Below are 57671 nucleotides of genomic sequence, written 5' to 3'. Positions count from 1 at the left end.
TGTTATTAGTACGTTGCCACAAATGATTCCAGGTAAACAAAAAGATAAAAACGTTGAAGTTATGTATAATGTACCTATAAAATTTAATATTATAAATTAATGATTTAAATATTTCATTATTAAAAGCCGTTATCATCGTTGTTAACGGCTTTTTTCATATGCTCATTATTAAAAAAATAGTATCTTTCAACGCAAATTAAAATTTACATATGGTTACTATGAAGAAACTCTTCGTAATTACTTTTTTACTTTTTACGGTTCAATTTCATGCGCAAAATGATTTTCTATACGAAAAACCACCAGTATTTTCTGAATGTGAATCAGTAGATATAGAACTATTGCAAAAGTGCTTTGATAATCAAATATTTTCGCATGTATTTAATAATTTTAAAGTGCCTGAAATAGTTAAAAATGAAAATTATATTGGTGATGTTGTAGTGCTTTTTGAAGTTGATAAAGAAGGAAATTTTAGGATTATATATGTAGATGCAACTTATCAAGAGTTAAAAGATGAAGCCAAACGTGTTTTTGCTGAATTACCAAAAATAAATCCAGGCACATATAATGGTAAGCCAACTTACAAACAATATTCTATTTCCATAAAAATACCACTTGTAAATCAGTCAGTTGCAATCAAAGACTTATCTAAGGATGAAGATCCTTCTGAAGATAAAGAATTAACACAACTAGAAAATGCAGCTAAAAAGGAATATGATAGCGTGAATTTAAAACTCTTACCATTTTCAAATAAAGAATACAAAAGTCAGTTAAACATACCTTTTACACATAGTAACTATGCTAGATTTGAGAGAAGTATTAATTTAGTTGGTACTAATAGCCATACAGCTTCAAAACCATATATGTATGAAGATGTTTCTGGTTATTACGATTTTCAAGCTGCTATAGACACCTTGTCTAAAGAAAGAAAAACTTTTGCAGGTAGGAAACTTTGGAATGAAAGGTTGGTTAGGGTTGAAGGTAAAGATTATTGGTTTACTATAGATCCTATCTTCGATTTTGAAGTTGGTAAAGATACAGAAGCAGATTTTTCAAGCACATATAATAACACTCGAGGGATAAATATTCAAGGAGGATTTGGAGAGAAATTTAATTTTTACACATCCTTTTTTGAAAGTCAAGGTCGCTTTGCACAATATTACAATCAATATGCTGTATCTATTAAAGCAGCAGATGAAGCTGCCATAATTCCAGGTCGTGGAATTGCTAAAGATTTTAAAGATGGAGGTTTCGATTATCCAGTAGCTGAAGCTTATTTGTCTTATACGCCTTTTAAGTTTTTAAATGTTCAGTTTGGTCATAGCAAAAATTTTATAGGAGATGGTTATCGCTCTTTATTTATAAGTGATGTGGCAACGCCTCATCCATTTTTAAAATTAAACACAACCTTTTGGAAAATAAAATATACAAGTACATGGATGTGGTTAAGAGATGTTAGACCAGAGGTTGAAGTAGATGGAGCATACATGCCAAAGTATATGGCAACACATTTTTTAAGTTGGAATGTGTCTAAAAGATTAAATATTGGATTTTTTGAATCGGTTATTTGGAATGACGCAAATAATAGAGGCTTTGATATTAATTACTTAAACCCAATCATATTTTTTAGAGCCATAGAATTTGAAACAGGACAAGATGCAGGAAATGCACTTATGGGATTATCTGGAAAATATAAGTTAAATGATAATATGAATGTTTATGGGCAATTTATTATTGATGAGTTTTCAACAAGCGATGTAACTGGTGGTGAAAAAAGCTGGAAAAACAAGTTTGGGTATCAACTTGGATTTAAATATTACAATGCTTTTAAAGTGAATAATTTAATGCTTCAAACAGAATATAATAGAGTAAGACCTTATACTTATTCACATAATACCGTTGTTTTAAATTATGGACATAGCAATCAATCCATGGCACATCTTTGGGGCTCAAATTTTAGTGAGTTTGTTCTTATAGGACGTTATCATTATAAACGTTGGTTTGGAAATGCACAAATGATTATAGGAACTAGAGGATTAGATTTTAACGATGGAACAGATAATTATAGTTATGGAGGAAATATTTATAGAGATTATAACGAAAGACCTTATGATACAGGTGTAGAAGTTGGGCAAGGAAATAAAACATCTTCATTTTTTGCAAATTTACAAGTTGGATATGTAATCAATCCTGCTACTAACTTAAAATTATTTACTGATTTTTCTTTTAGAGATTTTAATCCAGATGTTCAAACAACAAATGCTATAAAAAGCAATACAGTCTGGTTTAATATTGGAATAAGAACAGACCTATTTAATTGGTATTTTGATTTGTAGAATTAACTTTTCAAAGTATCTTTGCAATCGCGAATTATCACGTATAAGCACAAATTACTTTGAGTAGAGCCATTACTTCAGAAACTAAACATTCTATCATCTCAGATTTTAAAGAAATCACTAAAATCCGTTTGTCGGTAAGTGTAGTATTTTCTTCTATTGCAGGATATTTGCTAGGTGTAGAATCGGTAGATTATAACACACTTATTCTTTTAGCTTTAGGTGGTTATTTTATGGTTGGAGCTTCTAATGCTTTTAATCAAGTTATTGAAAAAGATTTAGATGCCTTAATGAATCGAACAAAATACAGACCAGTTCCTGCTGGACGTATGTCTGTAAATACTGCTCTTATTATTGCAACCATATTTACTATTCTAGGAATAGTAATTTTATATACAATTAATCCTCAAACAGCCATGTTTGGCGCAATTTCAATATTTCTATATACTTGTGCATACACACCCTTAAAAACAAAAACACCTTTAGCGGTTTTTGTAGGAGCTATACCTGGAGCCATTCCGTTTATGCTAGGTTGGGTTGCGGCTACAGACGATTTTGGTATTGAACCTGGTACATTATTTGCAATTCAATTTTTTTGGCAGTTTCCACATTTTTGGGCTATAGGCTGGTTTTTATTTGAAGATTATAAAAAAGGAGGTTTCTTTATGTTACCAACTGGAAAACAAGATAAAGGTACAGCTGTTCAAACAATAATGTATACAGTTTGGACAGTATTAGTCTCAATTATTCCAGTTTTTGGTGTTACAGGACGTTTATACTTAACACCTATTTCAGGAGTAATAGTATTTATATTAGGTTTAGGAATGTTGTATTATGCAATACAGTTATATAAAAAAATGACAGTTTTAGCTGCAAAACAACTCATGTTAGCTAGTGTATCTTATATTACATTATTGCAAATAGTTTACGTATTAGATAAGTTTATTAGATAAATCATGGATTTAACTCAAGGTACTTTAGAAGAGAAAAATAGCAGAGCAAAAAAAATGATGCTTTGGTTTGGAATTATATCATTAATTATGTCTTTTGCAGGATGGACAAGTGCTTTTGTGGTAAGCAGCAGCAGACCAGATTGGTTAAAAGAATTTCAATTACCTGATGCATTTATTTCTAGTACAGTCGTTATTATTTTAAGTAGTATCACATTTATTTTAGCAAAAAGAGCTTTAAAAAATAATAAAAGACAAGCTACAACACTTTTTTTGATTGCCACATTTGTATTAGGAATAGCATTTATAGTAAATCAATTTAATGGCTTTCAGCAAATAATTAATCTTGGTTATAATTTCACTGGTCCTACAAGTAATGTTACCATGTCTTATATCTATTTAATAGCTGTTGTGCATATTTTACACGTTGTTGTTGGCTTAATCTGTTTGTTTGTGGTAATTTATAATCATTTTAAACAGAAGTATAATTCATCAAATATGCTGGGCTTTGAACTAGCAGCTACCTATTGGCATTTTGTAGATATACTATGGATATATCTCTTTTTGTTTTTATATTTTGTGAGATAAAAAATATTGTCTTTTTAAGAACATGCTTCATATCTTTAGACATCCTTATTTAGAGTGTTTAAATTTTAGGAAGGGATGTTTCGTTAGAAAAATAAATTGATTATTTTTGTGCAACTTTTAAATACTAAACCAAACATATGGATACTACAGTGGTAAATACTGGAACAGAAGGAAAAACTTGGGGAGGAGGAAATGAGCCTTTAAAAGCAAGTTATGGAAAAATGATGATGTGGTTCTTCATTGTTTCTGATGCTTTAACATTTTCTGGGTTTTTAGCAGCCTACGGATTTTCAAGATTTAAGTTTATTGGATCATGGCCAATAGCAGATGAGGTATTTACTCACGTTCCATTTTTTCATGGGAATTACCCAATGATATATGTGGCCTTTATGACATTTGTTCTTATCATGTCGTCTGTAACTATGGTGCTTGCTGTAGATGCTGGACATCATATGAACAAGGCAAAAGTTACTTTTTATATGTTCCTTACAATTATTGGAGGTTTAATTTTCGTAGGATCTCAAGCTTGGGAATGGTCTACATTTATTAAAGGAGATTATGGTGCTGTGCAAACAAAAGGAGGTAACATACTTCAGTTTGTTGATACAGATGGTAAAAGAGTAGCCCTTAGAGATTTTGTGGTTGCTGAAGAAAAAGATAGAACTGCACACGAAAGTAAAAATGGTCTATGGTTTGTTAGTGAAGGAACTTTGCCAACTTATACAGTAGACGAAGTTGTTGCTGGATTAGTTGCAAATGAAAATATTCTTGTTAGAACTCAAGAAATAAATGAGCATGGAGAGAAAACAGTATTAGATAGAGGTGCATCTTTACAGCAACTAAAAGTAAATGGAAAAGTAGTAGTGGAAGGGGCTAATCTTCATGTAAATGAATATGGTTCTCCATTATTTGCTGATTTCTTTTTCTTTATTACTGGTTTTCACGGATTCCACGTATTTTCTGGTGTGGTAATTAATATCATTATTTTCTTTAATGTTATTTTAGGAACATACGAAAGAAGAAAAAGCTACGAAATGGTTGAAAAAGTTGGTCTTTACTGGCACTTTGTAGATTTAGTTTGGGTATTTGTATTTACATTCTTCTACCTAGTTTAATAACAGAAACACAATTTAAAATGGCACACGCACATAAATTAGAAATATTAAGAGGGTTAGTTAAATTTAAATCTAACACTCAAAAAATTTGGGGAGTTTTAATCTTATTAACTATTGTTACTACAGTTGAGGTAGTTTTAGGTATATACAAACCAGAAGTCTTAATGGGTCATATTATTGGAATGAAAATATTAAATTGGATTTTCATTATATTAACTATTGTAAAGGCTTACTATATTACTTGGGATTTTATGCACATGAGAGATGAAACTGCTGCATTAAGAAGAATGGTTGTTTGGACTGCAATCTTCTTAATTTGTTATCTAATATTTATCTTGCTTCAAGAAGGTGGATATATAGAAAGTGTTTATTCAAATGGATATATTAAAAGAGATTTTTAATAACTTTTATAAAGTTAAATAGATATTAAAAGACGGTTTTTTAAACCGTCTTTTTTATTTTTGCAAAACCATCATCAGATTAAAATACAATTGAATAACAATTAAATATAAGTAGATAAAAGACATTCAAAAAATGAATACAAAGCTCATTAAACGCTATACAGTTCTTGGAATATTATTCTTTCTTCCAGTATTATTTTTGTTAATGCTTTTTCCTGCTAAACACCATTATAATGCTTTAGATATTGTTAATAATAATGTTTTAGATTTAAATACATTTACTTCAGAAGACAATCAAAGTATAGTACTAAAAGATCATATTTCAGTAATTGGATTTTTAGGTAATGAACCTATGAAAAATGCTATAGCAGCTTCAAACCTAAAAGAATTAGTGTACGATAAATTCAAAGGCTTTAAAAAATTTCAAATTGTCATATTACTACCTTATGGCACAGAAGATCAAGTAGAAATATTAAGGAGAGAAATTAAATCATATGAAGATTTAAAATATTGGCATTTTGTTTTTGGTGAAGAAAATGATATTCAAAACGTATTTAATAGTTTGAAATATAGAACAGAACTAGATTCTGAATTATCTACTTCAGATGTATTTATAATTGATAAAGATCTAAATCAACGTGGTCGATTAGATGATAGAACTGATAGCGAAAAAGAAAAGAAAAAATCTATTTATCCATTATATGCTTATAATTGTATTGAGGTTGCAGAAATAAAAAATAAAATGAGTGCAGACGATTTGCGAGTTTTATTTCAGGAATATAGAGAAAAAAGAAAAGGAAATTTTAATTCGTCATCTAGACGAGCTAACGATTTAAAAGAGAATCATGAACAATAAATCAAATTATTCTTACGTAGGTGTTGCGTTTATTATTTTAGTATTTGGAATTATTTTTATTCCAAAAATTATAAATAGAATATCAAACAATTCAATTGTTGAAGACGATAGATTGAACGTTAAAAATGAAAAACATACCACTAAATCAGAAAGTGATTTAGCATTTATTGAGATTAATGGTGAGGCTAAAAAAGTGCCTTCATTTTCTTTTACCAATCAGAATGGAACCCTAATAACAAATACAGACTATAAAGGTAAAGTTTATATAGTGGAATTTTTCTTTACTACCTGTCCAACAATTTGTCCAAAAATGAATAATAATTTAGTTCAAATACAAAATACTTTTCAAGAAAATGAAGATTTTGGAATTGCATCTTTTTCAATAAATCCAGAGCATGATACCATTCAGGTGTTAAAAAACTATGCCGAACAGTATGGAATTACTAATCCAAATTGGCATTTAATGACAGGAGAACAAGCAGATATTTATAAATTAGCAAACCAAGGTTTTAATTTATATACAGCTCAAGAAGATAGTGTTGAAGGAGGTTTTGAGCATTCAGGCAACTTTGCTTTAATAGACAAAAATGGGTTTATTCGTTCTAGAATAGTAAATGGAAATCCATTAATTTATTATAATGGTATTATTTCTGAAGCAGAAGGTTTGGATGATGATGGTCAAGAACAACAAATAACAATGCTTAAAGAGGATATAATAAAATTATTAAATGAGAAACTCTAATCAAAACGAAAAAAAATATAATAAATGGATTGTTGTTCTTTCAATAACAATCCCTTTAATTGTTGCTGCATTGTTTGGAGTTAATCTACGTGATTTAGGCTTTAATGTAAAACCATTAACCATGTTGCCTCCAATTTATGCAACTATAAATGGGTTAACAGCTGTTATTCTTCTTTTTGCATTTATAGCTATCAAAAATAAAAATATTGTTCTTCATGAAAATTTAATGACCACAGCCATTGGTTGTTCAGCAGTGTTTTTAATTTTATATGTAGCGTATCACATGACAAGCGATTCAACAAGATTTGGTGGAGAAGGAGTTGTAAAATATATCTATTATTTTATTTTAATTACGCACATAATACTATCAATTATTATTATTCCATTTGTATTAATAACATTTGTTAGAGCTATTACTGAGAATTTTGAAAAGCATAAAAAAATAGCTAGAATTACGTTTCCATTATGGTTATACGTTGCTGTTTCTGGAGTATTGGTATATATTTTAATATCACCATATTATTAAATAAATTTCAAAGTGAATAAAGTTATAATTACACTAATTCTTGGCTTATTAATTAGTCTTCCAGCAGAAGCACAATGTGCTATGTGTCGTGCTGTTTTAGAAAACGAAGAAGGACAAGAAACAGCAAAAGGAATAAATGATGGCATTATCTATTTAATGGCTATTCCTTATATTCTTGTAGCAGGTATTGGTTTTTTAATTTATAAAAAGTTTAACAAGGCAAAAAAAACCTAGCCTAAAATTATATTTACTTTTGTTGTAACATTTTGAGCTTTATTTAGTCTAACTTTTATAAAGCTATTAAAAGCAACAAAATTACATATGTTAAACATTAAAAAACTTCACAAATCCTATCCAATAGGAGATTCGAGTTTACATGTATTAAAAGGAATTGACCTTTCTGTTGAAGAAGGAGAAATGGTTGCCATTATGGGTTCTTCCGGTTCGGGTAAATCAACATTACTTAACATTATTGGTATGTTAGATGAAGCTGATGAAGGCGAATATATACTTGATGGTGTTCCTATTAAAAATCTTACAGAAAAAAAAGCTGCCATATATAGAAATAAATTTTTAGGATTTATTTTTCAATCATTCAACTTAATAAATTATAAAAACGCATTAGATAATGTGGCTTTACCTTTGTATTATCAAGGTATGAAAAGGCAAGAAAGACAAGAGCTTGCTTTATTTCATTTAGAAAAAGTTGGATTAAAACCTTGGGCAGATCATTTGCCAAACGAATTGTCTGGAGGACAAAAACAACGTGTTGCTATAGCTAGAGCCTTAGCTGCAGACCCTAAATTGCTTTTAGCCGATGAGCCAACAGGAGCACTAGACACAAAAACTTCTTATGAAATTATGGATTTTATTCAACATTTAAATGATGAAGGTAAAACCATATTAATAGTAACACACGAAGATGATATTGCACACATGTGTAAGCGTATAGTTCGCTTAAAAGATGGAGTAATAATGGAAGACGTAAAAGTAGAACAAGTAAGAGCCTCACAATATGTTTGATAGAGATCTTTGGAGAGAAATATTTCAAAGTATTAATATGAACAGAACCAGAAGTGTTTTATCTGGTTTTACTGTGGCATTTGCTATTTTGTTATTTACTATTCTATTTGGAATTGCAAATGGTTTAAATAACACCTTTGCAGAAGCCTTTGCAGACGATGCTAATAATTCCATTTTTATTCAATCAGGAACCACTACAAAAGCAAATAAGGGGTTTCAGGCTGGAAGACAAATTCAGTTTAAAAACAAGGATTTAGATTATATAAAAGAAGAGTATGGAGATAAAGTACAATACATAACTTCTAGAATTTATTTAAATGTTAATGCCTCTTTTAGAAACGAAAAAGATTCTTACTCTGTAAGAGCTGTCCATCCAGATCATCAATATTTGGAGAATACTAAAATTAAAGAGGGTAGATATATCAACCAATTAGATGTCGATAATAAGTCGAAAATAATTGTTATTGGAAGACTTGTAGAACAAGATTTGTTTTTAAAAACTACAGCCTTAGGTAAATATTTAAGTTTAAATGGGTTGCAATATAAAATTGTAGGAATTTTTGAAGACGATGGTGGAGATGATGAAGAGAGATTAATTTATATGCCTTTTAGTACAGCGCAACGAGTGTATGGCAATAATGATTATATAGACCAAATAAATTTAACTTACAATCCAGAGATGGATTACGATAAAGCAATTTCTTTTAGTAATGCATTAACTAGAGACTTAAAAGACAGATTTGATGTTGCTCTAAATGATCAAAGAGCTATTCGAGTAAGAAATTTAGCAAACGAATCTAAATCTGTAAACCAGATGACTTTTGGTCTTGGAGTTATTATAATTGTTATTGGTTTTGGAACTTTAATAGCAGGAATAGTAGGTGTAAGTAACATCATGATTTTTATTGTAAAAGAACGTACTAAAGAAATAGGTATTCGTAAAGCATTAGGTGCTTCACCAAATTCTATTATCTCTATTATTTTAATGGAATCTATTTTAATAACTGCAATTGCTGGTTATATAGGTTTATTAATAGGGATGGGAGTTTTAGAATTTGTTGGACCTAGCTTAGAAACCTATTTTATAAAAGACCCAAGTGTGAGCACAACATTAGTTGTTGGAGCAACTATTACACTTATTATAGCTGGTGGAATTGCAGGGTATTTACCTGCTAAAAAAGCATCGCAAATCAAACCAATAGTAGCCTTAAGAGACGATTAATATGTTTAAATTTTTATTCGAAAGAGACACTTGGCAAGAAGTATGGGATAGTCTTAGTAAAAACAAACTAAGATCGATGCTTACAATGGTTGGTGTTTGGTGGGGAATTTTACTTCTTATAGGTCTTTTAGGTTCCGCTAAAGGTATAGAAAATTCATTTAACAGACTTTTTGGAAGCTTTGCTACAAATAGCGTTTTTGTTTGGGGACAAAGCACCAGCAAACCATTCAAAGGATTTCAAGAAGGAAAGAGAGTTAGGTTAACTCTATCTGATGCTAAAATAGTTGAAGAGAATGTTGAAGGTATTGAGTTTGTTGTTCCAAGAAACCAAAATCAAGCTTTCGTTGTAAAAGATAAACTATCTGGTACGTATGGTATTAATGGCGATTTTCCTTTATTAGATAAAGTTCAAAAGAAAAAATTAATTAGAGGTCGATTTCTTAATCAAACAGATATTGATGAGAATAGAAAAGTAGCAGTTATTTCTGAAGATATTTACAAACAATTGTTTGAAAAAGATACCGAAATGATTGGTGAGTTTATGCAAATAAACGGAATGAACTTTACTGTTATAGGGATGTTTGAAGTTGGTAATGTAAATATGGGACCAAGTAGCGACATACATATTCCTTTTTCAACTTTTCAACAAATTTATAATCAAGGAGATGACATAGGTTTTATGATGCTTACAGGAAAACCAGATTATGATATTGAACAAATAGAAGCAGATGCCAAACTTATTCTACGAAATTTAAATAACATTCACCCAGAAGATAAAAGAGCTTTTGGAAGTTTTAACCTTGGTAAAGAATTTGCAAAAGTTACAGGGTTTTTAATAGGTATGCAGTTTTTAACTTGGTTTGTTGGTATTGCAACACTAATTGCTGGTGTCTTTGCAATTGGAAACATTCTGCTTATTACGGTAAAAGAAAGAACAAAAGAAATAGGTGTTCGTCGTGCTTTAGGTGCAACACCTTTCGAAATTAAAAGACAAATAGTAGTAGAAGCAGTTTTTATTACATTACTAGCAGGATTTTTTGGAATATTAACAGGAGGGTGGATATTAATTGGAATAGACTCAGCATTTGGGCAAGGAGACGAAGCAGTAATTGTTAATGCTTCTGTTTCAATAGCAGTTGTATTTATAGCATTAATAATATTGGTAGTATTAGGTACCTTGATAGGTTTAATTCCAGCATTTAAAGCAACTAGTATCAAGCCAATTGATGCATTAAGAGAAGAATAATCAATCAAAATAAAATGAATGACTTATTGACAAGAGTCATAAAACAAACCAAAACAATAATAAAAGAAAAATGAATAAAACAGTAAAAATCATCATTGGAATAGTATTGCTAATACTTTTTATATGGGTAATTAAGTATTTTAAAGACTCTAATTCTAAAGCAGTTGAAGATTATAAAGTTGAAGAGCCTTTTTACACTTCAATAAATACAAAAGTAGTTGCTACTGGTAAATTAAATCCAGAAGAAGAAATTGAGTTAAAACCTCAAATTGCTGGAATTATAGATAAAATTTTAGTTGAAGAAGGAGATATCGTTAAGAAAGGAGATCTTATAGCTAAGATTCGCGTGGTACCTAATGAGCAAAACTTGGCAAGTGCTAATAGTAGAATACGTACTGCAAGATTAGATTTAGATAATGCTCAAATTCTATACAATAGAAATAAAGGACTTTTCGAAAAAGGAGTTATTTCTAAACAAGATTTTGAAAATAGTGAGTTATCTTATAATCAAGCAAAAGAATCTTTAATTCAAGCTCAAAACGATTTTCAAATTATTAAACAAGGATCTCTTTCTGGTGGAGGTTCAGCAAACACAAATATTGTTGCGCAAATTCCTGGTACAGTTTTAGAAATACCAGTTCGTGAAGGAGACCAAGTAATCGAATCAAATAGCTTTAATGCAGGAACAACAGTTGCTACAATTGCAGATATGAGCAAAATGATTTTTGAAGGAAAAGTTGATGAAGCTGAAGTGGGTAAAATTGAAGAAGGTAAAGAAATTAGAGTTGTATTAGGAGCATTAAACGAACAAGAATTTCCTGCCATATTAACATTTGTTGCTCCAAAAGGTTTAGAAGAAAGTGGTGCTGTACAATTTACTATTAAAGCAGATGTTACTGTAACTCCTTCAACTAAAATTAGAGCTGGATATAGTGCTAACGCTGAAATTGATATGGAAAGTAAAGACAGTGTTTTAGTAATCAAAGAAGCGCTACTTCAATTTAATAGAATTACAGAGAAACCTTTTGTAGAAATACTTAAAGAAGATAATTCTTACGAAGAAAAATATGTTGAGTTAGGAATTTCAGATGGAATTAATGTTGAAATTTTAGAAGGTGTCGCTGAAGGAGATAAAATAAAAGTTTGGAACAAAGCATCTAAAGATAATAATGATGAAGATGAATAAAAACATATTTGCAACAACAATATTAATTCTTGTTATAAGTGTTACTTCAATTGCTCAAGAGAAATTATGGACACTTGAGGAATGTGTAAATTATGCCTTAGAGAATAATATAACAGTTAGAAAAGGGGCTAATGTACTATTATCAAATGAGCAAGATATTATTGAAACGAAAGGTAATTTTTTACCATCTGTAAGTGCTAGAGCAAGTCAAAGTTTAAACTTAGGGAATCAAGAAGTCTTTCAAGGGCAGTTTGTGGATAGAACAAGTCACAACACTAATCTTGGACTAAATTTAAATCAGACTATTTTTAATGGTTTTAGAAATACAAATTTGTACAAACAAGCTCAACTTAATTTAGAGATAAATCAGATGGAGCTAGATCGAATTAGAGATGATATTTCTTTAAATGTGGTAAATGCTTATTTAAATGTGTTGTTTAATAAAGAGAATTTAGAAATAGCATTAGCACAAGTAGATTTTTCTAAAACACAAGTAGAGCAAGTTAATAAATTGGTTGATGCTGGAGTTCAACCAAGAGCTAATGTTTATGATGCTGTTGCTACAGCTAGTCTAGATGAACAAAACTTAACTATTGCTCAAAATAATTACGATTTAGCTTTACTTAGTTTATCACAATTTTTACAACTTCCTTATGAAGGGTTTCAAGTAGCTATTGAAGATATCGAAAGTCCTTCGGCAGCATTAATGTATAATGATGTTAATCCAATTTTGGAATATGCTTATGCGAATAGACCAGAAGTTAAAGTAGCTGAGAAGAACATAGAAAATTCAAAGTTAAGTACAGATTTAGCAAAAAGTGGTTTTTTACCAAGTGTGACCTTTGGATATGGCTTTGGAACTAATGTATTCTTTTCTAATTTAACAGATGATGAGGCTTCATTCTTTGATCAGTTGAATGATCAAAAATCTCATAATTTTCAAGTAAATGTTGCTATACCAATATTTTCAGGTTATGATAATAAAACAAATGTGGCAAAAACTAAAATTCAACAAGAAAACAGGGTTTTAGATTTAGAGCAAGCAAGATTAGATTTGGAGAGTAACATTCAACGTGCTTTTACAGATGCTAAGGCAGCATATAAAACATACGAAGCTTCTAAAAAAGCTGTAGAAGCTCAAGAATTATCTTTTTTAAATGCACAAGAAAGATATAATATGGGAGCTTTAAACGCGTTCGATTTAGAACAAACAAGAATCCAATTAGTAAATGCTCAATCTAATCTTACTAATTCAAAATACGATTTTGTATTTAAAACAAAAGTGTTAGATTTTTACCTTGGCAAATCTTTAGTAGATTAAATAAGTGGAAACAATATTAAGCATAGAAACAACTACAACAAATTGCTCAGTCTCTCTTTCTTATCAAGGAGAGACTTTTGCACTTTTAGAAGATAATAGTAAAGAATATTCTCATGCAGAGCGTTTACATGTTTTTATTGAAAGAATTCTAGCAGAAAATAATTTAAAAGCGACTCAATTAGGAGCTATTTCAGTTAGTAAAGGACCAGGTTCTTATACTGGATTGAGAATTGGAGTTTCAGCTGCAAAAGGCCTTTGTTTTGCTTTAGGGAAGCCCTTAATTTCAGTGTCTACCTTAGAGGCTTTAGCACATCAGGTAAAAATTGATGAAGGTGTAATTATTCCCATGCTTGATGCTAGACGGTTGGAAGTGTATTCAGCAGTTTTTGATGAAAAATATAATGAAATTCGTGCTGTAGAAGCTCAAATTCTAGAAGCAGATTCTTTTAATAATTATTTAGAAAAAGGACCAGTTTATTTTATTGGAAATGGAGTTGATAAATCTAAAACAATTATTCAACATAAAAATGCTAATTTTATAGAAAACAAATTACCTTCAGCAAATGAAATGAGCTTAATAGCTTACCATAAGTACAAAAAAAACGACATCGAAGATGTCGCTTATTTTGAACCTTTTTATTTAAAAGATTTTATAGCCTTAAAGCCAAAATCTAAATAATTTATCCTTTTTTCTGAATTTCAACTTGATGTGGATAAGGAATTTCTATTCCAGCAGCATCAAGAGCTTCTTTTATGTTTTCAGTTGACTCAAAGAAAACAGCCCAATAATCTTCAGTTTTACACCAAGGTCTAACCGCAAAATTTATAGAGCTATCTGCTAATTCAGAAACGTTAACTGTAGGTGCAGGATCTGCTATTACTTTAGGGTTTGATGTTAACACATTCATTAATACTTCTTTTGTTTTCTTAATATCAGAATCATAACCTACACCAATAGTTAAATCGACTCTTCTAGTTCCTTCCGTAGAATAATTAACTATATTTCCATTTGAAAGTGCTCCATTAGGAATGATAATTTCTTTATTAGAAAGTCCAACTAATTTGGTGGTAAAAATTTCAATTTCTTTTACGACACCAATCTCCCCTTGTGCTTCAACTAAATCTCCAATTTTAATAGGTTTGAATATCATAATTAAAACACCTCCAGCAAAATTACCTAAAGACCCTTGAAGAGCTAATCCAACTGCTAAACCAGCTGCAGCAAGAATAGCAGCAAATGAAGTTGTTTCTACACCAAGTTGAGATAAAATGGCAAGAATTAATAATATTTTAAATGTCCAGTTTAATAAATTAAGTAAGAATTTTTGAAGACTTTCATCAAATCCTCTTCTAGTCATTACAGTACTTGTACCTTTTAATAATTTTTTAATAACCCAAGAACCAATAATCCATATAATTATAGCACCTAATATTTTTATGCCATATTCTGTAGCTAAATCGATGGCTAGAGTAGTCCATTTTTCGATATTCATATTTTTGATTTTAAATTAGTTAGTAAAGTTAAAAAAAATGATTGTAACAAGAGGTTTAATTAGAGATTGAAAATATGAATTATTTAAAATAAATGAGAATCAAAGTAATAATTGCTGGTAAAGATTGGATATAGAATAGTCTTATTTTTTCGGTTGAATAAGCGCCATAAATTCCAGCAATGGAAATACAAATCAAGAAGAAAACAGATATTTCTTGATCGTTGATAATCAGTGAAAAAAGAAGTCCTGCTGCTAAGAATCCATTATATAATCCTTGATTTGCTGCTAGTACTTTAGTTTCTTCAGCAAAAGATTTAGATTTTAATCCAAAAGTTTTTATTCCTTTAGGTTTGGTCCATAAAAACATTTCCAAAATTAAAAAGTAACCATGTTCTATGGCTATAAATACAATTAGAATGTTAGTTACTAGTTCCACAAAATTTAGTTTTTTAATAATTCAATCGCCTTTTCTATTTCTTTTACTGGTAATTTACAGGCTTTATTGACACAGACATAAATATAGGTTTCATTTTCTACATACCTATTTTTTAATAATGGCATGTTAGACTCTTGAGTACTTCCGATAATTAATTTATTTGGGATATATGATTTATTTAAGTCTTTAATTTTTTGTGTTGCTTCACGTCCAGAAATAGCAACTTCATAAAAAGGATTTGTGTAATTTAGCATTAAATCCAACCAATTGGAATAGTTTGAACCATAATTTTCAATTTCAGGTTTTACATTATTCAACATATTAGTTGCTGTTTTGTAATAATACTTATTATCAAAATAATGAGATAACTTAAATAAGTTTTTTGCCATTATAGAATTACTTGCCGGAATTACATTATCTCTATATTCTATATTTCTGGTTACTAACAAAGGGTCTTCGTTTGAAGTGAAGTAAAACATGCTATTAGAAGTTTCATAGAAATAATCGAAAGTGTAATTGGTTAAATCTCTTGCTGTATTAAGCCATTTTTCATCTAATGTGTTTTCATATAATCCAATAAACGCATCTATGGTTGTTGCATAATCTTCTAAATAACCATTAATGTTACTTGTGTTATTTTTAAAATTATGATTTAATCCTCCATCTTCACGCAATTGATTGTGTATAATGAAATTGGCATTTTTTTCAGCAGAAATTAAAAAGTTTTCTTCCTCAAACACACGATATGCATCTACAAAACCTTTTAACATTAAAGCATTCCAAGAGGTTAAAGTTTTGTCGTCTAGTCTTGGTCTTGATCTTCTGTCTCTAGTTTGTAAAAGAATTTGTTTCCAGTTTTGTTTCTTTTCATTTAATGCTTCGATTGATAAATTATGTTTTTTAAGAAAGCTTTCATCGTCATCCTTTCTTATTAAAACATAATTTTTGTTTTCCCATAAACCATAATTGTTGATGTTGTAATAATCTGAAAACAAGTCGAAATCTAAAGTTAATAATTTTTGTAATTCTTCTTTTTGCCAAACATAAAAAGCACCTTCTTCTAAGTGACCTTCTGGCGTATTACTATCTGCATCTAAAGAAGAGTAGAAGGCTCCATTTGTTGAGGTTAATTCTCTGTTAATAAACTCTAATGTTTCAAAAACAACATCTTTGTACAGTTTGTTTTTAGTAATAAGGTAGGCATCAGAATATAAACTAACAAGCTGTCCATTATCATATAACATTTTTTCAAAATGTGGTACATGCCAATTCACGTCAGTTGCATAGCGTGAAAAACCACCTCCAACTTGATCGTAGATGCCACCATATGCCATTTGAGTTAAGGTAAGATTTACAAATTCTTGAAGTTTAATATTGTTAGATTGATAAGCATAACGTAATAAAAAATGGTAATTATTAGGCATCATAAATTTAGGTGCACGTTTTAGTCCACCTTCTCTATGGTCGAAATATGTTTCCCAATTTTTTAGTGTTTCCTCTATATATTCAACATCAAATTCAGCTTCATTAGTATTAAGTGCAACAATGTCCATAGATTTAATACCTTGTTCTAATTTGTCTGCATAATCATAAAGTTTTTCAGGATTTCTAATATATAAATCTGAGATTTGCTCTAAGGCACTTATCCATTGTTCTTTTCTAAAATAAGTTCCTCCCCAAACTGGTCTGCCATCTGGAAGTGTTACAACATTTAAAGGCCATCCACCACTTCCTGTCATAAGTTGGACAGCATTCATGTAGACTTGGTCTACATCTGGACGCTCTTCTCTATCCACTTTAATGTTTATGAATTTAGAATTCATAACCTTAGCAACAATAGTGTCTTCAAAGCTTTCGTGTTCCATAACATGACACCAATGGCAAGCTGCATAACCTACACTTACTAATATTAATTTGTTTTCTTCTTTCGCCTTTTTTAGAGTAGTTTCGTTCCATGGATTCCAATCTACAGGGTTATGTGCATGTTGAAGTAGATAAGGACTGGTTTCGTGAATTAAGTTGTTTGTATATGTATGATTCATAGATTTTTTATTTTGTCCTTGACAACTTACTAGAATACCAAAAATAAGTAAGAGTTGATACTTCATTTATCAAAGTTAATGAATTAAAAACATAAAAAAGGCGTCCAAATATAGGACGCCTTTCAATTATTATATATTAATAAATTTAACCGTTTATAGCAACAACACTGCTAATTTTATCTTGTAACATTTCTTTTAAAACATTTTCAATACCACTCTTAAGTGTATAGGTTGAAGAAGGACAACCACTACAAGCACCTTGTAAAACAACTTCTACCACTTTGCTTTCTGGATTGTAAGAAGTGAATTGAATATTTCCACCATCACTTGCAACAGCTGGTTTAATATACTCTTCAAGAATATTGATAATTTGTTTAGAAATATCATCTAAATCGTCGAAAGATTTATCTAATTGTTCTGTAGTTTTATTTAAAACTTTTTGAGCATCAGGAAGTAATATTTCTTTTCCTTGTTCTATATAACTTCTTATAAATTCTCGAAGTTCCATAGTAATATTGTTCCATTCAGCAACCTCATATTTTGTAATAGACACAAAATTTTCATCTATAAAAACTCCTTTTACAAATGGGAAATGGAATAATTCTGTCGCTAAAGGAGATAGTTTGGCTTCGTCTATAGAAGTAAATTCAAAAGAAGAAGTAGCTAATTTTTTATTAGCGACAAATTTCATAGCAGACGGATTAGGAGTGCTTTCAGCATAAACTGTAACAGGCACTTTTTTTGGCACTGAAGTTTCTTCTACTACAACGCCTCCATCATTTAAATAGGATTCTATTTGTTCAGCTACTTCATTTTGAACATCTTTCCATTCTACAATGTTATATCTTTCAACTGCAATAAAATTGCCAGATATATAAACTTTTTTTACAAATGGTAGATAGAATAATTGTTGTGCTAATGGCGAATTTTTAGCCTCATCAATGTTGTTGAATTCGAAGCTTTGATGTTGTGTAATAAACTGATTAATTTCGAATTTTAAAATGCTATTATTGGAAGTTTCTTTAATAGAAACTTGAAAAGTATTCATATTGATAAAATTTTTGACAAAAATACTAAAAGATAACTTTAGTAATCCATATATTTGGCTTTTTCGTTTTTTAAAAAGCGAGAATATTTTTTTATCTCTTTATTAAAGTTAGTCTTTAACTTTTGTTTAGAGACTGAGAAACAGTAATTTTTATATATTTGGTTTCTATTTATAATTTTATTGCAAAAATTAAGTTTTATATTTAGCCTATATTTCGAAAAAATTAAATAGAGTCCCTGAAAACTAAAATTATGATATTAAAACGGTTCTATATATTAGCTTGTGTGTTTTTACTTGCACTAACAGCTAATTCTCAAGAAGGAATGCCAATATATTCAGATTATTTAACCGATAATTATTATTTAATTCATCCATCTATGGCTGGTGCAGCTAATTGTGCTAAAATTAGAATAACTGGACGTCAACAATGGTTTGGAGATGAAGATGCACCTAGTTTATTAACTGCAAGTATAAATGGTAGAATTGGGGAATCTAATTCTGGTATTGGAGCAATCTTATATTCAGATAAAAATGGATACCATTCTAATAATGGATTTTACCTAACCTACGCACACCATATTATGTTTTCAAGAAGTGAGGTAGATTTAAATATGCTTTCTTTTGGGTTGAGTATTGGAGCAATACAGTATAAACTTGATGAAACGGCTTTTGTAAACGAACCTTTTGATCCTATAGTTGCTGGTATTGAACAAAGTGCTACTAATTTTAATATAGATTTTGGGTTTTCATATTTCTTATATAATTTTTACGCTCATGCTACAGTAAAAAATATGCTTAAAAATGAAGGTGTAAATTCGAATGAAAATGGACTTTTTGCATACGATAATCCACGAGAGTTTTTATTAAGTGCTGGATATGTATTTCAGAAATTTGGAAGTGAATGGAGTTTTGAACCATCAACTTTGTTTATTTATAAAGATGGAACCAAAGAATCATCAATCGATATAAATGCGAAAGCTTATAAAGAAATGGAATTTGGTAATTTATGGGGAGGAATTTCATACAGAAGAAGTTTAGATGGAGCTGAATTTCAAGATGGAACTGAAGTTTCAAGTCAAAAGTTACAATATATAACTCCTTTATTAGGGGTAGATTATAAAAACTTTATGTTTGCTTATACGTATTCTTATCAAGCAAATTCTGTTGTTTATAACAATGGCGGATTTCATCAAATAACGTTAGGTTATAAATTTGGTTGCAAAAAAGAACGTTACCATTGTAACTGTCCTGCAATAAATTAAATGATATAAAGCCTTGAAATTTCAAGGCTTTTATTTTTTCATTACTTTTATTCTTTATAGATTTTAATATTTTAAGTTATGCCAATAATTATGCCTGTAAATGGAAAAGAACCAATTATTCCAGACAATTGTTTTATAGCAGAAAATGCCACTATAGTTGGAGAAGTAACTATGGGAAACGACTGTAGTGTTTGGTTTAATGCTGTTATTAGAGGTGATGTTCACTTTATTAAAATGGGAAATAAAGTCAACGTTCAAGATGGAGCAGTTATTCATGCAACATATCAAAAATCTCCAACAACTATTGGAAATAATGTTTCAATTGGTCATAATGCTATTGTACATGGTTGTACTATTAAAAACAATGTGTTAATAGGAATGGGAAGTATTGTTATGGACGATTGTATTGTTGAAAGCAATAGTATTATTGCAGCTGGAGCTGTTGTAACACAAAATACTATAGTTGAAGCAGGAAGTATATATGCTGGTGTACCAGCTAGAAAAGTGAAAGATATAAGTAAGGAATTGATATCTGGTGAGATAAATAGAATTGCTGAAAATTATGTAAAATATTCTAGTTGGTTTAAAGTAGATTAATATGAAAAAATTAATAATAATAACATTGGCTTTTGGGATTTTTGTAGGTTGTAAAAATGAAGAAAAACAACCAGTTAAACCCCTTAAAAGTTATGATAGAATAGAAGATTTGCAGTGGTTAATTGGTAATTGGACAAATATATCTGAAGAATCTCAATCTTATGAAAATTGGTCTAAATTAAATGATAGCACTTTATTTTCGCATAGTTTTACATTAGTTGAAAATGATACTGTTTTTGCTGAACATGTATTAGTTCAGCAAAATAAGGATGAGGTATTATTTACGGTTACAGCGTATAATCAAAATGATAACAGACCAGTAATATTTAAAATGTTGCCTACAGACAATAAAGTATATACTTTTGAAAACCCTGATCATGACTTTCCTACAAAAATTTCTTATTCTAATCCAGTAAAAGATTCAATTTTTGCTTGGATAGAAGGAACAATTAAAGGGGAAAATAGGAAAGTTGATTTTAAATTTAAACGAAAATAAAATATAGTACTAAAAGTTTAAATACTCTACTGAATACTTTTCTCCAATAAGTGAAGCTAAAACTTCAGGATTTCCATTAGAATAAAATTTAATTTTAGGTTTGCTTGTAGCGCTATTTAAAAGGAGATGTTGTTTTAAAACTGCTTGCGTTTGTCTGGCTACTGCTTCGCCAGAATCAATTATTTTTATGTTTTTTGGTAATAATTCTAGAAGCTGAGGCATTAGATAGGGATAATGTGTACATCCTAAAACCAAATAATCTATATTGGTATCTAGCATAGGCTTCATATAAATTTTTAAAAGAGAAGACATCTCTTCTGAATTTATTTTACCAGATTCTATTAGTTGTACTATGCCTTCTCCAACTTGTTCTACTACTTTAATTCCATTAGTAAATACATTTGTAGTTTTATGAAATAATTCGCTTGAAAGTGTGCCTTTTGTAGCTAGAATTCCTATGGCTTTAGTTTTTGTTTGTAAAGCAGCAGGTTTTATTGCTGGTTCAATACCAATTATAGGCAGATTATAATTGTCTCTTAATATTTTTATAGCATTGGTAGTAGCTGTATTACATGCAACTATTATTAGTTTGCAATTCTTTTCTATAAGTAAATCGATGTTTTTTTTACTTAATGCTATAATCTCTTCCTTAGTTTTTTCTCCATAAGGTGCATTCTTGCTATCTGCAAGATATATGGTGTTTTCTTTAGGAAGTAAAAGATTTAGTTCCTTCCAGATGGATGTGCCTCCTACACCAGAATCGAATATACCTATTGGTTGTTTGTTCATTACAGTCAAAAATAAAAAAAGCCACTTGATTTAAGTGGCTTTTAAAAGTTATATTTTTTTAAAAAATTTAGATACCTAAATCTTTTTTAACATCGTCAAGTAAGTTTTTACCATCAGCCATAATAACACCACCACCTTGAGTAGAGTCTAGCACATAATCAAATCCTTGAGCTCTAGCAACTTTTAAGATTGCAGCTTTAGCTTTTTCAGTAATTGGTTTTAATAAATCAATTTCTTTTTTCTGCATTTCTTGTTGCGCTTGATTTTGATATTGTTGGATGTTTTGTTGCATAGTCTGAACTTCAACTAATCGTTTTTGGTTTTCCTCGTCAGTTTTAGATGCAGCTTCAGCTTCATATTGTTTCATTTTGTTTTGGTATTCTGTAACCATAGCTTGAATATCTGCTTCGTAAGTTTTTCCTAGCTTATCCATTTCAGCTTGAGCAGTATTCATTTCTGGCATAGCTTGTATTAATGTTTGAGTATTAATATGTGCTACTTTACTTTGAGCTTGTGTAAAGCTTGTTGCTGCAATAAATAAAGCTGTTGCTAATAAAAAAGTCTTAAAATGTTTCATTTTTAAATAGTATTAATGTGTGTGTTATAAATTTTAATTGTTATCAGTTTCATCAGGCTCTGTGCCATCTGTGTTATTGTTTTGTTGCGCGTTATTTTCTCTTTCTTCTTTAGCTCTTTGTCTTTCTTCTAATATTTGTTGTTTTCTTTCTTCTAATTCTTGTTGTCTTAGTTCTCTATCTTTTAATTTTTGTTGTCTACGTTCTTCTAAAATTTCTTCTCTTGTTTTTTGTTCTCCTTCGACTACCTCTCCATTTTCGTCCAAAACAGGCTCATTCGTAGAGTTTTCATTCATTCTAGCATTTAATTTTTCTTCTCTTATTCTAGCTCTTTCTGCAATTATACTGTCTCTTCTTTGTTGAGCTTCTAATTGTTTTTGTTCACGCTCATCTAGTATTTCTTGTCTTCTCTCTTCATCTGCTGCCTCTCTAGCTTCTTGTTCTTTATCTATTTCTGGATGAAGCTCTTCATCTTCAGCAGCTTTTCTTTCAGATCTTGATTCTGCTTGAGTACGTTTAGCACTTCTAGAAATACTTCTAATAACTTCTTCGCTAAAATCAAATCTTTCAGCTGAATATAGCATAACAACATCTGCTGATTTATCGAATACAAAATCATATTTTCTATTCTCAGCAATGTCTTGAACTGCTGCAAAAATTTGATCCTGAATAGGCTGAATTAATTGTCTTTTTTGAATCATTAAATCGCCATTTGGACCGAAACGTTTTTGTTGATAATCTAATATTTCTTTCTCTTCGAAAGTAATATCTTCTTCACGCTCTTCAATTAATTCTTTAGTTAATAGTGCCTTTTCGTTGCTTAGATCTTTGCGTTTTTGTTCAATTTCGCTTAATTGACTTTCTATTTCAGTTTTCCATTTTTGAACTTTACTTTCTAATTGAGCAGAAGCTTCTTGATATTCTGGAACGTTTTGTAAAATGTATTCTGTATCAATATATCCAATTCTAACACCACGTTGTGCTTGAATCGATATACTAATCATAGATATTATAACCAGTAAAAAAAGAACTTTTATTTTCATCTGTTTCATATTTTATAATTTATTGGTCTATAAATTCTAAAAAGAGACAGCTGATTATTTAATATGTCTGTCAATTTTTGAATTAGTATTTTCAAAATTAACGAAATTTAACTTTAAAAATTTTAATTCTGTATTTAAATAATCAAATAGTTATTAGAAAATATCGTGCCAAATTAAAATTGTTGTCCAATAATAAAATGTGTTTCCCATCCATTTGGACTAGATTGACCAGGAATTGGATCGAATCCATAACCAAAATCAATTCCTAATAAACCAAAGGCAGGCATGAAAACACGTAATCCTACACCAGCTGATCTTTTTAAATCGTAAGGACTATAGTCTTTAAAATCGTTAAAAGAAATACCACCTTCCATAAAACCTAATACAAATATTTTTGCTTGTTGTTTTAAGGTAATAGGGTATCTTAATTCTAATGAGAATTTATTGTAAATAGTTCCACCATCGTTTGTTGGGTTACCATTAGCATCTACTGGTTGAATAGATTGGTTTGGATAACCACGCAATGCAATAGATTCTCTTCCATCTAAACTATAAGATCCTAGTCCATCTCCTCCTAAGAAGAAACGTTCAAAAGGAATATCTCCTCTATCTTGATTATAAGCTCCTAAAAATCCGAATTCAGCACTAGGTTTTAAAACTAATTTTTTAACTATTTCTTGATACCATTCTGCTTTAAATTTTACTTTATAAAACTCTAACCAATTAAAACGTTCTTGATCAATTTCAGCAATACCATTATAAGCTTCATTACTTTCAGCTGGTGTATAAATATTGTCAGGATCTTGGACAATGTATTCTAAATCTTCTCTTTCGTCTTTCAATTCTTTATAGTCTACACCATTAAATAGTGAATATGGTAAAGTTAATTTAGCACTAACACTAAAGTTTGAGCCACCAACAGGGAAAACAGGATCATTATAAGTGCTATTTCTACTTAATCCAATGGTGTAAGCTAAATTATTAGAATAACCATCGCCAAATGTAAATAAACCAGTATTATAATTTTTCAGATTATAATGTTGATAACTTAAAGCTTGAGATAACGTGAAATAGTTATCAGGTATATTTAAACGTTTTGCTAAACCAACAGAAATACCTGTTATATTAAAAGCTTTGTCTCTGTCAGCTTTACCAGTTCTAGAGTCATATAAAAATTGTTTTGTATGAGAAACAGAAGTTGAAAATTGTACAGGTTTTTCACCACCTAACCATGGTTCTGTAAATGAGAAACTATAAGTTTGATAAAATTGACTTGCTTGTAATCGTAAAGCTAGTTTTTGACCATCTCCTCTCGGTACGGGTTTGTATGCTTTTGGATTAAGAATGTTTTTTAAAGAAAAATTGTTAAATGATAATCCAAGTGTACCTATAAAACCACCTCCACCATAACCACCTTGCAATTCTATTTGGCTAGATCCTGTTTCTACAACTGTGTATTCTAAATCAATTGTACCTTCGTTTGGATTAGGATTAGGAAAATCTGTTGTTAATTGAGCTGGGTCAAAAAAACCAAGAGCACTTAACTCTCTAATAGTTCTAATAACATTCGACTTGTTATATAATTGTCCTGGACGTGTATGCAATTCTCTATAAATAACATGATCATTAGTTACATCGTTTCCTACAACAGTTACATTATTAAAATAGACAGGTTTTCCTTCTGAAATTCTTATTTCTAAATCAATAACATTACCCTCTGCACTTACTTCTACGGTGTTAATGGTTGAGAATAAATACCCATTGTTTTGATATAAGTTAGTTATATCTACTGCTTCAGGGTTTTCAGTATCTGCAATTCTTTTTTCAAGTAAAATACCATTATAAGTGTCTCCTGGATTTATTCTTAATATTCTTCTTAAAACATCGTCTGAATAAACAGAATTTCCAATAAAATCTATTTTACCGAAATGGTATAATTCACCTTCTTCTAAATCTATGTATAAGGCAACATTTTTTTGGTCTATAACAACTAAACTATCAGATATAATTCGAGCATCTCTAAAGCCATTTTCTTTAAACTTGTCTACAACACTATTAAGGTCTGTTTTAAAATCTGCTTCAATATATTTAGAACGTTTAAGGACGTGAGTTATATTTTTTTGTTTTGTATTTTTCATAGCTTTTTTAAGCTTACTATCTGGTAAAACAGTATTACCATTAAATACAATTTCTTTAACTTTTACTTTTTTTCCTTTGTCAATATTTACAACCATATTCATAGCTCTTGTTGATGTTTGCAAAGTATCAACTTCTTCTACCTCAATGGTATTAATATTAACTTTAGTATTATAAAACCCTTCTTTCTTATATTTGTTTTCAAGGTAGTTTTTAGTAGTTGTTAATAGGTTTTCGGTTACTTTAACACCTTTGTTTAAAGTGTTTTCTTCAATAATCTTTTCCTTTTTAGATTTTTTTACACCATTAATTTTAACTTCGTTAATTTCTGGTAAATCTTCAAGTCTTATTTCTAGAAAAACTTCATTTCCTTCAATTCTATTTACATACATTTCTATGTTATTAAATAGATTAGAATTCCAAAGTTTTTTAATGGCTGCACTAATCTTGTCGCCAGGTATAATAACTTCCTCTCCTTTTCTTAGACCAGAATAAGTAATAATTGTTTGTTCGCTAAAACTAGTGTTTCCTAACACCGAAATTCCTCCAATAACATATTTTTTGCCATCTTGAGTATTGTCCTGTGCATGTGTAAATTGAATATTTACAAAAAATAGTAATGTAAAAATTGGTAGTAAATATGTTTTCAATAGTAATTTATTAATTAATTTGTTCACTTGTTTTCCCAAACCTTCTTTCTCTTTTTTGATATTCAATGATTGCTTCATATAAATGCTGCTTTGTAAAATCTGGCCAAAGCACACTTGTAAAATACAATTCTGCATAAGCAATTTGCCATAATAAGAAGTTGCTTATACGTTGTTCGCCACTAGTTCTAATAAGCAAATCTACATCATGTAAATTTCGCGTGTAAAGATGCTCATTAATAACCGATTCATCAATATTTTCGGGCGAAATTATATTATTTTTAACTTTAATGCTTATTTTTTTAACTGTATTTATTAATTCTTCTCTAGAACCATAACTTAATGCTAGCGTAAGTGTCATTCGGTTATTGTTTTTTGTGCTTTCAATAACTTCTTTTAGTTCTTGTTGAGCTTTTTTAGGAAGTTCATTTAAGTTTCCTATGGCTAACAGTTTGATGTTATTATCTTGAAGTGTTTTTATTTCTTTTTTTAATGAAGTAACTAATAGCTTCATAAGTGTTTGTACTTCAAGTTTTGGTCTGTTCCAGTTTTCTGTAGAAAAAGCATATAGCGTTAAATTTTCTATGCCTAATTCGGCAGAGCCTTCAACGACTTGTCTAACAGATTTTGTGCCATTTTCATGACCTATAGCTCTTATGAAGCCTTTTTGTTTTGCCCAACGACCATTACCATCCATGATAATCGCAAGATGTTTAGGTAATTGGCTTGTATTTATTTTTGATTTTAAATCCATTTAAAAAACACAATAACAAGGTTTTTTCCCGAAAGTATAAGTTAATGTCATACCAGTAAAAACATACCAATCATTATTATTTTTGTTTCCAAAAGCTAATGGTGCATCGTTATCGTAATCTGGTGCGCTTCCATCAAGTTCATCACTAAAAGTATATCTAGCACCTATTTCAACAGCTAAAACAAAGTTTTCCATAAATTTTGCTTTAAATCCTAGTACCATTGGAATGCCATAAGCTATACTAGTTGTGTCTTCTGAAGTATAAACTCCTTGATTAGAAAAGAAAAAATTGTCATGATATGCTGCTGAAATTCCAGAATATAAATATGGTGTAGCTTTGGTTCTTCCATCATGAAGGTCGAAATCAAAAAATGTAAATTCTAAACCAAGTGATGCTTCAACTATATGATTGTTGAACTTATAACCTCTTTCTTCTCTTCTGGGATCGTCTGAATCTAAATCGTCTCCTACCAACTCAGAATATATTAATGAAAAACGAAAAGAATGTCTAGGACTTCTATTCCATTTATAAATACCACCAATGGCAAGCTGGTTAGGGGCTATATAAGTTGTAGCTCCAACATCACCAATAAAATTACTGCCACCAAGAAACACACCAATTTCATGTGTTTGCGATTGACTGAATTGAATAGTTATTATGAAAAATAAAATAGTGGTTAAATACCTCATAAATGTTCAAAAGTTTGCAAATATAATAAATAAGATTAGCCTATAACAATTTGAATCAAATTGTATTAGAATAAAACAACATTTCTAGAAAATTATTGTTTAATTTCTTCGGTCTTCTCCCCAAAGAAGCTTTTTGCGAAGTGTATCTAAAAAGCTTTCTCTTAAAAGTTCTATCATTTTAATTTTAAAAGGTGCTTTTTTTATAGTTACAATAGTATTATTGCTTAAAGTGGCAATTCTTGAGTCTAGCGAAATTAAAAAATTATCTTCTCGACCACTTACTTTAAGCTGAATTTCAGTAGAATCAGTAATTATTAAAGGTCTTGCGCTTAAATTATGTGGAGCAATAGGAGTAAGTACAAAACTATTTGTATCTGGTGTTATTACTGGGCCTCCACAACTTAAAGAGTATCCTGTAGAGCCTGTTGGTGTAGAAACTATTAAACCATCACTCCAATAAGAAGTTAAATATTCGCCATTTAATCTTGTCTCAACAGTTATCATAGAAGTCGTGTTTTTTCTACTTACTGCTATTTCATTCAATGCAAAATTTAAGTCTTCAAATTCTTTGTGCTTTGGATAGGTGTTAATTGAAAGCAAACTGCGTTCAGATATTTTGTAGTTTCCCGATAGGATATCATTTATTGCTTCAATTATATCTTCATTTTGAATAGTTGCCAAAAAACCTAAACGTCCTGTATTTATACCAACTATTGGGATGTCTAAATCTCTTACAATTGTTGTAGTTCTTAACATAGTACCATCTCCACCTATGCTAATTAATAAATCAAAATTTTTATCTAAAGTTTGAAATGTTTTAAACTTGTCGTAATTTTTATGGTTGGTTAGTTGATGATTAATAATGTCAAAAAAGTTATCTTCAATGTATACATCAATATTCTTATCAAAAAGATAATCTAGAAGTATTTCTACTGCTTCTTCGGCATTTTTATGATAGAATTGTCCAAAAATTGCAATTTTCATAGTTATCTACATGTTTAAATATTTGTTTAAATAATCCGATCGTTCTTTTAAACTTTCAAGATAACTATCTTCTTCATGTCCAGATATAATATTATAACTATAGCGTCTGAATGTATGCATAATGTCGTTTAATCCAGTATTCCCTATTTTAAGAGTTATTTGTGCGACATCGTTTTCTGTTTTAGAAATAAAGGCTCCTAAAATTTTTCCATCATTAGATTCAACAATCTGGCTTAATTCACTAAAGGAATAATCATTAAATCCTTTTTCTATAATTAAAATGCTACCAGCTTCTGCGAAAAAAGGAGTTTCATTAAACAAACCAATAATATCATTTAATTCATAGTATCCTAAATAGGTGTTTTTTTCATTTAAAACAGGCATAATATTAGTAGAGTTTTGTGCAAACGCTTCTAAAACATCCAACCAAACCGTATTGTGTCTAACAAAAAATCCTTCAATAGCATGTTTGTATTCAGATATGTTCTTGCTGCTATTATAGCAATGTGCATCTGTTTCAGACATACAACCTAAATAAACACCATCTTTGTTTTTAATTGGTATATGCGAATATGTTAATTGGTTAAATAATAATTGGATGTCACCAATTTTATCTTCAATTAGTAATGGTTTTATGTCGTTTATTATAAACTCTGAAAGATTCATAGGTCAATTAATGTTCCTGCAAATTAATCAAAAAATTACTATAATAACCTTGAATGACTTTGTATTTTTGTCTGAATAAATTAATGGACATGACAAAATTAAGTGTTAATATAAATAAGATAGCTACTTTAAGAAATTCTCGTGGTGGAAATATACCAAATGTAGTTCAGTTTGCTAAAGATGTACAAAGATATGGAGCTGAAGGCGTTACTATTCATCCAAGACCAGACGAAAGACATATTAGATATCAAGATGCTTACGATTTAAAATCAGAGGTTTATACAGAATATAACATTGAAGGTAACCCAATAGATAAATTTGTAAATATGGTTTTAGAATTAAAACCAACTCAAGTTACTTTAGTGCCAGATGCTTTTGATGCCATAACTAGTAATGCAGGTTGGGATACTATAAAACACAAGCATTTTTTAGTAGATGTAATTAAAGAGTTTAAAGATCATGGCATTAGAACGTCCATTTTTGTGGACCCAGATTTAAATCAAATTGAGGGAGCAAAAGCAACAGGAACAGATAGAATTGAACTTTATACAGAAGCTTTTGCACATAATTTTAGTTTAGGTAATAAATCTGCTATCAAACCTTATACTGCTTGTGCAGAATTGGCAAATTCTTTAGGAATTGGCGTTAATGCGGGACACGATTTGTCTCTTGAAAATATTAAATTTTTTAAAGAGCACATCCCAGAATTATTAGAAGTGTCCATTGGTCATGCACTTATTTCAGAGAGTTTGTATTTAGGAATTGAAAATGTCATTCAAATGTATTTACAAAAATTAAAGTAATTATTCATGCAATTATATTCTAACATATTGGGAGATGGAAAACCGTTTGTTATCCTTCATGGTTTTTTAGGGATGAGTGACAATTGGAAAACCCTAGGAACAAAGTTTAGCGAACAAAATTATGAGATTCATTTATTAGACCAACGTAATCATGGAAGGAGTTTCCATAGTGATGATTTTAACTATCAAGTGATGGTTGAAGATTTAAAAAACTATTGTGAAGCAAATAAGTTAAATGAGATTATTTTACTTGGTCACTCAATGGGAGGAAAAGTTGCCATGCTTTTTGCAGCTACATATCCAGAATTAGTTTCAAAGTTGTTAATTGCAGATATTTCGCCTAGATTTTATCCAACACATCACGATGCAATCCTAGAAGGGCTAAGTAGTCTAGATTTTAAAAAAATGGAAAGTAGAGGAGAAGCAGAAGATCAACTTTTTAAGTACGTATCAGATTATGGAACCAGACAATTTTTATTAAAAAACCTGTATTGGAATGACGAAAAAGAGTTAGCGTTAAGAGTAAATTTAGAAGCTTTAAAAGAAAATATTGAAGAAATAGGCGAGGCTTTGCCAATACATGCACAATATAAAGGAGACACACTTTTTCTTCGTGGAGATAAATCAGAATATATAGGATTACAAGACGAATCAATAATAAAATCGCATTTTCCGAATTCTAAAATTGTAACAATTTCAAATGCTGGTCATTGGTTGCATGCCGAAAATCCAAACGATTTTTATAATGAAGTAATGAGTTTTTTAGGTTAATTTAAAGTAGATTACTATCTTTAAATTCAAACTAATCAAACTAAACTAAATTTTATGAACTTAATTATTCGTATCTTATTAACAGCAGTAGCTGTGGTTATATTAGCTAAATTCCTGCCAGGAGTTGCTGTCGAAGGTTTTACTTCAGCTATCATTGTGGCAATAGTTTTAGGGTTACTAAATATTATTGTTAAACCTATTTTAGTCATTTTAACATTGCCTATAACCGTAGTTACTTTAGGTTTATTTCTATTGGTTATAAATGCTTGTATTATTTTAATGGCTAACAGTTTTATAGATGGTTTTGTTGTAGATGGCTTTTGGATAGCCTTGCTATTTAGCTTGTTACTGTCTGTACTTGAATCCATAATGTTTTCTGTCTTAAATAAAGATTAAAATAGACTGAAATACAATACGTTAAAAACTTTGTTGGGTTGTAAAAAATATGTATTTTTGCAACCCAATTTTTATGTCAAAAAAATAATGAATATTACAAGAGAAAACATCGATGCATTAAATGCTGTAGTAAAAGTAGATATCGCTAAAGAAGATTATAGCGCTAAAGTTGAAAAAATCTTAACAGACTATAGAAAAACAGCTAACATACCAGGTTTTAGAAAAGGTCATGTGCCTATGGGAATGGTTAAAAAACAATATGGAAAAGCCGTTTTAGTTGATGAAGTAAATAAATTATTACAAGAAGCTTTAAATAAATATTTAACTGAAGAAAAGTTAGATGTTCTTGGACATCCACTACCTAAACCTCAAGATAATTTAGATTGGGATTCAGATAAATTATCATTTGAATTCGAACTTGGGTTGTCACCAGAATTCGATGTGGAATTAAAAAGCAAAAAAGCTATTACTAGTTATACCATTGTTGCTGGAGATAAAATGATTGATGAACAAATTACAAACATCCAAAAACAATATGGGAAATTAATTTCTCAAAATGAAGTAACAAAAGAAAGTGAAGTTACTGGAACTTATAATAACGAAGAAAAAGGAATTGAAAATACCGTTACCTTAACTTTAGATAAGTTTAAAGGAAAAACTACAGAAAAGAAATTTGTAGGCGCAAAAGTTGGTGATGTTATTACCTTAAATACAAAAGGACTTTATAATGACGATCATGAATTAATGCATGCTTTAAAATTATCTCATGATGAAGTTCATGGATTAGATATTGAAGTAACATTCACTGTAACAGAAATTAACGAACGTGAATTAGCAGATTTAGATCAAGAATTATTTGATAAACTATTTGGCAAAGACACAGTAAAAACTGTTTCAGAAGTTAAAGAGAGAATAAAAGAAGATGCTGAAAAACAGTTTAAGCAACAAGCAGATCAAAAGTTGTTAAACGATGTTACAGAGTATCTAGTTGAAAACACTAAATTCGACTTGCCAGGAGAATTCCTTACAAAATGGATGCAAACATCTGGTGAAAATCAATTAACTGAAGATGAAGCTAAAGATGAATACGAAAAATCTGAAAAAAGCTTACGTTACCAATTAATAGAAGGTAAATTAATTACAGACAATAACATTCAAGTAACAATGGATGATATTAAAGGTCATGCTAAGCAAATGATTAAAATGCAAATGGCACAATTTGGACAAATGAATCCTTCAGATAAAGAATTGGAAGATATTGCAGCAAGAGTATTATCTAATCAAGATGAGGCTAGAAGAATTTCTGAGCAAATTATCAGTCAAAAATTATTAGAGCTATACAAAGAAAAAGCAAATCTTAAAACTAAAGAGCTTACGTACGAAGACTTTATAAAAGAAGTTTACGGAGATAAATAACTTAACAAAGTTTTAAAGAATAAATCCTTATATTTAGGCGTTAAAATTGTATTTTTAACGCCTTTTTAATTCAATTTATACACAAGACAATTTATGGATTACGGAAAAGAATTTGAAAAATTCGCTATAAAAGATCAAGGTATTAGCAGTACATATTACAATAAAATTATTAGTAGTATGTATCCAACAAACTTGACTCCAAACATTATTGAAGAACGCCAAATGAATATTGCTATTTTCGATGTGTTTTCGCGTTTAATGATGGATCGCATCATTTTCTTAGGCACAGGAATTAATGACCAAGTGGCTAATATTATACAAGCACAATTATTGTTTTTAGAAAGTACAGACTCTTCTAAAGACATTCAAATTTATATCAATTCGCCAGGCGGATCAGTTTATGCAGGACTTGGTATTTACGATACCATGCAGTTTATTAAACCAGATGTGGCTACAATTTGTACAGGAATGGCAGCCTCAATGGGAGCCGTTTTATTATGTGCAGGTGAAAAAGGAAAACGTAGTGGTTTAACTCACTCTCGTGTTATGATTCATCAGCCTTTAGGTGGAGCTCAAGGTCAAGCAAGTGATATAGAAATTACAGCAAGAGAAATCTTAATCTTAAAAGAAGAGCTTTATAAAATTATTAGTAAGCACTCAGGACAAGATTATGATAAAGTCTATGCAGATAGTGATCGAGATTATTGGATGAAAGCCGATAAAGCTAAAGATTACGGAATGATTGATGAAATTTTAGTAAGAAGCTAAAATATAATAAGAAAACAATTCCATTTCAAAATATTTGGAATTTTAAACTTAGAATTTATTAGTAATGGCAAAGGAAGATTTAGAATGTTCGTTTTGTGGTAGGAAAAAGCCAGAAACAAATTTATTAATTGCAGGATTAGATGCTCACATTTGCGATAAATGTATCGAGCAGGCTCATGGTATTGTTTTAGAAGAATCTAAACAAAGCGATAAAAGCGAGCTCTCTGCAGAGCTTATGCTTCGCAAACCACAGCAAATAAAAACGTTTTTAGACGAATATATTATAGGTCAAGAAACAACTAAAAAAGTCATGTCTGTGGCTGTTTACAACCACTATAAAAGGCTTTTACAACCACCAAGTGATGACGATATTGAAATTCAAAAATCAAACATCATTATGGTTGGACAAACAGGAACTGGTAAAACTTTAATGGCTAAAACCATAGCAAAAATGCTTAATGTGCCTTTAGCTATTGTAGATGCAACAGTTTTAACTGAAGCTGGTTATGTAGGTGAAGATGTAGAAAGTATTTTAACACGTTTGTTACAAGCAGCCGATTACAATTTAGATAAAGCCGAAAAAGGCATCGTATTTATTGATGAAATAGATAAAATTGCACGTAAAAGTGATAATCCATCTATTACAAGAGATGTTTCTGGTGAAGGTGTACAACAAGCCTTATTAAAGTTGTTGGAAGGTACTGTAGTTAATGTACCACCAAAAGGAGGTCGTAAACATCCAGATCAGAAATTTATTGAAGTAAATACTGAAAACATTCTTTTTATCGCTGGTGGAGCATTCGATGGTATAGAGAAAGTGATTTCAAAACGTTTAAACATGCAAGCTGTAGGTTATAGTGCTTCCATGTCTGAAGAAAGAGTTGACCAAAGTAATTTACTGCAATACATTATTCCAAAAGATTTAAAAGATTTTGGTTTGATTCCAGAAATTATTGGCCGTCTTCCTGTATTAACATATATGGATCCTTTAGATGCTGAAACCTTAAGAGCTATTTTAACAGAGCCTAAAAATGCCATTATTAAACAATACAAAAAATTGTTTGAAATGGACGAAATAGATTTTAGTATTACAGATGGAGCTTTAGATTTTATTGTTGAAAAAGCTATTGAATATAAATTAGGAGCTCGAGGTTTACGCTCTTTATGCGAAGAAATTTTAACCGATGCCATGTTCGAGTTACCTAGTACAAACGAAAAAGAGATAAAAGTTACCAAAGCCTATGCCGAAGAAAAATTATCCAAAACAACTATTAAGAAATTGAAAGCTGTTTCATAGAATTATAAGAGCTTATTTGAAAAGGTTGTCAAAATGGACAACCTTTTTTGTTTTATAGTGAATAAGGTTGATTGTTAAAATTGAAAAACACAGGTTAAAACCCATGAATATTATCACTAAATTTATGCATATTAAGGGATGTTTATATTAATTAAATGAAGAAGAAAATACTAATCATAACATACTCATTTTTATTCTCATTTATGGCTTTTTCACAAGAATTAGAGATTCATGAAATTAAATTAAAAGATACTATTTTAAAAAGTACAATTTCAGACTACATAAAAGAAACAAAAACTTTCGATTCAGAATTTAATCATATAGGATATATAATTGTAGTTATTAAAGGATTAAATAATTATAATAAAGAAAAAGACATATTCAGAATTTATAATATTTATGATTCTTCATATCCTTTAGAGAAAAATGATCAAGATATTATGTATCCTAATTATTACACCTATGTCGATGACAAATTAGTTTTAATTTATAATGATCTTAATAAAGAAGTATTTGATTATACTTTTTCTTGTAAGAGTAAAAAGAAAATGAGGACATTAATGGAAACTTTTTTAAGCCCTAAAATTAAATCTAAAGATTTACCTAAAAATAAATTAGAAAGAGATTTTATAAAAGATTTTAGAGAGCAATATGTGAGATTTAGGCATACTGAATTAATTATTATAAAAGATAAAGAACCGATAGTTATTAAAAATGTTCATTAAAATGAAAAAAATAAGACCACTCCAAAAGAGTAATTTTTATGCTTTTCTCTTGAAATAACAATACAGCTCTATATTCATAAAAATCAACAACAAGCCATAAATTGAATCTTCAATAGGAATATTAAACAACCGTATTCTTAAATTCTCAGCATCATTATACCAAACAATAGGTTCCACTAAAAAACTACCTGTTAAAACACCATTGCTTAGAAAGAAGAATGGCAAGACAAACAGATAACTTAAATAATGCAAAGATAGGTCTGTCTTCTTATAGATTAAATACATCAAATAAAAACTGGTTCCAAAAAAAGTGACAGACGTGTATAATTTACCGTAATTGAATATGGCTGTAATAAAGAGTACTGTAATAAGTATATAAGAAAGGATCGTTTGATATTTCTGTAATGCATTAGTCTTAAAAAAATATTGAAAAGCAAAATAGCTAAAAACACAAGCATAAGGAATACAGATAAAAAATAAAATCTCTTCAAGTGGTAAATTACCAATATGAATTCCTGTTAAATACGTTCCGTTAAAACCCCAAACACCTATTTTAGTAAATAATGAATCCCAAATAACAAATAATAAAGTCACTAAAATGTTGGCCTTATAAAACGATTTCCAATCTTTATAAAATGCATGTTTTGGATAAAAACTGGCAATGAAAGGGATTGATATACAAGCTAAATTAACCAATAAATAGGTGTAAGCATCCATAGGTTATTTGTATTGGTTGTGGTATTTTTTGGGAACAAACAGCATTCCAAAACACTCGCCTTTTTCTTTGCCAAGGTGTTTGTGGTGTACTTTGTGTGCTTTGCGTAAGCCTAAGAGAAATTTGTTTTTTGTGTTTTTAAACCATTTAAAACGTTGATGAATTAATACATCGTGAATTAAAAAATAGGTAAGACCATAGAAAAAAATGCCCAAACCAATAAAAAATAAAAAGTTTAACTCTGGAACAGCTCCAAAATAGAAAAACAAGATACTTGGGATGGCAAAAATGATAAAAAAAGTATCGTTTTTTTCAAATACGTGTGGATATTTTGGTTGATGATGATCTGCATGCAAATTCCATAAAAACCCATGCATCACATATTTGTGTGTTAGCCATGTCACTATTTCCATAAGAGCAAAAGTGCCAAGCGTAATTAAAATATATAATAGAATAATCATAATGAAAGTTACTGATTTTTAAATTAAAGAAAGTTCAACTTGTATCTTAAATACGATTTAGTAAGGATAAAAACTTTCAAGCCATTCGAGATTCTTATGCGTCCATTCAGTATTTTTTCAGAATCTGCTTTTTTAAGTTTTTTAAGCAATTTTAAATAATATCTATAGGCAATATATACACCAAATCTGCTTTCTAATGGTAATTGAATTATACCTTTATATGCTTCTTTTAAGTCTACATTTATATCAGAAATAATTTCCTCTTTAGTAGCACTGTTTAGTGTATTATTTGATAGGTTTGGAAAATATGAACGTCCTAATTGTTCCATATCATCTTTAATATCTCTTAAAAAATTAACTTTCTGAAAAGCTGAACCTAAATGTTTCGCTGAATCTTTTAAAGCGTTAAATTTAGTTTCATCATTATTTACAAATACGCGTAAACACATCAATCCAACAACATCTGCAGAACCATAAATATAATTTTCATAAGCTTCTATTGTAGTATAATCTGTAACGTTCAAATCTGCTTCCATTCTTTTTAAGAAATCTTCGGCATATGTATGTAAATTGTAATTGTGCACAACCTCTTGGAACGAGTTAATAATAGGGTTTAAGCTTATTTTTCTATCTAAAGATTTTTTATAATCTTCTACAAAATCCTTAAATAAGTCTTTTTGATTATAGCCTTCAAAAGAATCTACAATTTCATCAGCATAACGAACAAATCCATAAATAGCATAAATTTGTTGGCGAATGGAAGGAGCAAATAATTTAATTCCTAAAGAAAATGAAGTGCTATAGGTATTGGTAACAACTTTGCTACATTTGAGGCTTGAGGTATCAAATAGTTTTTTCATTTTTTATGATATTTAAAAATTAAATCGCTAACAATTTTTCCAGATATTAAAGAAGGAGGCACTCCAGGTCCTGGAACGGTAAGTTGTCCACAGAAGTATAAGTTGTTTATTTTTTTACTTTTAAGTTTGGGTCTTAACACATGTGTTTGTGTAAGTGTGTTGGCTAAGCCATATGCATTTCCTTTGTAGGAATGGTAGTCTTCTTTAAAATTATTGACACAATAAGATTCTTTAAATAGAATGTTATTTTTTACAGACTCTCCAGTAATTTTTTCTAATCTTTCTATAAGTTGCTTAAAATAATGTTCTCTAATTTCTGGTGTGTCTTCTACATCTGGAGCAATAGGTATTAAAAAAATACCAGCTTCTTTACCTTCTGGAGCAGTGGAAGAATCAGTAATACTAGGAAAGCTAGCGTAAAACAGAGGTTTTTCTGCCCATTCTTTAGTGTCATAAATGGTTTTGGCATGTGTTTCAAAATCTGTATCAAAAAACAAAGTATGATGAGATACGTGCTGTAATTTTTTATCAAATCCTACATAAAATAACAAGGCAGAAGGAGCAAATACCTTTTTGTCCCAATAGTTTTCAGAATACTGCCTTAATGCCTTTGGTAATAAGGTTTCAGTATGATTATAATCGGCACCACTTAATAAAATATCACAAGGATAATAACCTGAGTTGGTTGTTACTCCAGTTGCCGTTTCATTTATTATTTCTATGTTTTCAACTTCGCTATTAGTTATTATTTTTACACCTAAACTTTTAGTAAGAGTAGTCATGGCTTTTACCACTTCGTACATACCACCTTTTGGATGCCATGTGCCCAATTTAAAATCGGCATAATTCATAAAATTATAGAAGGAAGGTGTGTTGCTAGGTTTAGCGCCTAAAAACAAAACTGGAAACTCTAATATTTTTTGGAGTTTTTTATTCTTTACATAACCAGAAACCTGATCTTTAATGGTAAGAACAAATTCGTAAAGTTTTAAAAATGTTTTGCGATTAATAATTTCAAATAAATGTTCACCTGGTTTGTAAACTAGGTCTTTTATGGCAATGTTGTAATTTCTGTGCGCTTTAGTTATAAATTTTTGAAGCTTTTTACCACTACCTTTTTCAATATTCTCAAATGTTTGTTTTATATCTTCAAAATTATCAGAAATACATATGGAATCTTTAATACCAAAGTAAATTTGGTACGCAGGATTTAGTTTATTTAGGGAATAATAATCATTTGTTGATTTATTAAAATCATTGAAAAATTTTTCAAAAACATCTGGCATCCAATAAAATGTTGGTCCTATATCAAAAACAAATCCTTCTTTTTTTAGTTGTCTAGCACGACCACCAACAGTTTTGTTTTTTTCTAAAATTGTCACATCATACCCTTTGATTGCTAAATAACAAGAGGCTGAAAGGGATGAGAAACCTGAACCAATTATGACAATTTTTTTTGTTTTCATTTAACACTTTTTATTTTAAAGATGTAAACCGACAACCATTAAAGTTGCCGGCTTACTAATCAACCAACTAAAACCAATTTGTTACCAAGCAGTTTAAACAGACTGTTTGGTAGTAATTCCCATTATAGATTAGGAATCATTACTTTATTTATAACATGAATAACACCATTTCCGGCTTGTACATCTACAGCAATAATGCCTATATCTGAAGCGCCAGAACCATCAGTGATATTTGCAATATTATCACCTAAACCAGGCAATGTTATTGTTATGTTATCACCTTCTAAAGTTGGAGCAGTAGTATCTCCAGGATTATTTAACATGCCAGAAGTTATATTAGACTCATTAATGACATGGTGTAATAATACTTGTGTTAATACGGTTTCGCCTGGTACAGAATCTAATGCATCAAATGCATCATTTGTAGGTGCGAAAACTGTAAAGTCTGGATTTATACCATCTGCATTACTACCTTCAGTTCTTGATAAAATAGATGCAAAGTCAGTTCCTGGTGTTAAGGTTGTTAATGCTGAAACTAAAGTTGAAAAATTAGGATCTGCTAAAGCAAATGTTACAACTGTTGGTATACCAATTACAGTATCAACTGCATGAATAATACCATTTGCACCAACTACATCAGCTTGGAAAACTGTAGAAATACCATTAAATGTAACGTTATTTGTTGTGTTAAAATATAAACTCATTGCATTTCCACCAGCACCTGTAGCAGCTGTGTTTGTGTATCCTGAACCAGCATCAACTAATGAACTGGAAGTTACAGCTGAACCAGCAATAACATGGTTCAATAATATTTGAGATAAAACAGCTGTATTAACATCTCCTAAAGGAGTTCCATCTAAAAAGGTTGCAAAGGCATCATTATCTGGTGCTAATACTGTAAATGGTCCAGCTCCTTTTAATACGTTAACTAAATCCCCATCTGCAGCTCCTAATGCTGTAACCAAACTAGTAAAAGATGGATTTGCCACAGCGTGATCTACAATATCAGGTAACCCTAATACATTATTTATAATGTGAATGGTTCCATTAGATGCATCGATATCTGCTGTAGAAACAGAAGCAGCATCATTAAATCTTACTCCATTTGTAGTATCAAAGAAAATACTGATACTTTGGTTTCCTGCACCTGTAGCACTTCCTTTAGCATAACCTGATCCTGCAGCAATTAAATCATTTGCTTTAACATCTGACATGATCACATGATTCAATAAAACTTGAGATAATACATCTGTTGGTACTTGATCTAGAGAGCTAAATCCATTGTCAGTTAAGAATGCTGTAAAAGCAGCATTTGTTGGAGCTAAAACTGTAAATGGTCCATCTCCACTTAATACGCTTACTAAATCTCCATCTGCTCTTGAAAGTGCAGCTACTAGCGTAGTTAATTCTGGTGTGTTTAGAGCAATCTCAACAATGTTATTTTGCATTGGAGGTGTTGATGGTTGATTGTTGTCATCATCATTACTACAAGATGTAATAAATAATGAGAGACTAAATAATACGATAAATAAATTTTTTGTTTTCATAATGTCTAATAAAATTTGTTTAAACTTAGACAAATATACATAAAAATAAATGTAAAGTCCAAATAAAATATAAAAAAGTTAGACAAAATAATTTTATTTTATAGCTTACATCAGCATTTTTTGTTTAATTTTGCTCTGTAAAACATTAGACATGAGTACATATAATATGGCGCAAATAGTTGCGTTAACTGGCGTAAAAGCGCATACATTACGTAAATGGGAATCTAGATATAGTTTCTTAGAGCCTGAGAGAACAGATACAAACATTAGGTACTATACAGACACACAATTAAAAAAATTGATGAATATTGGTATTCTTACTAGAAATGGATATCGTATTTCTAAAATAGATAAAATGTCTGATGAAGAAATTCATGAACTTATTAAAGAAAGTTTATTAAATAGTTCGAATGAAGACGATATTAGTGCATTAATAATTAGTACTCTTCAAATGGATGAAGTTGCTTTTGATAAGATATTAAATGAGAAAATAAAGAAGAAAGGCTTATTAGAAACAACCACTCAACTTATTTATCCTTTTTTAAATCAAGTTGGTGTACTTTGGGGAATTAATAAAGTGATGCCTGCACAAGAGCATTTTGTTTCAAATTTAGTTAAGAAAAAATTATTTTCTGCTATAAATATGTTGGACTATCCTAAAAAGGACGCTCCAGTTATTTTAATGTTTTTAACAGAAAATGAGCATCATGAAATAGGATTGCTATTAGCTTATTATTTAGCAAGAGAATTGGGTTGGAAAGTATATTATTTAGGACAAAATGTGCCAACAGAAAATATTAAAAAAGTTATTAAAGTTGTTAAGCCTAAAATCATGTTAACAATGTTTGTAACGCCTACTCAAGAATCTATAAATACAAAAATAAATACTATTTTAGAACAAGCAGATATACCATTAATGGTTTCTGGAAACCCTGAAGTAATAGAAGAATGTTTAAAAGATAAAAGGGTTTTGTATCTGCAACAACCAGAAGATCTTATAGACAAATTAAAATAAATAAAATAACTATATAATTAAGAAAAAACCCAAGCTATTGCTTGGGTTTTTTCTTAATTATATGGATGTTAATTAATAATTTGACACTATGATAAAAATTCTTTTGTCAAAATCTTACTGGTAATTTACTCTTAGAAAACGACATCCATCTGGTATTTAATTGGTTGTTATAAATACCAGACAAATGATATCGTTTGTTATTAATAGCATTGTAAAACTAGCAATTTAATTGTGAGAAAAAAATGACTTACTTTGTTTTTAGATGAAGCACAAAAAATAGTCGTTATAAATATATTTTTTACTTTTTTTCCCGATTAAAGACCACTTATTTATTTAAATTTAAAAGAGCATCTAAATAATCTCGAGTATTAGATAGTCTTGGTACTTTGTGTTGGCCACCAAGCTTGTTGTTTTGCTTTAGCCAGTCGTAAAACAATTGCTCTCTAGCTATGTGTATGGTTGGCTTGTTAAGCGTCATGTTATTATATCGTTTTGCTTCATAATCAGAATTTAATGCTTTCAATGCATTGTCAAACAATTCATTAAAGTAGTTAATATCTGAAGGAGCAGTTTTAAATTCAATAAGCCATTCGTGAGCACCTTTTTCTTTTCCTTGCATAAAAATTGGAGCAGCTGTATATTCTACAATTTCAGCTTTTGTTTTTTTACAAACTTTTCTTAAAGCATCTTCAGCATTTTCAATAATTAATTCTTCTCCAAAGGCATTTATATGATGTTTAGTTCTGCCAGAAACTTTTATTCGATATGGATTTGTTGAAGTAAACCTAACAGTATCTCCAATTTTATAGCGCCAAAGTCCTGCATTGGTTGTAATAATAACTGCATAATTTTTATCCTTTTCAACTTCGCTTAAAGGAATAATCTTCTCATATTTTGTACCGTATGTATCCATAGGAATAAATTCGTAAAATATGCCATAATCTAACATAAGCAGTAGCTCGCTTGAATTGTTGTGGTCTTGAATGGCGAAAAAACCTTCAGAAGCATTGTAAATTTCGTAGTATCTAAAATCTTTTTTGGGTAAAATATTTTTGTATTGGTCTTTATAAGGAAGAAAACTCACACCTCCATGAAAATAAACTTCAAGGTTTGGCCAGATATCAAATAAATTGGTTTTACCTGTTGTTTCTAAAACATTATTAAGTAAAACTAACATCCAAGATGGAACTCCTGCAAGACTAGTAACGTTCTCTTGAATAGTTTCGTTAACTATAGCTTGCATTTTTTCTTCCCAATTACTCATTAAAGAAACTTTGCTGCTTGGTGTGCTGCTAAATTCTGCCCAAAAAGGCATGTTGTCTATAAGTATGGCAGATAGATCACCAAAGGCAGTTCCATTTTCTTTGTAGAGCTCTTTACTACCTCCAAGGCGTAAACTTTTTCCAGTAAATAATTGTGAGTTTTCATTATTATTCAAATACAAACAAAGCAAGTCTTTACTTGCAGCATAATGACAGTCTTCCAGAGAATCTTCGCTTACTGGAATAAATTTACTTTTAGCATTTGTTGTGCCACTAGATTTTGCAAACCATTTAATGGGTTGCGGCCAGAAAATATTGTTTTCACCTTGACGAGAACGCTCAATATCTTTCTGATAATCTTCATAAGTAGAAAGAGGCATGCGTTCTGAAAAAGTTTTGTAATCTGTTATGGATTCAAAATCATATTTTTTGCCATATTCCGTGTCTTTTGCTTTATTTAAAAGATGCGTAAGTAGCTCTTGCTGAACTTCGTTAGGGTATTTTAAGAACAAGTCTATTTGATGAAACCGTTTTTTTAAAAACCAGGAAGCAATAGAATTAACTATAGGAATTGGCATAATTGCATTATATTTAAAAAATAAAAATAAGACTTTTTTTTATGACCTACCAAGGTGTTCTAACAAAAATGGCAACGGAGTTTTCCGAACCCATTCAATATTATTTAGTATTTGAATCAGATTTTATTAACATGAATCAAATGTTAAATAAAACCATAAGTATTCAATTTGTTAATTATCAATGTTTAAACTGTGGTTTAGATAAGCCTATATTTAGGCAAGGATTTTGTAAAAGCTGTTTTTTCGATATTCCTCAGGCTGCAGATTGGATTATGAGACCAGAACTAAGTACAGCGCATTTAGATAAAGAAGATAGAGATCTAGAATATGAGAAAAGAGTGCAATTACAACCTCATGTAGTATATTTAGCAAACTCTAGTAATGTAAAGGTTGGTGTTACAAGAAAAAGTCAGATTCCTACTAGATGGATAGATCAAGGAGCTCATGAGGCTATTGAAATTGTAGAAGTACCTAATAGATATTTAGCTGGAATTACCGAAGTTGCTTTAAAAGACTATGTGGCAGATAAAACCAATTGGCGAACCATGTTAAAAAATGAAATAGCTGACGAAGACTTGGTAATTTGGAGAGATAAATTGAAACAATACATTCCTAACGAAGCTAAAGACTATTTTATTGCTTCTAATTCTGAAACTAATTTGGTGTTTCCTGTCTTGCAGTATCCAGCAAAACCTAAAAGTTTAAACTTAGATAAAACTCCTAATTACACGGGAAAATTGGTTGGCATAAAAGGACAGTATTTAATTTTTGAAGACAATACTGTTTTTAATATTCGTGGTAATGAAGGTTATGTGGTTGATATTTCAATTTTCTAATGAGGTTTCTTAAGTCTCATTTCCAGATATTTATTTGTAAAACCTAAGCTTTCATATAGTTTTATAGCTGGATTATTTGGTTCTACATGTAATGCAATATCTCCATTAGCAAGCTTTATAGCTTCTTGCATTAGTAGTTTGCCAAAACCTTTTCCTCTAGCATTTTTATGGATTGCAATATAAACTAAGATGTTTTCTGGAATATAATCTTTCATTCCAGTTTTATTAATAATGGTAACTCCTTGTGCCTTTTTATTTTCTTTTAAAACCAAAACAAAACCTCCAAAAGAAGAAACATTATTTTTTAAAGCATAATCTAAGCATTTAGAAATAGCTTTTTTAGCATCTCTAAATTCTTGTAAATGCTTGTATAAAAAATTTATTATGTTTTGTTTTTCTTCTTCTGAAGGTTTTGATGTTGCATCAAAAAGACTAAAAGAAAGCATGATTTAGATTTCTTCTTGGTCTCTTAATCCTTGAATATATGAAGCTTTTTGTACTTGTCTTCGTCTCTTAACTGAAGGTTTTGTAAAAAATTGATTCTCTCTTATATTCTGCATAATTTTTACATTTCTATGTTTTTTCTTATAGCGTTTAAGAGCTCTATCTATCTTTTCTCCTTCTTTAATTTCAATTCTTATCATGTATTTATTTTAGTATATTAAAGTATTTATTTAAGATTATCCTAAATATGTTTTAAGTATTTTGTTTTTTGATGTGTGGCGTAATCGTCTGATGCCTTTTTCTTTAATTTGTCTCACACGTTCTCTAGTTAGTCCAAAGGTATCACCAATTTCTTCCAGACTCATAGGTTGTTCGTTATTAATTCCATAATAAAGCCTAACAACATCTGCTTCTCTTTGCGAAAGTGTATTTAAAGCTCTGTTTACTTCAAGATTTAATGAATCTTTCATTAAAGCAACATCAGGATTTGGTGATTCTCCAGATTTAACAACGTCGTACAAGCTTGAATCCTCTCCTTCCTTTAAAGGAGCGTCCATAGATAAATGACGACCAGAATTTTTCATAGATTGTTTTACATCACTAATTGTCATGTCTAATTCTTTAGCAATTTCTTCAGGACTAGGTGGACGTTGGTGAGCTTGCTCTAAATAAGAGTATGCTTTATTTATTTTATTTATGGATCCAATTTTATTTAATGGTAAACGTACAATTCTAGATTGTTCTGCTAAAGCTTGTAAGATGGCTTGTCTAATCCACCAAACAGCATAAGAAATAAATTTAAACCCTCTAGTTTCATCAAAACGTTTGGCGGCTTTTACTAAGCCTGCATTCCCTTCGTTTATTAAATCTGGAAGGGTTAAACCTTGATTTTGATATTGTTTTGCAACAGAAACCACAAATCGTAAATTGGAAGTAGTTAGTTTGTCTAAGGCTAATTGATCACCTTCTCTAATTCTTTGTGCTAATTCTACTTCTTCATCTGCAGTAATTAATGGGAGTTTACTAATATCTTGTAAATATTTATCTAAAGATTTAGACTCTCTGTTTGTTACCTGCTTCGTGATTTTTAATTGCCTCATATATTCCTTTTAGATTATTTAATTATTACGTATCCTTACATAATAACCTTTTTTTTTGAAAATCCTAATAAAAGCAGGTTTCTTTGCCAAAAATCAATAAAAACAGTTGATTTTTAGCAAAAAATTAACAATTTGCTATGAAGCATGATTGATTTTATATAATTCTAATATGAAAAATTATTGGATACTATCCTTTTTATTTTTCTTACCACTTAGCAATCCACCTAGAATATCTTTTATACTATTATTAATTGTATTGTTTGTTTTAATAGTATCATTTTTTATAGCTGTTGTATCTTGATTTGTATTATTAGATTCTTCAGATATTCCTTCTAAAAAATCTTTAATGGCATTAGAGCCTTGATTCAAGAGTTTTTGTTTTTCAATTTCAATAAGTTGTTTAGTCAGTTCTTTTACTGCCGAACTTAAATCTGTTTTAATAGTAGGATTGTTAAAAGAACCAGTAATATTTGCAGTAACAGGAATGGATGTTTTATTTACTTTCGGATCGTTTATTTTTCCAATAAGTCTATTAATATCGTTTCCTAGATATGTTGCAGGAACGTCAAAAACAATGTTGTAATTTATGTTTTTATTGAACCCATGAGTTCCATTAATACGTATATGGATATCTTGATATTTAATAGTAAACGGTTCTATGTTTACAAGGCCATCTTTAAACGTTACATTCGTTTTTAAATCTTTTAAATCAAGCTTGTTTAAATCTATAAATTTTAGTGTATTACTTATAGAATTTAATATTTTACTGTTTTCAGTTTGAATATTAGTTGTTAATAATTCGGCAAAGGCTTCACCAGAAACTGTTTCTAAATCAGGCGTAAATTGATCGTCTAAATTACCATTTAGACTAATTGTTGAATTAAGTTTGCCTTCAAGTACTTTAGCAATTGGAGCTAAAGCCTGTAATAATTCTAAATCTTTAAAAGCTGTAGATATATCGAAATTAGCAGCACCAAGATTAATGTTAAATGTTGGTGTTTCTTTTTGCGTTGAAATATTTCCAATAACTGCTAATTTTCCGTTAAAAATATCTGTAGTCATGTTTTTTAAAGAAGCTTGTTGATCTTTTATAATAAGTGTTCCTTGTACATTTTCTAAATTCAAATTATCATAAACAACAGTTTTTGCATTAGCTTGAATCGTACAATCTAAAAAATCAGGGATTTTAAAGATTTCTGAAGTGTTTGTTTTTTGTTCTTCTGGATTATTGGAAGATGATTCTTTTATAAAATCACTTAAATAAAAAGCATTGGAATTAACATTAAAATCTCCTTGAAGTTTTTTGTCACTAAAGATGAATGCTAATAAATTATTAATAGTTCCATTAGCATTAATGTCACTTTTTCCAGTTGAAGCATTAAACTTATTAAGTTTAATAGTTCCAGGATTGAATGCAATGGTTGCTTCCGAAATTTCAATTGGATTAACAAGGTCTTCAGAAGTATATTTGAAACCTTTAATGTTTAGATTTCCATTACTTTTTATACGTTGATACGCATTATTTTCAATGGCATCCATATCAAAATTAGTAGCTAATTTGGTAATTAGAATACCTGTTAAATCAGTTTTAAAATCAATAGGATAGGCTTTACTTAGGTTTGCCAAGTTTAAAACACCATCTATATTAGCTTCGACATTTATATTGCTGGTTAGGTTTTTAATTGCTGCTGAAGATTTAAAAACATCTTGGTCAATTTTAAAATTCAAGGTTTGTAAGTCTATATAAGTATCGTCTGTCTTACCAGTAGTGTTTATTACTGAAGCGTTTATTGAAATGTCTTCAACACTTTTTGGTAAATCTGGATATTTAAATGCTGCGTTATTTGAAGTCATGTTAATGTTTAAAGTTGGAATAGTCTCATCGGTTATTATTCCTTTTATTATTCCTTTAATTTTAAAGTTTCCAGAAGTTTCTACTTGATCTAAGTTTTTAGAATATGTTTCAGGAATTATTGCCAGAAAATCTTTAAAATCTGAGCCTGAATTTTCAAATGTAATATCTATTTCCTGACCATCTTCAAGCAATTGAACATAACCTTGAAATTCTAATGGTAATTGATTAATGTGAGCTTTATTCTCTTTAAATGAGTATTTATTGTTGGGTAAATCCAGACCAATTAAGGCCTCTAATTTAATATTGTTGTTGCTTAAATATTCAGTGCTGTCAATTTTTAAACTCATTCTAGCACTTGTTTTTGTGTCTAATTCTGACAAGTCTCCAGAAAAAGTACCTTTTCCAGAATGGTTTAGTTCTGTAATATAAAAAGTTAAGTTAGTACTTTCATCTAAATACGTTATAGCACTGTTATCTATAGCATAATCTTTTACATCCAAGGTAAAGCCTTTTGAGGAATTTTGGGCTGTTTCTGGGTTATCTTCAGAATCTTTAAAAATGTCGAAGTTGGTTTCGCCTTTTTTGTTAGTTTTAAGAGTAATTAAAGCTTCTTCTAAATAAATCTCATTCACTACAATTGGATCTTCACTAGGTTTTTTAAACAGTTCTTTAATGGACATATCTAACGAAATGGATTTGGCAGTCGCTAGAGTTTCATTTTTAAAAGGCGCAAAATTTGTAATTATTAAATCTGTAACATCTACTTGTGCTTGAGGAAATCTTTTTAGAAAGCTTAAGTTAACATCACTAAATTCTACATGAGCATTTATGTTTTGGTTAATGGTTCGCTTAACAATCTCTTTTATTTTCGACTGAAAAGCAAAAGGGATTGCTATTAGTAATAATAATATAGTTAATAAAGTAATTCCAGTAATTTTGAATACTTTTTTCATGCAAAGTGACTTTTTTGGTTTATTGTAAGTATATACGTATAAAATAAGGTCAAAGTTGTTTAAATACAAAAGTTTAATAAAATTTTAATACTCTTAAAGAAGATCTATTTCTTCATTTGTTTTTAAGTTAAAACGTTTTTTAAAAAGATAAACGCCTAAATAGAGAAATGGTGTGTCGAATATGGCAATAAGAACTTTAAATGTAAACCCAGCAATTAATAAGCCACTAAATTTATTCCATTCTATAATATTGAAAGAACAAAGAAGAAGTAATATGGTACAAGTGTCTACAAATTGAGATAAGAACGTAGAAAAATTGTTACGCAACCACAAATGTTTGCCTTTGGTTAATCGTTTCCAAAAATGATAAATTTGAATGTCAACAAATTGAGCAAATAAGTAGGCAAGCATGCTTGCAGCTACAGCAATAGCGGTATTTCCAAAAACAGTTGAGAATAATTGGTCGTTAACAGGAGACCAGTCTGTTGCTGGAACAACATTGGCAACCAAAACTATTAAAAGAGAAAAAAGCGAAGCAAAAATACCAGCCACAACTACTTGATTGGCTCTCTTTTTGCCATAGATTTCGCTTATTAAATCTGTTATTAAAAAGGTAATAGGATAGGGTAAAATACCAACCGAAATCTCAAATAGTTTAACTCCAAAAATTTCAATATCTAATGGGTGCCAATAAAAAAATTTTTGAAATATTAGGTTAGAAACCACTAAAGACGTGATAAACAATGCAGCTAGAAATAGATATATTTTTTGAGCAACAAGCTTGTCTTTAATGTTCATATAAAATTGTGGATAAATAGGTATGGTAAATATAAACTATTAAATTTTCTTTTAGTTAATTTGTTTTTTCAATGGATACGCGACAAAAAATTTACATTTCACTAGGCAGTAATAAAGGAGACAGATTAAAAAATCTGCAAGATGCAATTAATCTAATTTTTAATAAAATTGGAAAAATAAATATTATTTCTAAAGTATATAATACGCCAGCTGTAGGTTTTAAAGGAGACGATTTTTTAAATTGTTGTGTGGTTTTAGAAACAGACATAGCGCCAGAAAATGTTATGTTTGGATTGTTAGAGATTGAAATTTCCATGGGAAGAGTGAGAGAAACAAATGCAGGCTATCAATCTAGGATTATTGATTTAGATGTTTTGTTTGTTGATGAAGTTGTTATCAACACCAAAATACTTCAGGTGCCTCATCCAGAGCTTCATAAAAGAAGATTTGTTTTAAAGCCATTGTTAGAAATTGCACCTAAACTGATACATCCAACCTTGAATCAAAACATGACTGATTTATTGGAAGATTGTGAAGATACAAGTGTATTGGAGCCAATAAACATTTGGTTGAAAAACCCAAGCAAGCAATTTCAGTTTTCCAATTACAATTACATAGCTATTGAAGGGAATATTGGCGCAGGAAAAACCAGCTTAGCAACCATGATTTCTAATGATTTTAATGCGAAATTAATCTTAGAACGATTTGCTGAAAACCCGTTTTTGCCTAAATTTTACGAAGATGCCAAGCGCTATGCGTTTACACTAGAAATGTCTTTTTTAGCAGATAGATACCAACAAATTAGTGACGATTTATCGCAACTCGATTTATTTAAAGATTTCATCATTAGTGATTACGATATTTATAAATCCCTTATTTTTTCGAAAATTACACTTCCAGAAGACGAATTTAAACTGTACAGAAAACTCTTCTATTTAATGTATAAAGACATTGCTAAACCAGAATTGTATGTGTATTTATATCAAAACATCCAGCGTTTGCAAGAGAACATTAAAAAACGAGGTCGAGAATATGAACTCAATATTGAAAATGACTATTTAGATAAAATTAACTCTGGATATTTAGAGTTTTTGAAAAATCAAACCGATTTAAATGTGAAAATAATAGATATTTCAGATCGAGATTTTGTTGATAGTCGTGAAGACTATCTGTGGATTTTAGCTCAAATTTGTGAATAGTCTTTTCACTAAATATATGAAACAAAAGTCCTTTTCTTTTTTACTTTTCGTTTCATTTTCAGCTTGTGTATTAGCACAAAATAAATCTTTTGATTCGGTAATCTCTGGTTTGCAAAAAGATCAGTTATTTTTCGAAAAGGTATTTATTCATACTAATAAGAGCGAATACAATAACGATGATACCATCTGGTTTAAGGCTTATGTTTCATCAAATGAAAATAAACCGTCGCTAAAAACAACTTTGCTTTATGTTAGTTTATTTTCATCTTATGGAGAATGGATTGATACAAAAAATGTATTCATTCATCAAGGAGTTGGTGTAGGTCAGTTTGAGATTTTCGATGCGTTAGAATCTGGTGAATATGTTATTCAAGCACATACAAATTACATGAGGAATTTTGGTAAAGAAAATAAGTTTGTAACCAAAATAAAAATCGGGAAATTTACTAATCGTTTGGGTACTAGCAATAAAACGATGTATGATGTGCAACTCTTTCCAGAAGGCGGTTATTTGCTAGAAAATGTTAAAAATAGTATCGCAATTAAAGTATTAATAGATGGAGAAGGGTCTGATTTTTCTGGAAGCATTATCGATTCAAAAGAAAAAGAAATCACACAATTTAAAAACGAACATCTTGGAATGGGTAAAAGTGAATTTTACTATATGAATTCTGAGAATTACCAAGCGATTATTCATGTAAATGATACCATTATAACAATAGATGTTCCAAAGGCAAACAAAGAGGGAATGTCATTAAAAATTGAAGATGATTTTGATAAAGTAAACATTCAACTTCAAACCAATTCACTAACCTTACAAGCAAAAGAAGAAGATTATTTTATTCTATTTCATCAAAATAACAAGTTGATCGATTATGCAGATGTTGTACTTAAAGACACGTCCAAAATAGAATTGAAACTAGATAAAACTAATTTTTATAATGGTGTAAATACGGTCACCATATTTAAAAATAAAACACCCATTCTTGAAAGGAAGTTCTTTGTTTATAAACACAATAATAAAAAGAATTTAGAATTAAATGAACAAACTAAAGAAGCAGATTCTATCGTTTTTATATTAAAAATGAAAAACAATTTAAGTCCAGCAAATTTAAGTGTTTCTGTCTTGTCGGGTAAATTAAACCATCTTGGAAACACAAATATTGAATCTGCATTCTTGTTAACACCTTATTTAAAAGGTTACATAGAAACTCCATCTTATTATTTTAATGAAGCAAATAAGAACAGATTTAAACAAATAGATTTGCTCATGTTAACACAAGGTTGGACACTATATACAGCATCAAAATATATGGATTTTTTAAATCCGAAATACAAATTCGATTTTGAGATAGGCTATAAACTAACTGGCAAATTAAGTCCTCTGGCTTCCAATAGTCTCGTGCTAATAAGTAATAAAAATGAAATAATCGATAAAATTTTTCTGAACAATAAACTGGATTTCACCTTCAAAAATTTATTGATTTTTCAAGGAGATTCAGTTAAGGTTTCCTTTATTAAACCAAATCAGGAATTGGTAAAACCTAAAAGTGTTTTGTTTGATACTTTTACAAATGTTCAACAAAAATTAAAAGGAAATGTTGTTAAAATCAATCATTCATTCATAAAAGTAAAAAGCGATAACGCTTTAGTACAGGAAGATGATGTCAATATGTATCAAAATAAATCCACAAAATTAGATACAGTTAATCTTTCAGGAAAAACAATTAGCAAGTCTTTTCTTAAAAAGAAAAAATTAGTAGATAAATACAAAGATATAAACTTCGATATAGGTAAATACATGCCATTAGAAGTAGATGAAAATTATAAGCAAGAACACTTACTCAATTACTTATCAAAAAAAGAGGGTGTCACACTTAAAAATTGGAACGGAATAGAATGGTATCTTGCCGTTGGAGTTGGTCAAGAAGCTATTTTGTATGTAGATGGAGAGCGAATTACTAATGAAAGATTCAACGGTTTAAATATAGAAATGAGCGAAATAGAAAGTCTCATGATGCAACCAATTGGAAGAGGAAATAGAGCTTACCAGGTTTTTACAACTAGCAATTACCAGAAAGGAATTGTAGAATTATATAACAACTATGTTTTTAATTATGGCTTTAATAAATCTAAAAAATACTATACTCCAATCTACGAGTTTGATTTTGATAGCGGCTCCCAAGAAATAGATTGGAAACCAATAATTAAGATGGATAATTTAGGGGAAGCCTATCTAAAAATCGAAAAGCAACAACAAGATTATATTTTTTATATTCAAGGTTTTACAGAAAATGGCGACTTAATTAATGAAATAATTCGGTTTGATTAAAAAGATAATAGTAACGATGCAACACAGAATTGAGCAAACTAAAGATAGATATGTAGTTGGAATGAAAGCCAACATGAGCATTCAAACCATCAATCAAGAAACTGGAAATTTGGCAAGACAATTTATGCCACGAAGACATGAAATTTCTACTCGATTTGGAAAACACGTGTTTTCTATACAAGATTATGGTAATCTTCAAATAAAAGATGTAACGCCACAAACTACTTTCGAAAAATGGGTTGGAGTTGAGGTTGTAAATTTTGATGTTATCCCAGAAGGTATGGAGCCTTTTATCTTGAAAGCTGGAATCTATGTGGCTTTTACTTACAAAGGTTCGATGCAGGATTTTCCAAAAAGCAGACAATATATGTTTCAAGACTGGTTGCCAAACTCTAAGTATTTATTAGATAATCGAGCACATTTTGAAATTTTATCTGAAGATTATAGTAAAAATTTACAGAATATTGAAGAAGAAGTTTGGATTCCTATTATTGAAAAATATAGCTAAAATAGCTTGTATAATGTCGTGACTATGCGTCCCTTATTGTGTTCCAATATGTGTTCATCCATCAATATTTCATTTTTAATTTCTAAATGAAAAGGAGCTTCTAATAAATCCACACCACTTTTTTGTTTTAGCCTAATACCTTGACCCGAAATAATGTCTTTGTTTGGTGTAAACGTACCTAAAGGAATATGTTCTGTTAGAATAAGGTATTTGTAGTGGTTTAGTTTTTTAACAACTGCTTTAATTTCTGCATTAGATATATGTTGCAGCACTTGTCTTAAAATAAGGCAATCTGCTTTTGGCAATTCATCTTTAGAAATGTCAAGACATTGAAACTCTACGTTGTTTTGTTTGAATAGTTTTTTGTTTCTTTCAATAAGTGCATCTACAATATCTACTGCAATATACTTTTTAGTATAAGAAACCAACTGTTTGCCTATATTAAAATCGCCACAACCTAGATCGCAAACTACCAATACATTGTTATGTGACTCTAAAAAAGTAATGACAGATTTTAAATAAGGATTTATAGTTTTTGGGTCGTGAGAGCCTGAACCTGAATAAAAATCAAATGTTTTTCCTCCCCAAAGTTTCATGTCATAAATTTGAGTCATGACATCTTTTGTCGACCAAGGTTTTTTTGTGCTTTTAGTCACTTATTTTTAGTTTGTTGTCAATTTTGAAAACAAATCCCAAACCACCACACCACAACTCACAGAAATGTTCAAAGAATGTTTGGTTCCAAATTGTGGAATTTCCAAAACCACATCGCTATTACTTACTATATTTTGGGCCACACCTTTCACTTCATTGCCAAAAACCAAAGCGTATGTTGTGTTCTTTTCAGGTGTAAAATGGTTTAACATGGTAGCGTTTTCAGCTTGTTCAATGGAGACAATTTGAATGTTGTCTTGTTTTAGTTTTTCAATTAAATTTAAAGTGTTTTCAACATATTCCCAAGCTACAGTTTCAGTACTGCCTAAAGCCGTTTTATGGATGTCTTTATGTGGAGGTGTTGCAGTAATACCACAGAGATAAATTTTTTCTATTAAAAACGCATCACTGGTTCTAAAAACAGAGCCAATATTATTTAAACTTCTTATGTTGTCAAGAATAATAATTAAAGGTGTTTTTTTAACCTCCTTAAAATCTTCTACACTCAATCTGTCTAACTCGCTGTTTTTTAGTTTTCGCATTTTTAAAATTGTGAATAATTGTAAATAACTTCTATCCTTTAGACTTTACAAAACATGAAATAATGGTTACATTAGCAACCTTGCATTTAGAGCAAAAGTAACACAAAAATCCTATAAACATTGGCAAAAAAGACTAAAAAAGTAACGCCTTTAATGAAACAATACAATGCCATAAAGGTAAAGTATCCAAATGCCTTGTTGTTATTTCGTGTTGGAGATTTTTATGAAACTTTTGGAGAAGATGCCATAAAAACAGCTAAGATATTAGATATTATCTTAACCAAACGAGGGGCAGGTAGTGAAAGTGAAATAGAACTTGCTGGTTTTCCTCATCATTCATTAAATACGTATTTGCCTAAATTGGTTAAAGCTGGTGAACGGGTTGCTATTTGCGATCAACTTGAAGATCCAAAGCAAACCAAAACCATTGTAAAACGTGGTGTTACCGAACTGGTAACTCCTGGAGTGGCTTTTAATGATGAGGTGTTAAAATCGAAATCCAATAATTTTTTGTGTTCGGTTTATTTTGGTACTACGTCAAGCTCAGCATCCAATTCTAAAATAGGAATTTCATTTCTGGATATCACTACAGGAGAGTTTTTGACCTCTCAAGGGAACGAAGAATATATTGATAAGCTCCTTCAAAATTTTAAACCCAGTGAAGTGCTTGTTTCTAAACAAAAACGCAGCGATTTCAAATCGGCTTTTGGAGACGATTTTCATACATTTTATTTAGAAGATTGGGTTTATCAAATAGATTATGCCAACGAAACTTTAATCAAGCATTTTAATACCAAAACCCTTAAAGGCTTTGGAATAGAAGACTTGCAAGAAGGGATTATTGCTTCGGGCTCTATTTTACATTATTTAGCCGAAACCCAGCATAACAAACTGCAACACATAACTTCTATTGGCAGAATTGCTGAAGACGATTATGTGTGGATGGATAAGTTTACCATAAGAAATTTGGAGCTATATTTTTCTACAAACAATAATGCAGTCACACTTTTAAATGTTATTGACAGAACCATTTCTCCAATGGGAGGTCGTTTGTTAAAACGATGGTTGGCTTTGCCTTTAAAAGATGTGAAGAAAATAAAACAGCGTCATGAGGTGGTTGACTATTTGAGTAAAAATAAGCAAGTACTTCAAAAAATACAGAATCACATCAAGCATATTGGCGATTTTGAACGCTTAATTTCTAAAGTAGCCACAAGTAAAGTGAATCCTCGGGAAGTCATTCAACTTAAAAATTCTTTAGAAGCGATAGTTCCAATAAAAGCTTTAGCGTCTAATTGTGAGAATGATTCTTTAAAAGTGATAGGAGACACACTCCAAAGTTGTGATGTATTACGTGAAAAAATAAAAGAAACTTTAAATGAAGATGCGCCTGTTAATGTGTTGAAAGGATTTACGATTGCTGACGGGTTTTCTTCGGAATTAGATGAGTTACGAGGTTTATCTCAATCGGGAAAAACTTATTTGGACAACATGTTGCAACGTGAAACGGAACGCACTGGAATCACGTCCTTAAAAATAGCTTCAAACAACGTTTTTGGTTATTATATTGAAGTAAGAAATACACATAAAGATAAAGTTCCAGCCGAATGGATTAGGAAGCAAACTTTAGTGAATGCAGAACGTTACATAACCGAAGAACTTAAAAAATACGAAGCTAAGATTCTTGGAGCTGAAGAACGTATTTTAGCCATAGAACAACAATTGTTTTCAGAATTGATAGCTTGGATGATGCAATATATTAAAGCCGTTCAGCAAAACGCTAATTTAATTGGGCAATTGGATTGTTTATGTGGCTTTGCTCAATTAGCAATAGAAAACAAGTATGTTTATCCAACTATTGATAATTCAACCGATTTAGATATTAAAGACGGAAGGCATCCTGTAATTGAAAAGCAATTACCACCAAGTGAAGCCTATATTGCTAATGATGTTTTCTTGAATAGAGATAGACAACAAATAATCATGATTACTGGACCTAATATGTCTGGTAAATCGGCAATTTTACGTCAAACTGCACTTATTGTCCTATTGGCTCAAACTGGAAGTTTTGTACCTGCAAAAGAAGCCAGAATAGGTGTGGTTGATAAGATCTTTACTAGAGTAGGAGCGAGTGATAATATTTCTATGGGAGAATCGACTTTTATGGTTGAGATGAACGAAACAGCATCTATTTTAAATAACTTATCTGAGAGAAGTTTGGTTTTATTGGATGAAATAGGAAGGGGAACAAGTACCTATGATGGGATTTCTATCGCTTGGGCTATTAGTGAATATCTTCATGAGCATCCAGCAAAAGCAAAAACACTATTTGCTACACATTATCATGAACTCAATGAAATGACTGAAACATTCGAACGTATTAAAAACTACAATGTTTCGGTAAAAGAATTGAAAGACAATGTGCTATTTTTAAGAAAATTGGTAGCTGGAGGCTCTGCTCATAGTTTCGGTATACACGTAGCTAAAATGGCTGGTATGCCACAACAAGTTTTACATCGAGCCAATAAAATATTGAAAAAATTAGAACAATCCCATTCCAGTGAGGAATTAACTGAAAAGGTTAAAACTTTGGATAATGAGATGCAATTAAGTTTTTTCAATCTAGATGATCCACTATTAGAAAATATCAAAGAAGAAATTTTACATATTGATATTGACACACTTACACCTGTTGAAGCGCTTATGAAGCTCAATGAAATTAAGCGCATGTTGGTTAAGAAAAAGATGGCTTAAAAATAAATTGTATTATTTTTTAAAAAAGGCTTTGCAGTTCCTAGAAATATTTTAAATTTGCATCCGCAATCGAGAGATTGTACGTTCATTAAAAACTGCGAAAGTAGCTCAGGGGTAGAGCATCACCTTGCCAAGGTGAGGGTCGCGGGTTCAAATCCCGTCTTTCGCTCTAAACTCTGATTAAAATATAATGCTGAAGTGGTGGAATTGGTAGACACGTTGGACTTAAAATCCAATGAACATTAGTTCGTGCGGGTTCAAGTCCCGCCTTCAGTACAATAGAAATCCGTAATATACTTGTTAATCAATTATTTACGGATTTTTTGTTTATAGTTTAGACAACATCTTCTAAATACTTACTAGAATTATTAATAAGTATTCGGTATTTGGCTAAACTTCCATACACTATCCATACACTATCCATACTTAAGCTATACATTATCTATATA

General features: G+C 30.0%; 57 protein-coding genes and 2 tRNA genes (1 of these 59 running past the window's edge). 34 read left to right on the top strand and 25 right to left on the bottom strand.

The genetic code is table 11. The annotated features are described in order from the left end of the window. The 16 genes from FVF61_RS07900 to tsaB all read left to right on the top strand — a co-directional run. On the top strand, nucleotides 1-100 hold the end of the coding sequence (locus tag FVF61_RS07900) for an energy transducer TonB (protein WP_148455085.1). Its footprint begins 686 nt before the window's first position; the window shows 100 of its 786 coding nt (coding positions 687-786); the start codon falls outside the window, past its left edge; the stop codon is at nucleotides 98-100. Between the two features lie 118 nt (nucleotides 101-218). Then, entirely contained in the window at nucleotides 219-2333 is a 2115-nt protein-coding gene (locus tag FVF61_RS07895) for a capsule assembly Wzi family protein (protein ID WP_148455083.1), read from the top strand. A gap of 59 nt (nucleotides 2334-2392) precedes the next feature. Continuing rightward, nucleotides 2393-3286, top strand: coding sequence for a heme o synthase (cyoE, locus tag FVF61_RS07890; RefSeq protein WP_148455081.1), 894 nt, complete (start codon nucleotides 2393-2395; stop codon nucleotides 3284-3286). 3 nt (nucleotides 3287-3289) lie between these two features. Continuing rightward, nucleotides 3290-3871, top strand: coding sequence for a cytochrome c oxidase subunit 3 (locus FVF61_RS07885; RefSeq protein WP_148455079.1), 582 nt, complete (start codon nucleotides 3290-3292; stop codon nucleotides 3869-3871). A gap of 137 nt (nucleotides 3872-4008) precedes the next feature. Beyond that, on the top strand, nucleotides 4009-4986 hold the full coding sequence (locus FVF61_RS07880) for a cytochrome c oxidase subunit 3 (RefSeq protein WP_148455077.1): 978 nt from the start codon (nucleotides 4009-4011) through the stop codon (nucleotides 4984-4986). Between the two features lie 20 nt (nucleotides 4987-5006). After that, complete coding sequence (locus tag FVF61_RS07875) at nucleotides 5007-5387, top strand: cytochrome C oxidase subunit IV family protein (RefSeq protein WP_148455075.1); 381 nt, start codon at nucleotides 5007-5009, stop codon at nucleotides 5385-5387. Nucleotides 5388-5520: 133 nt separating this feature from the next. Beyond that, nucleotides 5521-6243 (top strand): hypothetical protein, encoded by a 723-nt coding sequence (locus FVF61_RS07870; protein WP_148455073.1) that lies wholly within the window; start codon nucleotides 5521-5523, stop codon nucleotides 6241-6243. Next, on the top strand, nucleotides 6233-6985 hold the full coding sequence (locus tag FVF61_RS07865; RefSeq protein ID WP_148455071.1) for an SCO family protein: 753 nt from the start codon (nucleotides 6233-6235) through the stop codon (nucleotides 6983-6985). Before FVF61_RS07870 ends, FVF61_RS07865 begins: the two co-directional genes overlap by 11 nt. Then, nucleotides 6972-7511, top strand: coding sequence for a DUF420 domain-containing protein (locus FVF61_RS07860; protein WP_148455069.1), 540 nt, complete (start codon nucleotides 6972-6974; stop codon nucleotides 7509-7511). Before FVF61_RS07865 ends, FVF61_RS07860 begins: the two co-directional genes overlap by 14 nt. Nucleotides 7512-7523: 12 nt before the next feature. Continuing rightward, on the top strand, nucleotides 7524-7745 hold the full coding sequence (locus FVF61_RS07855) for a hypothetical protein (protein WP_148455067.1): 222 nt from the start codon (nucleotides 7524-7526) through the stop codon (nucleotides 7743-7745). A gap of 87 nt (nucleotides 7746-7832) precedes the next feature. Continuing rightward, nucleotides 7833-8534, top strand: a complete 702-nt coding sequence (locus tag FVF61_RS07850; RefSeq protein WP_148455065.1) for an ABC transporter ATP-binding protein — start codon at nucleotides 7833-7835, stop codon at nucleotides 8532-8534. Continuing rightward, on the top strand, nucleotides 8527-9756 hold the full coding sequence (locus FVF61_RS07845; protein ID WP_148455063.1) for an ABC transporter permease: 1230 nt from the start codon (nucleotides 8527-8529) through the stop codon (nucleotides 9754-9756). Before FVF61_RS07850 ends, FVF61_RS07845 begins: the two co-directional genes overlap by 8 nt. A 1-nt stretch (nucleotide 9757) precedes the next feature. Continuing rightward, a complete protein-coding gene (locus tag FVF61_RS07840; RefSeq protein WP_148455061.1) occupies nucleotides 9758-11002 on the top strand; it encodes an ABC transporter permease in 1245 nt (414 codons plus the stop codon). Between the two features lie 70 nt (nucleotides 11003-11072). Further along, nucleotides 11073-12188, top strand: coding sequence for an efflux RND transporter periplasmic adaptor subunit (locus FVF61_RS07835; protein ID WP_148455059.1), 1116 nt, complete (start codon nucleotides 11073-11075; stop codon nucleotides 12186-12188). Continuing rightward, on the top strand, nucleotides 12181-13509 hold the full coding sequence (locus tag FVF61_RS07830; protein WP_158635199.1) for a TolC family protein: 1329 nt from the start codon (nucleotides 12181-12183) through the stop codon (nucleotides 13507-13509). The genes FVF61_RS07835 and FVF61_RS07830 overlap by 8 nt, the downstream gene beginning before the upstream one ends. Before the next feature lie 4 nt (nucleotides 13510-13513). After that, complete coding sequence (gene tsaB / locus FVF61_RS07825; RefSeq protein ID WP_148455055.1) at nucleotides 13514-14188, top strand: tRNA (adenosine(37)-N6)-threonylcarbamoyltransferase complex dimerization subunit type 1 TsaB; 675 nt, start codon at nucleotides 13514-13516, stop codon at nucleotides 14186-14188. A gap of 1 nt (nucleotide 14189) precedes the next feature. Here the strand turns inward: tsaB and FVF61_RS07820 are convergent, their stop codons facing one another. The 4 genes from FVF61_RS07820 to FVF61_RS07805 form a co-directional block, all read right to left on the bottom strand. After that, on the bottom strand, nucleotides 14190-15002 hold the full coding sequence (locus FVF61_RS07820) for a mechanosensitive ion channel family protein (protein WP_148455053.1): 813 nt from the start codon (nucleotides 15000-15002) through the stop codon (nucleotides 14190-14192). 79 nt (nucleotides 15003-15081) lie between these two features. Next, nucleotides 15082-15438 (bottom strand): DUF1304 domain-containing protein, encoded by a 357-nt coding sequence (locus tag FVF61_RS07815; protein ID WP_148455051.1) that lies wholly within the window; start codon nucleotides 15436-15438, stop codon nucleotides 15082-15084. Between the two features lie 5 nt (nucleotides 15439-15443). Further along, nucleotides 15444-17480, bottom strand: coding sequence for a thioredoxin domain-containing protein (locus FVF61_RS07810; RefSeq protein WP_148455161.1), 2037 nt, complete (start codon nucleotides 17478-17480; stop codon nucleotides 15444-15446). A gap of 145 nt (nucleotides 17481-17625) precedes the next feature. Then, nucleotides 17626-18528: a NifU family protein gene (locus tag FVF61_RS07805; RefSeq protein ID WP_148455049.1), complete on the bottom strand. Its 903-nt coding sequence runs from the start codon at nucleotides 18526-18528 to the stop codon at nucleotides 17626-17628. 251 nt (nucleotides 18529-18779) lie between these two features. On the opposite strand from FVF61_RS07805, the gene FVF61_RS07800 reads away from it, so the two are divergent. From FVF61_RS07800 to FVF61_RS07790, 3 genes are all read left to right on the top strand, one after another. Further along, a complete protein-coding gene (locus FVF61_RS07800) occupies nucleotides 18780-19790 on the top strand; it encodes a PorP/SprF family type IX secretion system membrane protein (protein WP_148455047.1) in 1011 nt (336 codons plus the stop codon). 78 nt (nucleotides 19791-19868) lie between these two features. After that, nucleotides 19869-20387 (top strand): gamma carbonic anhydrase family protein, encoded by a 519-nt coding sequence (locus FVF61_RS07795; RefSeq protein ID WP_148455045.1) that lies wholly within the window; start codon nucleotides 19869-19871, stop codon nucleotides 20385-20387. A gap of 1 nt (nucleotide 20388) precedes the next feature. After that, entirely contained in the window at nucleotides 20389-20883 is a 495-nt protein-coding gene (locus FVF61_RS07790; protein WP_148455043.1) for a DUF6265 family protein, read from the top strand. Nucleotides 20884-20892: 9 nt separating this feature from the next. Here the strand turns inward: FVF61_RS07790 and murI are convergent, their stop codons facing one another. The 8 genes from murI to FVF61_RS07750 all read right to left on the bottom strand — a co-directional run bounded on the left by murI (nucleotide 20893) and on the right by FVF61_RS07750 (nucleotide 29167). Beyond that, nucleotides 20893-21672, bottom strand: coding sequence for a glutamate racemase (gene murI / locus FVF61_RS07785; protein ID WP_148455041.1), 780 nt, complete (start codon nucleotides 21670-21672; stop codon nucleotides 20893-20895). 67 nt (nucleotides 21673-21739) lie between these two features. Further along, nucleotides 21740-22249, bottom strand: coding sequence for an OmpH family outer membrane protein (locus FVF61_RS07780; protein WP_148455039.1), 510 nt, complete (start codon nucleotides 22247-22249; stop codon nucleotides 21740-21742). A 33-nt stretch (nucleotides 22250-22282) separates the two neighbouring features. After that, complete coding sequence (locus tag FVF61_RS07775; protein WP_148455038.1) at nucleotides 22283-23290, bottom strand: OmpH family outer membrane protein; 1008 nt, start codon at nucleotides 23288-23290, stop codon at nucleotides 22283-22285. A gap of 173 nt (nucleotides 23291-23463) precedes the next feature. Continuing rightward, nucleotides 23464-26154 (bottom strand): BamA/OMP85 family outer membrane protein, encoded by a 2691-nt coding sequence (locus tag FVF61_RS07770; RefSeq protein ID WP_148455036.1) that lies wholly within the window; start codon nucleotides 26152-26154, stop codon nucleotides 23464-23466. After that, nucleotides 26087-26827, bottom strand: coding sequence for an isoprenyl transferase (locus FVF61_RS07765; RefSeq protein WP_148455035.1), 741 nt, complete (start codon nucleotides 26825-26827; stop codon nucleotides 26087-26089). Before FVF61_RS07765 ends, FVF61_RS07770 begins: the two co-directional genes overlap by 68 nt. After that, on the bottom strand, nucleotides 26828-27517 hold the full coding sequence (gene porG, locus FVF61_RS07760; protein WP_148455033.1) for a type IX secretion system protein PorG: 690 nt from the start codon (nucleotides 27515-27517) through the stop codon (nucleotides 26828-26830). It abuts the gene before it with no gap. Nucleotides 27518-27616: 99 nt separating this feature from the next. Then, nucleotides 27617-28501: an NAD kinase gene (locus FVF61_RS07755; RefSeq protein ID WP_148455032.1), complete on the bottom strand. Its 885-nt coding sequence runs from the start codon at nucleotides 28499-28501 to the stop codon at nucleotides 27617-27619. Nucleotides 28502-28507: 6 nt separating this feature from the next. Continuing rightward, nucleotides 28508-29167, bottom strand: coding sequence for a CBS domain-containing protein (locus FVF61_RS07750; RefSeq protein WP_148455030.1), 660 nt, complete (start codon nucleotides 29165-29167; stop codon nucleotides 28508-28510). A gap of 89 nt (nucleotides 29168-29256) precedes the next feature. Between FVF61_RS07750 and FVF61_RS07745 the strand changes: the two genes are divergently transcribed. The 7 genes from FVF61_RS07745 to FVF61_RS07715 all read left to right on the top strand — a co-directional run bounded on the left by FVF61_RS07745 (nucleotide 29257) and on the right by FVF61_RS07715 (nucleotide 35343). Beyond that, nucleotides 29257-29970 (top strand): pyridoxine 5'-phosphate synthase, encoded by a 714-nt coding sequence (locus FVF61_RS07745; RefSeq protein WP_148455028.1) that lies wholly within the window; start codon nucleotides 29257-29259, stop codon nucleotides 29968-29970. A 6-nt stretch (nucleotides 29971-29976) separates the two neighbouring features. Further along, nucleotides 29977-30741, top strand: coding sequence for an alpha/beta fold hydrolase (locus FVF61_RS07740; protein ID WP_148455026.1), 765 nt, complete (start codon nucleotides 29977-29979; stop codon nucleotides 30739-30741). A 54-nt stretch (nucleotides 30742-30795) separates the two neighbouring features. After that, nucleotides 30796-31137, top strand: a complete 342-nt coding sequence (locus FVF61_RS07735) for a phage holin family protein (protein WP_148455024.1) — start codon at nucleotides 30796-30798, stop codon at nucleotides 31135-31137. A gap of 87 nt (nucleotides 31138-31224) precedes the next feature. Continuing rightward, a complete protein-coding gene (gene tig / locus FVF61_RS07730; protein ID WP_148455022.1) occupies nucleotides 31225-32553 on the top strand; it encodes a trigger factor in 1329 nt (442 codons plus the stop codon). Between the two features lie 93 nt (nucleotides 32554-32646). Then, nucleotides 32647-33321 (top strand): ATP-dependent Clp endopeptidase proteolytic subunit ClpP, encoded by a 675-nt coding sequence (gene clpP / locus FVF61_RS07725; protein ID WP_148455020.1) that lies wholly within the window; start codon nucleotides 32647-32649, stop codon nucleotides 33319-33321. Between the two features lie 64 nt (nucleotides 33322-33385). Beyond that, a complete protein-coding gene (clpX, locus tag FVF61_RS07720; protein ID WP_148455018.1) occupies nucleotides 33386-34618 on the top strand; it encodes an ATP-dependent Clp protease ATP-binding subunit ClpX in 1233 nt (410 codons plus the stop codon). Between the two features lie 155 nt (nucleotides 34619-34773). Next, a complete protein-coding gene (locus FVF61_RS07715; protein WP_148455016.1) occupies nucleotides 34774-35343 on the top strand; it encodes a hypothetical protein in 570 nt (189 codons plus the stop codon). Nucleotides 35344-35379: 36 nt separating this feature from the next. On the opposite strand, the gene FVF61_RS07710 is transcribed toward FVF61_RS07715, so the two are convergent. The 5 genes from FVF61_RS07710 to FVF61_RS07690 form a co-directional block, all read right to left on the bottom strand. Then, on the bottom strand, nucleotides 35380-36060 hold the full coding sequence (locus tag FVF61_RS07710) for a lycopene cyclase domain-containing protein (RefSeq protein ID WP_148455014.1): 681 nt from the start codon (nucleotides 36058-36060) through the stop codon (nucleotides 35380-35382). Nucleotides 36061-36063: 3 nt separating this feature from the next. Continuing rightward, the gene (locus FVF61_RS07705) at nucleotides 36064-36519 is read right to left on the bottom strand and encodes a sterol desaturase family protein (RefSeq protein ID WP_148455012.1); all 456 of its coding nucleotides are present in this window, start codon (nucleotides 36517-36519) and stop codon (nucleotides 36064-36066) included. A gap of 23 nt (nucleotides 36520-36542) precedes the next feature. Beyond that, nucleotides 36543-37379, bottom strand: a complete 837-nt coding sequence (locus tag FVF61_RS07700; protein ID WP_148455010.1) for a phytoene/squalene synthase family protein — start codon at nucleotides 37377-37379, stop codon at nucleotides 36543-36545. Next, complete coding sequence (locus tag FVF61_RS07695) at nucleotides 37376-38845, bottom strand: phytoene desaturase family protein (protein WP_148455008.1); 1470 nt, start codon at nucleotides 38843-38845, stop codon at nucleotides 37376-37378. The genes FVF61_RS07700 and FVF61_RS07695 overlap by 4 nt, the downstream gene beginning before the upstream one ends. 122 nt (nucleotides 38846-38967) lie before the next feature. Beyond that, nucleotides 38968-40392, bottom strand: a complete 1425-nt coding sequence (locus FVF61_RS07690) for a fasciclin domain-containing protein (protein ID WP_199757289.1) — start codon at nucleotides 40390-40392, stop codon at nucleotides 38968-38970. A gap of 151 nt (nucleotides 40393-40543) precedes the next feature. Between FVF61_RS07690 and FVF61_RS07685 the strand changes: the two genes are divergently transcribed. Then, the gene (locus tag FVF61_RS07685; RefSeq protein WP_148455006.1) at nucleotides 40544-41407 is read left to right on the top strand and encodes a MerR family transcriptional regulator; all 864 of its coding nucleotides are present in this window, start codon (nucleotides 40544-40546) and stop codon (nucleotides 41405-41407) included. A gap of 325 nt (nucleotides 41408-41732) precedes the next feature. Here FVF61_RS07685 and FVF61_RS07680 read toward each other — a convergent pair whose 3' ends face one another. After that, entirely contained in the window at nucleotides 41733-43247 is a 1515-nt protein-coding gene (locus tag FVF61_RS07680; RefSeq protein WP_148455005.1) for a GH3 auxin-responsive promoter family protein, read from the bottom strand. A gap of 41 nt (nucleotides 43248-43288) precedes the next feature. On the opposite strand from FVF61_RS07680, the gene FVF61_RS07675 reads away from it, so the two are divergent. Next, nucleotides 43289-44083, top strand: coding sequence for a DUF2797 domain-containing protein (locus FVF61_RS07675; protein ID WP_148455003.1), 795 nt, complete (start codon nucleotides 43289-43291; stop codon nucleotides 44081-44083). On the opposite strand, the gene FVF61_RS07670 is transcribed toward FVF61_RS07675, so the two are convergent. From FVF61_RS07670 to FVF61_RS07650, 5 genes are all read right to left on the bottom strand, one after another. After that, complete coding sequence (locus FVF61_RS07670; RefSeq protein ID WP_148455001.1) at nucleotides 44080-44529, bottom strand: GNAT family N-acetyltransferase; 450 nt, start codon at nucleotides 44527-44529, stop codon at nucleotides 44080-44082. The genes FVF61_RS07675 and FVF61_RS07670 overlap by 4 nt on opposite strands. Before the next feature lie 3 nt (nucleotides 44530-44532). After that, nucleotides 44533-44727, bottom strand: coding sequence for a 30S ribosomal protein S21 (gene rpsU / locus FVF61_RS07665; protein ID WP_148454999.1), 195 nt, complete (start codon nucleotides 44725-44727; stop codon nucleotides 44533-44535). A 36-nt stretch (nucleotides 44728-44763) separates the two neighbouring features. After that, nucleotides 44764-45627, bottom strand: a complete 864-nt coding sequence (locus FVF61_RS07660) for a sigma-70 family RNA polymerase sigma factor (RefSeq protein WP_148454997.1) — start codon at nucleotides 45625-45627, stop codon at nucleotides 44764-44766. A gap of 177 nt (nucleotides 45628-45804) precedes the next feature. Beyond that, nucleotides 45805-48435 carry an AsmA-like C-terminal region-containing protein gene (locus tag FVF61_RS07655; RefSeq protein WP_148454995.1) on the bottom strand — a complete coding sequence of 877 codons (2631 nt, stop codon included), beginning with the start codon at nucleotides 48433-48435 and terminating at the stop codon, nucleotides 45805-45807. 93 nt (nucleotides 48436-48528) lie between these two features. Then, the gene (locus FVF61_RS07650; RefSeq protein ID WP_148454993.1) at nucleotides 48529-49233 is read right to left on the bottom strand and encodes a queuosine precursor transporter; all 705 of its coding nucleotides are present in this window, start codon (nucleotides 49231-49233) and stop codon (nucleotides 48529-48531) included. 71 nt (nucleotides 49234-49304) lie between these two features. Between FVF61_RS07650 and folK the strand changes: the two genes are divergently transcribed. The 3 genes from folK to FVF61_RS07635 are packed head-to-tail and all read left to right on the top strand — an operon-like array spanning nucleotide 49305 to nucleotide 53272. Further along, nucleotides 49305-50432 (top strand): 2-amino-4-hydroxy-6-hydroxymethyldihydropteridine diphosphokinase, encoded by a 1128-nt coding sequence (gene folK, locus FVF61_RS07645; RefSeq protein ID WP_148454992.1) that lies wholly within the window; start codon nucleotides 49305-49307, stop codon nucleotides 50430-50432. 16 nt (nucleotides 50433-50448) lie between these two features. Continuing rightward, a complete protein-coding gene (locus tag FVF61_RS07640) occupies nucleotides 50449-52764 on the top strand; it encodes a hypothetical protein (RefSeq protein WP_148454990.1) in 2316 nt (771 codons plus the stop codon). Nucleotides 52765-52780: 16 nt separating this feature from the next. Continuing rightward, nucleotides 52781-53272: a GyrI-like domain-containing protein gene (locus FVF61_RS07635; RefSeq protein WP_148454988.1), complete on the top strand. Its 492-nt coding sequence runs from the start codon at nucleotides 52781-52783 to the stop codon at nucleotides 53270-53272. Here FVF61_RS07635 and FVF61_RS07630 read toward each other — a convergent pair. Further along, nucleotides 53269-53928, bottom strand: a complete 660-nt coding sequence (locus FVF61_RS07630) for a class I SAM-dependent methyltransferase (protein ID WP_148454986.1) — start codon at nucleotides 53926-53928, stop codon at nucleotides 53269-53271. The genes FVF61_RS07635 and FVF61_RS07630 overlap by 4 nt on opposite strands. 6 nt (nucleotides 53929-53934) lie before the next feature. Then, the gene (locus FVF61_RS07625) at nucleotides 53935-54468 is read right to left on the bottom strand and encodes an RNA methyltransferase (RefSeq protein WP_148454984.1); all 534 of its coding nucleotides are present in this window, start codon (nucleotides 54466-54468) and stop codon (nucleotides 53935-53937) included. 120 nt (nucleotides 54469-54588) lie between these two features. Between FVF61_RS07625 and mutS the strand changes: the two genes are divergently transcribed. From mutS to FVF61_RS07610, 3 genes are all read left to right on the top strand, one after another. Then, nucleotides 54589-57222: a DNA mismatch repair protein MutS gene (gene mutS, locus FVF61_RS07620; protein ID WP_148454982.1), complete on the top strand. Its 2634-nt coding sequence runs from the start codon at nucleotides 54589-54591 to the stop codon at nucleotides 57220-57222. Between the two features lie 97 nt (nucleotides 57223-57319). Next, a tRNA-Gly gene (locus tag FVF61_RS07615) sits at nucleotides 57320-57391 on the top strand. Nucleotides 57392-57414: 23 nt separating this feature from the next. Then, nucleotides 57415-57498, top strand: a tRNA-Leu gene (locus tag FVF61_RS07610). Nucleotides 57499-57671: the final 173 nt, after the last annotated feature.

The organism is Xanthomarina maritima (genome assembly GCF_008084905.1).
Taxonomy (GTDB): Bacteria; Bacteroidota; Bacteroidia; order Flavobacteriales; family Flavobacteriaceae; genus Xanthomarina; species Xanthomarina maritima.
This window is presented reverse-complemented; position numbering and strand designations above follow the sequence as displayed.

Bases quoted from the DNA above. Each gene is read 5' to 3' on its own strand.
- FVF61_RS07865 (WP_148455071.1), top strand. From the start codon at position 6,233: ATGAACAATAAATCAAATTATTCTTACGTAGGTGTTGCGTTTATTATT.
- FVF61_RS07765 (WP_148455035.1), bottom strand. From the start codon at position 26,827: ATGGATTTAAAATCAAAAATAAATACAAGCCAATTACCTAAACATCTT.
- FVF61_RS07650 (WP_148454993.1), bottom strand. From the start codon at position 49,233: ATGAACATTAAAGACAAGCTTGTTGCTCAAAAAATATATCTATTTCTA.
- FVF61_RS07640 (WP_148454990.1), top strand. From the start codon at position 50,449: ATGAAACAAAAGTCCTTTTCTTTTTTACTTTTCGTTTCATTTTCAGCT.
- FVF61_RS07885 (WP_148455079.1), top strand. From the start codon at position 3,290: ATGGATTTAACTCAAGGTACTTTAGAAGAGAAAAATAGCAGAGCAAAA.
- FVF61_RS07790 (WP_148455043.1), top strand. From the start codon at position 20,389: ATGAAAAAATTAATAATAATAACATTGGCTTTTGGGATTTTTGTAGGT.
- FVF61_RS07625 (WP_148454984.1), bottom strand. From the start codon at position 54,468: ATGCGAAAACTAAAAAACAGCGAGTTAGACAGATTGAGTGTAGAAGAT.
- FVF61_RS07750 (WP_148455030.1), bottom strand. From the start codon at position 29,167: ATGAATCTTTCAGAGTTTATAATAAACGACATAAAACCATTACTAATT.
- FVF61_RS07860 (WP_148455069.1), top strand. From the start codon at position 6,972: ATGAGAAACTCTAATCAAAACGAAAAAAAATATAATAAATGGATTGTT.
- FVF61_RS07660 (WP_148454997.1), bottom strand. From the start codon at position 45,627: ATGAGGCAATTAAAAATCACGAAGCAGGTAACAAACAGAGAGTCTAAA.
- FVF61_RS07670 (WP_148455001.1), bottom strand. From the start codon at position 44,529: ATGCTTTCTTTTAGTCTTTTTGATGCAACATCAAAACCTTCAGAAGAA.
- FVF61_RS07870 (WP_148455073.1), top strand. From the start codon at position 5,521: ATGAATACAAAGCTCATTAAACGCTATACAGTTCTTGGAATATTATTC.
- FVF61_RS07875 (WP_148455075.1), top strand. From the start codon at position 5,007: ATGGCACACGCACATAAATTAGAAATATTAAGAGGGTTAGTTAAATTT.
- FVF61_RS07735 (WP_148455024.1), top strand. From the start codon at position 30,796: ATGAACTTAATTATTCGTATCTTATTAACAGCAGTAGCTGTGGTTATA.
- FVF61_RS07850 (WP_148455065.1), top strand. From the start codon at position 7,833: ATGTTAAACATTAAAAAACTTCACAAATCCTATCCAATAGGAGATTCG.
- FVF61_RS07635 (WP_148454988.1), top strand. From the start codon at position 52,781: ATGCAACACAGAATTGAGCAAACTAAAGATAGATATGTAGTTGGAATG.
- FVF61_RS07710 (WP_148455014.1), bottom strand. From the start codon at position 36,060: ATGGATGCTTACACCTATTTATTGGTTAATTTAGCTTGTATATCAATC.
- FVF61_RS07895 (WP_148455083.1), top strand. From the start codon at position 219: ATGAAGAAACTCTTCGTAATTACTTTTTTACTTTTTACGGTTCAATTT.
- FVF61_RS07805 (WP_148455049.1), bottom strand. From the start codon at position 18,528: ATGAATACTTTTCAAGTTTCTATTAAAGAAACTTCCAATAATAGCATT.
- FVF61_RS07745 (WP_148455028.1), top strand. From the start codon at position 29,257: ATGACAAAATTAAGTGTTAATATAAATAAGATAGCTACTTTAAGAAAT.
- FVF61_RS07835 (WP_148455059.1), top strand. From the start codon at position 11,073: ATGAATAAAACAGTAAAAATCATCATTGGAATAGTATTGCTAATACTT.
- FVF61_RS07775 (WP_148455038.1), bottom strand. From the start codon at position 23,290: ATGAAAATAAAAGTTCTTTTTTTACTGGTTATAATATCTATGATTAGT.
- FVF61_RS07700 (WP_148455010.1), bottom strand. From the start codon at position 37,379: ATGAAAAAACTATTTGATACCTCAAGCCTCAAATGTAGCAAAGTTGTT.
- FVF61_RS07845 (WP_148455063.1), top strand. From the start codon at position 8,527: ATGTTTGATAGAGATCTTTGGAGAGAAATATTTCAAAGTATTAATATG.
- FVF61_RS07880 (WP_148455077.1), top strand. From the start codon at position 4,009: ATGGATACTACAGTGGTAAATACTGGAACAGAAGGAAAAACTTGGGGA.
- FVF61_RS07820 (WP_148455053.1), bottom strand. From the start codon at position 15,002: ATGAATATCGAAAAATGGACTACTCTAGCCATCGATTTAGCTACAGAA.
- tig (WP_148455022.1), top strand. From the start codon at position 31,225: ATGAATATTACAAGAGAAAACATCGATGCATTAAATGCTGTAGTAAAA.
- FVF61_RS07715 (WP_148455016.1), top strand. From the start codon at position 34,774: ATGAAGAAGAAAATACTAATCATAACATACTCATTTTTATTCTCATTT.
- FVF61_RS07840 (WP_148455061.1), top strand. From the start codon at position 9,758: ATGTTTAAATTTTTATTCGAAAGAGACACTTGGCAAGAAGTATGGGAT.
- FVF61_RS07755 (WP_148455032.1), bottom strand. From the start codon at position 28,501: ATGAAAATTGCAATTTTTGGACAATTCTATCATAAAAATGCCGAAGAA.
- FVF61_RS07795 (WP_148455045.1), top strand. From the start codon at position 19,869: ATGCCAATAATTATGCCTGTAAATGGAAAAGAACCAATTATTCCAGAC.
- rpsU (WP_148454999.1), bottom strand. From the start codon at position 44,727: ATGATAAGAATTGAAATTAAAGAAGGAGAAAAGATAGATAGAGCTCTT.
- clpX (WP_148455018.1), top strand. From the start codon at position 33,386: ATGGCAAAGGAAGATTTAGAATGTTCGTTTTGTGGTAGGAAAAAGCCA.
- FVF61_RS07770 (WP_148455036.1), bottom strand. From the start codon at position 26,154: ATGAAGCAATCATTGAATATCAAAAAAGAGAAAGAAGGTTTGGGAAAA.
- FVF61_RS07690 (WP_199757289.1), bottom strand. From the start codon at position 40,392: ATGAAAACAAAAAATTTATTTATCGTATTATTTAGTCTCTCATTATTT.
- FVF61_RS07740 (WP_148455026.1), top strand. From the start codon at position 29,977: ATGCAATTATATTCTAACATATTGGGAGATGGAAAACCGTTTGTTATC.
- FVF61_RS07800 (WP_148455047.1), top strand. From the start codon at position 18,780: ATGATATTAAAACGGTTCTATATATTAGCTTGTGTGTTTTTACTTGCA.
- murI (WP_148455041.1), bottom strand. From the start codon at position 21,672: ATGAACAAACAACCAATAGGTATATTCGATTCTGGTGTAGGAGGCACA.
- FVF61_RS07830 (WP_158635199.1), top strand. From the start codon at position 12,181: ATGAATAAAAACATATTTGCAACAACAATATTAATTCTTGTTATAAGT.
- FVF61_RS07695 (WP_148455008.1), bottom strand. From the start codon at position 38,845: ATGAAAACAAAAAAAATTGTCATAATTGGTTCAGGTTTCTCATCCCTT.
- FVF61_RS07655 (WP_148454995.1), bottom strand. From the start codon at position 48,435: ATGAAAAAAGTATTCAAAATTACTGGAATTACTTTATTAACTATATTA.
- porG (WP_148455033.1), bottom strand. From the start codon at position 27,517: ATGAGGTATTTAACCACTATTTTATTTTTCATAATAACTATTCAATTC.
- FVF61_RS07810 (WP_148455161.1), bottom strand. From the start codon at position 17,480: ATGAATCATACATATACAAACAACTTAATTCACGAAACCAGTCCTTAT.
- FVF61_RS07685 (WP_148455006.1), top strand. From the start codon at position 40,544: ATGAGTACATATAATATGGCGCAAATAGTTGCGTTAACTGGCGTAAAA.
- clpP (WP_148455020.1), top strand. From the start codon at position 32,647: ATGGATTACGGAAAAGAATTTGAAAAATTCGCTATAAAAGATCAAGGT.
- FVF61_RS07780 (WP_148455039.1), bottom strand. From the start codon at position 22,249: ATGAAACATTTTAAGACTTTTTTATTAGCAACAGCTTTATTTATTGCA.
- FVF61_RS07705 (WP_148455012.1), bottom strand. From the start codon at position 36,519: ATGATTATTCTATTATATATTTTAATTACGCTTGGCACTTTTGCTCTT.
- FVF61_RS07680 (WP_148455005.1), bottom strand. From the start codon at position 43,247: ATGCCAATTCCTATAGTTAATTCTATTGCTTCCTGGTTTTTAAAAAAA.
- folK (WP_148454992.1), top strand. From the start codon at position 49,305: ATGGATACGCGACAAAAAATTTACATTTCACTAGGCAGTAATAAAGGA.
- FVF61_RS07675 (WP_148455003.1), top strand. From the start codon at position 43,289: ATGACCTACCAAGGTGTTCTAACAAAAATGGCAACGGAGTTTTCCGAA.